The sequence below is a fragment of the Rhizobium herbae genome, from assembly GCF_017873135.1.
Classification (GTDB): Bacteria; Pseudomonadota; Alphaproteobacteria; order Rhizobiales; family Rhizobiaceae; genus Pararhizobium; species Pararhizobium herbae.
Genome location: NZ_JAGGJV010000011.1, coordinates 114,363 through 170,163 on the forward strand (window position 1 = coordinate 114,363; position 55,801 = coordinate 170,163).

The window sequence follows — 55,801 nt, forward strand, 5'->3', positions numbered from 1 at the left end:
TGCCGCGTCCGTTGCCCAGGTCCACACGAAATTCAGCCGGCAGTCCGCAACAGCGACGATTGGACACCGTCTCATCGTCTTGAAACCCGAGGAAAGGATTTGTCTGAAATGGTCGGCAGAGGGCAAGACCCTGGAAGACATCGCGGTCCTGGAGGGCATGAAATACAATAATGTGTGCTTTCACATCAAACAGGCTCGCAAGAAACTCGATGTCCTCAGCATTCAACAGGCGACAGCGGTTGCGACGAAACTGAACCTAATTTGAAGGCTGTCGAGCGGGAACCTCTGGGATGTAGCCGAGAACATCCAGCAAAGTTGAAAGTGCTGTCTGGTGGGCATGGACTGCAATCATCGCAGCAATATAGCCGCGTTCAGCGAAACACACTTCCTGCGGTCGCGCCTGCGCGCTGACGAGCTTCTGCAGCTCCACATACAACGCAGACGCCTCGTCACGAAGGACCCGGTGCTTCACGATCGCGTCGATCGTGACATCTTTGAGTTGAGACGGATCGAGGCCTTCCACCAGACCAACAACGGGCCGCAACATGATTTTATTGGAGCTCGTCGCGCCGGCTGCGTTCTTGTTGGTCATGGTACCCACGTGAGTGTCTATGGCCCGTTCCATTGCAATATTTCCCGCGGAGGGTCAAGAAAAGAGCGCCTGCAGGAGATTTTCCGGCATTGCCCGCAGCTGAAATAGCTTGCGGTTGGAATCGTCCATCTGGATGTCGTTTGCCGACGTGAACAATGAGCCGAGAACGGCTGCCCTATCGGATTGATAGCGGCCACAGGCTGGAACCATCGCAGCAGGAATTTCTGGAAGATGCCCGTCGACCCTTGGAAAAATCTCGATCGTTTCATCGATGCTGTCAGCCTCGTCGCGCAGGAGAGGCACTTCAAACGTTCGCTGCAAAATCTTACGAATAGGCTTGGGTACGATCTGTATGCCTATATCAACATCAGCTTCAAGAGCAGCTTCGCCCTGTCGAACTATCCTAAGGAATGGCAGGATCGGTACCTCCAAAAATCCTATCAAAGCGTCGACCCCGTCATCGAGATCGCCAGGCGAACGATGGCTCCCTACACGTGGTCTCTGGAAGACCGGCAATTTCGCCGACCGCAACGGCTCGGGTTTGCGCGCGAAGCCAATGCGTTTGGAATATGCTCGGGGACGACAATCGCAATTCCCGCAGGGTTCGGCCACATGGCCTTCCTCACCTTCGCGTCCACAGGCATGGGCCTCGGATCGCACGCGCCGTTGGATCACGTCCCTGCAATAACCGCGGCAACCTTCACCCACGCATTCGTAACGTTGCGACGTCCGCGCGCCAGTGCTTCGAGTGTCGTCAGGCTGGCACCGCAAGAAGCCATCTGCCTTCGATGGGCTGCAGAAGGAAAATCGATGCGCGAAGCCGCGACGCTCCTTGGCATCAAATACAGTTCCGCACGCTCATATCTCGACAATGCGCGAGACAAACTGGGCGCCGTCAGCCTCATCCAGGCAGTCGCAATCGCAACGCGGCTTCATCTGATCTAGCCCTCGGTGACAAGAAGCGAGCGGGGCTCCGATCGGACGAGAAATCGAACAGCCGTGACGTGAAACTTTCAACATCCACCGCACAATTGCGATCCGCTTCGCCCCGCATTCGCTTGATCCCATCAGGACGCGTCCTATACCGTCAGGACTTGCCTAGGTTGTCGCGGCGGTCTGAATAAAGATCATCGAGATTCAAGCCCGCGAAAACCCACCAGCATCTCGGTCGTAGCTGCGAGGACGACTATTGTGCGACCACTGATCCTTATCGGCTCGGCAGATTCGGACTACTTTCTGCTTCTGGAACATATCCTGGAGGCCGACGGGTTCGATACGGTTTTCGGCAAAAGCGTCGAGGAGCTCGTCCACCTCGGGGCTGAATGCGATCCCTTCGCCATCCTGCTTGACGCCGCGAGCGGTTCGATTTCGGCCGCATCGGCGTGTGTCCGGCTAAAGAAGGATCCACGTACGGCGAGAATCTCCACGATTGCCTTGATAAGGCCGGGGGCTCAAAGCCAGTATGTCGATTTGCTGAAAGCCGGTATTGACGAGAGTTTCATCCGGCCCATCGCTCCGTCCAGGCTGCTTGAATTTCTGCGCACCCGCGCGCGGCGCAGCGGCCATTTTTTCAAGACAATGAAAAGCGACACATCGCTTTTCTATGCCGGCATCGTGATGAATCTCGAGACGCACCGCGTCAAACGAAATGGCCTGGACATTCACCTGGGGCCAATCGAGTTCAAGCTTCTGCAGCACCTCATGCGCAATTGCGGGCAGGTATGCGGGCGAGGGGACCTGACCGCCAACGCCTGGCCGCGAAACATTCACGTGGAGCCGCGGACCGTCAATGTCCACATCGGGCGGCTGCGCAAGGCGTTGAGTTCGAACGGATCTCCGGATCTGATCCGGACGGTGCGGTCAATTGGCTACGCCTTGGAGGACAATGTGCTTGCGGAGAATCTCGGAGATTCAAATGGGACCTCGACGTAACCGGTCATCGAGACTTCAGCCAATCGGAGAGAACAATATGGACATCGTGCTTCAGGATGGTTGTGTCATTACGGGCGACGGAACGACGGTGTTTCCGCGAGCCGACGTGCTTGTGAGCGGCGGCGAGATACGGGACGTCGACATGTCCTCTCGTCTCCACCGGCGTTCGGACGGCGGCGCCGACTTCATCGACGCTTCGGGATGCACGATCATTCCGGGGATCATCAACGCCCACGCCCATGGCTGCATCCGTGGACCCTCCATGCCGAGCGGCTCTGCTGCATTGGACGACAGCGCGGTCGACTACAATCGCAACCGGCACCTCCTCCAGGGCACCACCACCCTTCTCAATGTCTGTGGCCTCGCATTCCCCGACGAGATCGACCATGAGGCTGCAATGGCGCATCCGATGGACATTTACGTGTCCACGGCACACACAGAAAACAACATACAGGCGGCCCTTGCCGTTGATGGCGCCGGACTGTCCTCACGGCACCTCCAGGCAACGACCGATCAATTGCTGTCGCAGGGGGCAAAGGCTCTCGGCGAAGTCGGCGGTGGCCAGACACTCGGCGGCGGCGCGCAGGAGTACAGGTTTATTCCCGACGCCATCAAGCGCCAGACGGGCATCACAGTCCTTCCGGCCGTGGCGCGGCGATTGAAGAATGCGATTCTTGGCCGTTATCTCGAACCTGCAGATGGGGTATCGGACGAAGAACTCGAAGCCGAATTGAACAACTGCGGCTTGGCAGGGATGGTGCAAGCGGAGGCGATCCGGGCCATCGTTTCCAACAGCGTCATGCCGTCTGTCTCGACAGCACTGGCTGGATTTGAGGAAATCGCCCGCGAGTCGGCTCGGGTCGGATATCCGGCGGTATTTCACAATGCCGCGCCGACGGCGCGCTCTCTTATAGACTTGGCCGAAAGATACCCTATTGCCCGGATCGTTGCCGGACACTCCAACCATCCAAGTTTCCTGGCGGGTGAGGCGGTCGAAGTCGCGGGAAAGCTCAGAGATCGGGGTGCCGTGATCGACGTTTCGACGCTTGATTGCATCACAACGCGGTGGCGAAACGATGTGACCAATTTCGACGCACTGATCGAATCGGGTCTCGTGGATACAATATCGACCGACTTCGCCGGCGGGCATTGGGATGGGATTTTAGAGGCCATTCACCGGATCGGTCGCAAGAAACAACTCGCCGCGCCGGCGGCGATCGCGCTTGCCACGGGAAATGTCGCACGGATTTTCCCGCAGCTAGCAGGGGATCGAGGGTTGATCGAAAAAGGCAAGAGGGCCGACATCGTCGTCGCCGATAGTGCAAACCTCAGCCGGGTGCGGGACGTGTTTATTGCTGGCCGACCGGTCGTGCTGAATGGTCGAATTCTGTGACGTCGTCTCTGGTGATGAGATGATCAGAACAATCACTATGCCAGCGGCTGAGCCAACCGTGCCAGCAGCGGGGCGGTATCGCCACGTCTGAACTGCTCGAATCCATCCAGCAGCATGACTTGCCTCTTTTCCGACGTCTTCCTCGCGGTGATTTCGAGGAACTTGTCGCGAATATCGGTCCAGTGCATCGGTCGTCCCACGTCCCCACGAGGCGTGGTGACCGGAGACACGAAAGATTCGCCTGTTTTGCTGACCATGGTCACTCTCGCGAGCGTCTCGGCAGGAAACCGACGGTCAATCTCGCTATCGACCAACAGACGGACCTTGTGGGCAAAATCGGCAAGATCCTGGCGACCCAGCAGATTCACATTGATCGGGGCCAGCGCCTGGCGGCCCTCGATCGCAGCGATCGCCAGGCAGTATGGCAGGCTGTATTGGATATCCGTCAGGTTTTCCGGATTGACGCGGTTGCCCAACTGGAGCGCCCAGGCAAATATCTCGACTTCAATCATCGCGATCTCGTGATGGGTCACGCGATGGCGTGTTTCCAGATCGGACAACGCATCGATGGCGGGATGGATGTAGCGGCAGCACGAATATGGTTTGAAATATGTTCCCTCGATTTTCCCCGGCTTGCCCAGGTAGCCGACGATGCTTGACGTGTCGAAATGCGAAGCATGATCCAGGATGTCTTCAGGCCCGGTAAATCCGCATTCGGCAAGGTGGAGCGCCGTCATGCCGGTTGCAACACTCCACGGAATGCCTTCCTTCACATCGTTGCCGGTGAGTTTCGAATAGCCGGAACTGCCATTTGCGTCCTGGTTCGGAGCCAGGACGCCGGCAATCGCCAATGCCTGTGAAAGGCGGGCAGGCGTTGCACCGGAAAGCCGGCCGGCGGCGGCCGCAGCGCCATATCCCACCCACCGCCCCGATTGCCGGCTCCTGATCGCGTTCGGATTTTGCGCGGCAGCGATACGCACCCCGACTTCATATCCAAGAGCGATCGCCGTGACGATTTCGTCCCGCGAGCAGGTGATATCGCCTGCGACCGCCAACGCGGCGGGAATGACTGCGGCGCCGGGATGTCCGCGTGCGGCCCGATGACCGTCGTCCAGATCCAGAGCAGAAGCGGCAGCCGCGTTGCAGAAGGCAGCACCTGTGCTGTTCAACGTCTGCCCGGAAAACCATACGGGCGACGGCCCGGGCCCGAACAGATGTCCTGCAACACTGCGAACCGCCGCAGCGCTCGGTGTTTCATATCCGGCGATCGCCGCCGTCACCAGATCGAGCATGCAACACAGCGTCTTCTCCTTTACGCCCGCCGTCAAATTTTCGGCAGCGCAGTCACCGATGTAAGCTGCAAGAGTTCGCGTCGCGTACATGTCTCGTCTCCACCGGCAACTGAGTGCCACGTTGAACTGACCCATGCGGCATTCCGCAACGGGCGGGTTGCGCCCACAGCGAAGCTACGCGTTCGGTTCTGTTTTCAGAAAGGTCTCATAGACATATTTGGCAACGTATAGGTCCAGCATCGGCAGTCCAACGCATGTGATGTGAAGCGGCTCATCTTCGCGCTTTTGAAGCTCGTCGCCCAAGTCCGAAAAGTTGGTAACACCGAGAAGTGGGCCGAGCGTTTCCAGGGTGGATTGCCCTTTCGAAAAATATAGAGCCAGGCTCTGCGAGTTGCGGCGCGACACCATTGTGATGTCGTCACACAACAGCCGCCCAGTTTTCAGAACGCGTTGGATATATTGAGGGGGTGTTTCATCGCCGCCGAGGTGCAGCGTTACGGCGTGCGGGTTGGCTTCCGCGTCGTCGAAGACAGGCCTTTTGGCATTGGATGCGGTAATCACCAGATCGCAGCCGCGAAGTTCGTCATTGTCATCCACAGCCACCAGGGGGTATGCGACGCGCGCCGCGAGCTTCGCCGCAAGATGGACCGCCGAATCCGCCGATCGGCTTCGAATGAACACTTTCGAAAAGGCCTCATGAGCAAAGATGCCAAGGCCCAGGATGACCCGTTCAGCGATCGGTCCGGCGCCAAAGATAAACACCGATAGACCGTTGCGACCAGACAGGAAGCGATCAACTATCGTCGTCGCGTAAGTCGCGGTTCTCGCGGCAGAAATCTCGGTGCCATCCAACAGGCAGATCGGCGCAAGCGTCACCTTGTCGAAGAGGGCGATCGTGGACATCGACCTGGGGCGTCCCAGATGCCGATTGAGTGCGTTGGCGCCGACGATCTTGACGGCTGCGTAGTCCGGCCCAACGCTCGAGAGGGTCGACAACTTCCAACCGAGCCGCTCTCCTTCGAACCTTTTCCGATAGTGGTCCAATTCCGGACGAGCCCAGAGTTCGCTTTCGAATGGCAGCAGAACGGATTTCAATCCGTATGCGCGGCCCTCGCGAATATCAGCCCACGCCTCGCGGGCAACCGCATGCAGAGCGCCGGCCTCGAGCATGACGCCGCGCCGTTCCATATCCTTCAAGGAGAAGAACCGCAGGCCGCCCTCCGGCCTTTCCTCCAACGCAACTGTCATGCTCCACCCTCCGAATGACTACCTATGATGGTATTTTCTCGTGGGAAAAGCGGAAATGAAAGCCAATTTCAGATGAATAATCGGCGATGAAGTGACCGCTCAGGCTGTCATTGGAGGGTGGATGGGGCAAACGACACCGTTCAGATCAAAGCGCCAGCGCCCTTCTTAGATCATCGTGTTCGAAGGCGCTGGCCATTCGTGTGATCTCGGCGGAGCGGGCGCCGGCTGCCTTGGCGGTTTCGCGCCATGTCGCGGTAACACTTGCCACCTCCTTGATGATCGCGCGGGCCTGCAGCAGCGTGAGGCCGAAGAACCCCGAAGCCGCCTCAAGCAGGTCGAGCGAGCAGGTACCCTCATCGAGGTCGATGTTGGTCGTCAGCACACGCGCCTTGAGGTCGGTGGGAACGGGATTGAGGTCATAGGCAGGAGAGAGCGACCATCCTGCCTTGCCGAGCCAAAGGAAGCCATGGTTGCGCAGGTGATCGTCGACATTGGAGATCAGCACGCTGAAGACGACGCGCCGATAAAGGCTATGAGCGTCGGTCTTCCCTTGCGCACCATGTTGCGCAAGGGCGTCGACGATCTCCGGATAGCTGCCGCGCTCACCGTCCCTGGCGCCCATCATCGCCATCGCAGACAGGAAGGGAATGCGGGATGCGCCGGAACGATCAAAACGCCGCGACAGCATCACCGCCTTGCCGGCGACCTCAATCAGTTCATGATACGGAGTGGTGATGCCGGCCTTCTCGGCCAGCCGCAGCGCGATCTCCTCCCAGGTCTCCATGCTGTAGTCGTCAGTTTCCTTCGGGAACTTGGCGATGGAGAGGTGCCCGTGCTGGTCGATGATCGATGCCTTCGGCCGCGCACCGCCGAGGGACGAGCCGGGGGCAAAGATGAGCTGTAGGTCCTCGTCCGTTTCCTCGTCCCGGAGAATCCGTTCAGTGATTTCAAGCAGCCGCCCGAGTTCGATCAGAGCGGGGACCCCGGCGCGGATCGGCGCCTGGAACGTCTCTTCTCCTGCCCAGCGGAATCTGAGTGCGCCCAGGCGGGTCTCGTCGGCGACGCCGAGCAGGTAATCGCTTTCCGCAAGGGTGCGAACGGCACGGCGTTCGCGTTCGGCAAGACGGCGCTCGGCCCGCTGCATCAGACGACGGCCCCATGTGTCGGGGGCGGAGTCTCCGATCGAACCGAACGTCGCCAGTCCGGCGGGCGGGGCAAAGGTACCGCGGGTCAAAGCAAGGGCAGGCTCCAGCGAGAACCGGTCCGGATCGACGAGCCACGCGCCATCGTACTCGAACAGTATGGTTTCCGTACCTCGAACGCGGTTGCTCCTCGCCATTCCAATGGCGCGCGTGCGGCCGTCCAGGTCGATATGCACCTCGAAGTCAGCCATCGCGAGACGATCCCGTTGTCCGCTTGAGGTGGACGTGCTTGGGCAGGTCGGCGCTGGCCATTGCCTGCCCGACAGGGTCGTTGCCGATGTCGGCGATCTGGCTCAGACCGTCGAGCAAGCCGAGCGCCTGGAGGACACCCGCATAGATGCCGATACTGACATTGGTATCCCCGGCCTCGACCTTTTGCAGCGTAGAGCGGGAGGTGAAGGCCCGCTCCGCCACGACCGCCATCGGCAGCCGTCGACGCCGGCGAGCATCGTGGATATCCGCGCCGAGTTTGCGAAGAGCGCGCCGCACAGCAGCAGGAGGATTATGTGGGGTTGGCATTTGATACCTTCGCACTACAGATTTACCGAATATGTAGCACGAAGCTTACAATTTTGATAGCCCTCTCGTAGGGTTCCGGCAGGAAGTAGAATTGGGTGATTGGAAATAAGAGCGGTTTCTGCTCTGGGCACGGGATCGCGACGGCTCGGCCGCGATCCCGCAAGGCTCATTCTGTCGGCTGGCGCTCGACCGTAGGGCTGGAGACGGCCACGATATCGTCACCACCATCGGCAAGAAGGCGTTTGCGCACGAGCACCCGCATGATACGGGCGGCCGTCGAGAAGCTCATCTGATCCAGCGGCCCTTCGCCTTTCCAGGGCTTGGACAGTCTTTCGGTGATGGCACTGACACTGTTCATCGGAACGATGTCATCGCAGTCGCGCATCGCTTCGAAGACAAGACTGATCGGGATGATCCGCCCTTCGAAAGTGACGATCGGTTCCGTACGTTCCGTTTCCCATTCTTCGAAGGCATAGAGCGCCTCGCGGAACAATTCCTGAAGGGTGATCGGCGCGTGTCCGTTATGAAGTGGCGGCAAGGCACTCGTCATGTCTGTCTCCTCTTGTGGATTAAGCCAGTCCTCCTCATCGGCCGGGGATCGAAGCAGAAAACGCGACTCAGGGTTTCCCTGCGGACCGAATACACGATATTTTTTATAGTGTAATACTCCCGTGATAAAGCGATATATGCCCGCCCAGTCGCTAACGCGTGCCTATGAAATCGATAGGTTATTGATATCCCTGATGAACTCAGCATTCGAAGCATGCGTCCCTTCTCGATCATCGTCCCACATGATTGCCAAGGGCGCAAAGTCGCCATCGCTCATACCGAAAACAGACTGGTTGCCTTTGTTATCGAACCAGCAGGACGTCCCGCGGCATTTCTCCAAAGCTGCCCGAACCCGGTATCTCCGGCACGCTCGCAGCGAACAAGGGTTGGAGAGAGGCCATGTTGCCTATGCCGGAAATAACCTTCAACAGGGCGAGTGAACGATCGCTTCCGAACCTTCTCTCAGCCAGCTTTAGAAACTTCTCTTCCAAAAAAGATCTGGGCAATGGATTTGCGGCTTCACCGAGGGCGATCTTGACTTCGGCATGGAAAATACGACCGTCCTTCAGGGACAGTTGGGCACGTGCGACATGATGAGAATTGGGGTCCGGCTTTCCCATGTCGGGCCGCAATTCGATCCGCGCCATAAGGCGCATGGCCGCATCACTACAGATTTGCTCTTCCGAAAACCAGTCGGGGCCGGGCTCAATACCAAGCAACGCCATTGCGACAGCGTAGGGAGCACTAAACTGGGCAGCCCAAATATCCGCTGGCGCGGGATTGTTGAACGGTGGCTCGCAGACAATCGGTGGGGCGGTGATCACCAGCCGTTCGTGGGCGTGATCCTTTGAATCGACGCCGGCAGTCGCGAACGCCCTCAGCGACGCCTGAATGCTGCTCTGCAGGATCCGGCAGCAGCTGTACGGCTTAAAGCCGACTTCGCGAATTTCGTAGACCCGGCCAAGACCTGCCGTCAGTCGTTCGAGATCGCAGGCATCGGCGCCGGCCATGCGCCAAAATCCGGTCTCCCCCTCAAAGATGTCCAGCGGACCTTCAAAGCCGTTTTTCGCGAGAAGGGCTGCGTTGACGCCGGTCTGCGCCGCTGCCCCGAAATTGTTCTTTGCCATGCTGGGTTCAGAGCCATAGACCGTCTTCATGACGGAGGCGACGGGCGCATTGGCAGCTGCAATCGCGATTGCATGCGCCGATTGCCGCGCTTCGAGCTTCAGGAGCTTTGCGGCTGTCGCGGCCGCACCAAAGACCTGCCACGTTCCATGCCCATGCACCGTTTTGCGCGGATGCATATGCGACAGGGAAATCGCGACCCGGCCGCCCACTTCATATCCCACGACCATCGCTTCCAGGATGTCCGCCCCACAACTGTTGACATGCGCCGCGACACTCAACGCGGCCGCGACCACCGTCGCGCCGGGATGGCCCTTGCGATAGATGTCGTCGAAGTCGAGAGCGTTGATCAGGCAGGCCTGGACGAAGGCGGCGGTTCCCGGATCGGTCGTGCGATTGGTGCCGAGGATCGGCACGTCTCCACGAGACCCAACATCGTCCAGAAAGCCATCCAGGACGCCGGCGATCGGCAGGGAATAGCCACCAAGCAGGCAGCAGAGCGAATCCAGAAGGCATTCGTTCGCCTTCCCGACAACGTCGGGCGGCAGATCGGCCAATGTTTCGCGGGCAATGTAGTTTCCCAGGACCATTGCTGCGGGTTGTTGCATGGCGTTTCTCGTTTTTCGTTGAGTGTGGAACACAGGGGGGCGGGTATTTTCCAGAGCCGAAGCACCGGCGGTCTTCGCCGATCCTCGGGCCCCTCCCCGCGACCAACAGATCCGACCTGCAGAATGCGCCCCCGACTAAGGGCCGACCGCCAGGACATTGATGTCGCCGAACTCCACCCGATGCGCATCCATCGGGATAAGATTGCGAACCGCCCGGACACGGTCAATGTCCAGATATGAGGTGAAAAATCCGACCGTATCGGAAGCCCGGCCGATGACCTGACCCCACGGATCGCAGACAAGCGAGTTGCCATAGGTCTGCCTGACTTCGCCTCCGGCCGCCGGATACGGACCCCATTGGCCGCAGGCGACGAAATACACCTGGAACTCGATGGCCCGCGCCCGGCAGAGAACCTCCCAGTGATCCTTGCCCGTCTGAAGCGTGAAGGCCGCCGGCAGAATGATGACATCCACGCCTGCAGTCGCCAGGCGGTCGAAAAGACGCGAGAAGCGGAGGTCGTAACAAATGGCACAGCCAATCCGCAGGCCATTGATTTCGTAGACCACCAGCTCGTTTCCGGGCTCAACGGTCTCTGACTCGCGGTAGGCTTTGCCGTCTGGGGCCACGATGTCGAAGAGGTGTATTTTGCGGTACCGCCCGACTTCGATACCATCGCGGTCGAACACGAGCGAGGTATTGTGGATGCGGGTGCTTCCAGCAATCCGTTCCAGAACGCTGCCGGCATGCAGCCAGATCCGATGCGAGGCTGCGAAGTCCTGCAGCACGTCATAGGTCCGCCCGCCCGGAACTGTATCGGCCGCCACCTGTTTCTGCTGCGCGGTCCCCCCTGACCAGTCGAAGTGCTCCGGCAGGACGATCAGATCCGGACTATCCCTGTCGACCGCATCCTGCATCAGGCGAAGCGCCTGACGAAGATTGTGGTCACGATCCGGTTGCGAGTTCATCTGAATGAGTGAGATCTTCATGATTCCTCCGATGATTGATAGTCAAAGATCGACTTGCCGGCCTCCAGATGGGGCCGCAGATGTCGCGAGCGTTTTTGCCGCTCGAGCGCTACGGCTCCGAGACGTCGCATATGATTGGGATCGGCCACGAACACACCGTCGTCGTCGGCAAGCACCGCATATCCTGGCAGGACCGCCGCACCGCCGCAGGCGATGGGCACGTTGATCGATCCGCCGATCTGGTAGGCGCGATTGGTGGTTTTCGACGAGACGCCGCGGCACCAGACGGGGAAACCGCTGTGCGCGATTTCCAGCGCGTCTGTGCACGGCCCATCGACGACGATACCGGCAGCACCGCGGGCCTTGGCGGCGGCGACCACGCCGCCGCCGACACAGGCGATATCGTCATGGTCGACACGAGAAATCACCAGGATGTCACCGGGGACAAGCAGATCGATCGCTTTGTAGATGACCACACCGTCGCGGCCCGGTGCCGCGACGGTGACTGCGTTGCCGATCGCCTTTGAGGGAAAGACCGGACGGATCTGGGATCCGAGAAAGCCCAGATGTTCAAAATGACCGATCGTGGCGGTTTCCACCTCAGCTAGAAGATCGCGCAGGTCTTCCGGCCAGGCGGAGTGCCGGGTGTCTATTCGGTATTCTATTGTCATGAATTTCACCTCAAGGCAGGGGCGCGGGCGATGTCAGACCGGCCGCTCACCGGCGGTTGTCGTGCGATGCATGATGCGGATCAGGGACGGGTCGAAGCCATCGCGCCGGTGCATGGTGCAGCGATTGTCCCACATCATGATGTCGCCCTGATCCCACTGCTGGACGAAGACTTCCTGTCCCTTGGTCGTATGGTCCCAAAGTTCGAGAAGCAAAGCTTCGCTCTCGTCGAGCGGCATGCCGACGATCCAGGCGCCTTCGGTCGTGCCGCCGAGATACAGCGCCTTGCGGCCGGTCTCGCCATGGATCCGAACCAGCGGGTGAACGATCCCGGTCCACTCGCGAAAATCGCGGCTACCGGGCGTGCTTTTTCCGAGACGCAACTTACCGGTCTTGTCATAGACGTTCTGGAAGAAGATCTGCCGGCCGTCTGTTGCCTTTCTCAAGGCGTCCGGCAGGGTCTCGTAGGCACTGTAGGTCGACAGGAAATAGGTGTCACCGCCGGAGGGCGGCACGGTTACGGCGCGCAGAATAGCGCCTGCCGGCGGCCGCTCGTAAAACCAGGTGTCGGTGTGCCATGTCGCCTCGCTGTTGCCCATCGCGCCGCTCGGCTTGCCGTCCTTCATGGCATTGCTGATGACGAGAATTTCCGTATGGGTCGGATGACCACCCTCCTGCTTCTGTTTGGGATGGATGACGAAGTCCCCGAAATGGCGGGAGAACTCCACCTGCTGCGCATCGGTAATGCCGGTCTTCTTGAAGCGCAGAACGCCATATTGCAGCCAGAAGCGGCGCAGTTCCTCGATGTCACGGGCGTCGTAGGCGTTGAAATCGAACCCCTCGATATCGGCGCAGACATTGCTGTCGTTTTGCACCGCACGCAGTCTTTGTTTCGTCAGCATTTTCATCTCCTTTTGCGGGCCTTCCTCTTAAGGCCACCACCATCCTAGAAGTGAGCGTGAGAAGGGTTCCAATACCGATCGTCACGCATTGATACGGGCAGGCTATGGATTGCGGGTCAGTCCGAAAGCACCTGAACGTCCTGTGGATCGATGCCGAGCGTGACTGTGCTTGCCAGCTCTGGCACCAGGGACGACCGGCTTGAGGGAACAAGAACCATCAGGCTCAGACCGGTGGCGACCTCGACCAGAAGTTCGACGTGGGCGCCGAGATTGACGATCCTGCGCACGACGCCGTCGAGACGGTTTTGCGGACCGGTTCCAGAATCGGATCCGTTCAGAAGCGCGATGCTTTCCGGGCGAATGCAGCAGGATTGGACGGCATTATTTCCAGCGCAGTCCGAGCGCAGCACGATCTGAGTTCCGTCGATGCACAATTCAAGAAACGTCGGCCCAGGAATACTCCTCCTGACGGACAGGATATTGGAACGGCCCACGAAATCCGCGACGAAGCGTGTCGCGGGATTTCTGTAGATGGAAGCGGGCTCGCCCTGCTGCGCGATGGCGCCTTGCCACATGACGACGATCCGGTCGGACATCGCCATCGCCTCTTCCTGATCGTGGGTGACATAGACGAACGTCATGTCCAACTGTTCCTGGATTTCCTTGAGCTCGATGCGCATGGCCTCGCGCAGCTTCAGATCGAGGTTGGACAGCGGCTCGTCTAGGAGCAGCACGGACGGCTTCGGGGCGATCGCTCGTGCCAAAGCCACCCGCTGTTGCTGGCCGCCTGAAAGGGCCTTTGGATAGCGCGAGCCAAAACCGTCGAGGCGGACGCTGCGCAACGCGGCATCCACCGCTTTGCCGATCTCCGCCTTAGGGGTCCCCCGCATACGAAGCCCGAAACCGACATTTTCAGCAACGGTCATGTGCGGGAACAGCGCATAGTTCTGGAACACCAGTCCGAGATTGCGCCGCTCCGGCGGGATGCGGTTCTGACTTTTGCCGCGGACCCGGACATCGCCGCTACTTGGCGTATTGAAGCCGGCGATCATGTTGAGGGTCGTCGTCTTGCCGCAGCCGGAGGGTCCGAGAATGCTGACGAATTCGCCGCGCGGGATCTGAAGGTTCAGGTCCTGCACCACCGGGATGCCGGCAAAGGATTTGCTGACCGAGACGAGTTCTATGTCGAAACTGTTCATTTGCTACCACCATGCAGTTGGGCCGAGAAACCACCGACTTTCTCGAACAGGAAAATCACCGTCAGAATGAAGATCATCGATGCAACGTTGACGGCCGCCATCACGGGATCGAGGCTGTATTCCAGATAGTTGATCACCGCGATCGGCAGCGTCGTGTCGCCGGGGCGAACGAGAAAGACGGACAAGGGGATGTTGTTGAAGGAGATAATGAAGGCGAAGGTGACGCCCGACAGGACACCCGGCTTGATCATCGGCAGCACAATGTGCTGCAACCTTTGGCGTTTGGTGGCGCCAAGGCTCTGGGCCGCACGGTCCAGATTGCCGTCGAAGTTGGCAAGCGATGTTGCAGCCATCCGGGTGACGAACGGCAAGGCAAGGACCACATGGGCGGCAATCAGTGCCGGCGTGCCGAGAACGCCCTGCAAGCCGATGATCGACAGGAACAGCACGATCGCCACACCCTTGACGATCTGCGGCACCGATAACGGCGACAGCAGGCCTGCCATGATGGCCGTGCTGCCGGGGAGGCGCTCATAAACGACAGCGTAGGCTGCCAGAACACCGAGCACGCCGCTGATACCAGCGACAACGGTGGCAATCTTCACGCTCAGCAAAAACGGCTGCAGCCACCGATCGGCCAACAGATTACCGTACCAGACAGTCGTCCACTCCCACGGCAGAAAGGTAACCGCCGATGACGGGCTGAGCGAGGCTGCAACCACCACCGCCAGCGGCAGGGTGATGAAGGTCAGCACCAACGCAATGGCCAACCAGAAAAGACATGTCAGAACCCGGTTCATGACGCTTCCCCTTCCCGGTTGCTTCTTCGATTGCCACGGCGGGTCTCGTAGCGGATGCCCAGGAAGGAGATGGCGAGCATCATGATCAGCAGCGCTATCGCCATGACGGCGGCAAATCCCCAGTCGATATAGAAGAGCACCTGTTCGTAGATCATGGTTGCCAGCACCTTGAAGCGTGCTCCGCCTAATAGCGCTGGCGTGGCGTAGGCACTGGCCGCCATCGTGAACGAGATCAACAGCGAACTGACGATGCCCGGAACAGACAGCGGCAGGATGATGTGGCGGATGACCGAGAGCCGCGAGGCGCCAAGCATCTGCGCAGCCCGCTCCAGATTGGGATCGATGCCCTGGATGCTGGTGGTCAGGGACAGGATGCCGAATGGCAGGACGACATGCGTCAGGCCGACGACGACGGCAAACAGGTTTTTCGACAGGGGGAGAGGGGAGGCGATCAGGCCGAGATTGATCAGCATGTCGTTGATGAAGCCGCGATCCTCAAGAATGATCAGCCAGCCATAGGTACGCAGCACGACGCCGGCCAGTTCGGGTGCCAGCGCCAAAGCAAAGACCAGAGCCCGCCAGCGCGAACGCGAGCGCGCCAGGTAGTAGGCGACGGGATAGCCGAGAACAGTCACGCAGACAGCGACGAGGATGGACATCACCGCTGTCCGATAAAGACCGGCAAGCGACAGGCCGTCGGAAAAGAAGCGTTGATAGTTGAGGAGAGTCGGCGACAGGGTCTGAGCGTCCATGAAGCTCATCCCGATCATCGTGCCCATGGGCAGGGCAAAAAAGATGGTCAGCACCAGACAGGAAGGTGCGAGAACCAGATAGCCGGACGAGCGGGCGGGCGCGCCCGGCATCGCTGCCGGCGCGGTAAGGGCAATGGTCGACATGAAATTGCCCTCTCAGTTCGCCTGGGAAACGACGTCGCGTTCCCAGCGTTCGCCCCATTCGCCAAGCTTGTCGGCGATACGCGAGAGGTCGGGCAGTTTCAGGCTCTCAAGATCGGCTTGCGTGGTGATCTGACGCTTTCGAATATCATCGGGAATGTCGATGTCGGTCCGGGCGCTACCGACCTTGTATCCGGTCACCCATGCTTCCTGGCTCGACTTCTCCAGAAAGAAGTCGATGAAGGCCGTGGCAGCCTGCTTGTTCGTGGCCCCGACCGGTACGTTGAGCGTCGCAATCAGCGGGACCGTGCCTTCCTTGGGACGGACATAATCGACGGGAACACCCTGATCGACGAGAAGCTGGGCGCGACCGTTCCAGAACGGCATTGCCCACACGGTCCCGTCCTTGATGTAGCTTTCGAGGATCGCCGAGGATTGTTCGAAGCCGATTGACTGGCGGGCAAGCTCGGCCATTGCCGAAAAGCCGGGATCGACATTGTCGATCATATCGCCGCCGCGGGTGACAGACATGATTTCCATCAGGAAGACGGCCATGATGTTCTGGAACGTTGGCAGGATGATCCTGCCTTTGAGTTCCGGATCAAGGAGTGATGACCAGGAAGTCGGCGGTGAAGCCAGCTTGTCGGTGCGATAGAGCAGCGACATGTACTGAACCTCATGGACGGCGCCGCAGGGGCCAGCGACCGCAGCAAGGCTGGGTACCAGTTTTCCGAGGTTTGGAACAGCCGTCACATCGAGCTTCTCCAGAAGCCCGTCCTTACAGCCTTGCAGTGACTGCGAGGCGGTCATGACCACGACATCGAAGCCGGGTTGGCCCCGGGTGGCCTTGATTTTCGCATAATCCTGAGAAGCTGAACCGACGGCATCATAGACGACATCGATACCGGACTTTTCCTCGAAGGGCTTGATGATACGCTCTTCGATGATTGCCTCGTAAGGCCCGCCATAGCTGTTGACGACGAGGGTTTCGGCAAAGGCCAGTCCAGGCGCGCCACTAAGCATGAGCGTCAGGCAGAGAGGAAGGTATCGGTTTACATTCACGTCATGGTCTCCCGGTTTTGTTGTTCCCGGGAGAATGGTGACGGTTGGGGAGTGGCGGGTCTAATATCAATCGCTGATCATTGATGCCCGCAAAATAACAATGCCGAGGCTGGAGGTTACCTCGCTTTGGGTTTTCGACCAGGCTTAATAGGTGCAGGCTCGTCATCCGTGCCGGCAGGCACAACAAACAATTCAGAAATATCGAATTGCAACGCTTGGGCAAGACGATCGAGCAAATCGACAGAGGCGTTGTGCCGTCCCCGTTCCAAATCGCTGATTACCGTTCTGTCCACATGGGCATCTACCGCGAGAATCTCCTGTGTCACGTTCGCGGATGTCCGCAAACGTCGAAGATTCCAGGCGATGCGCTTGCGGGTATCCATGTCGCATGGGCATCATCTTGCCCCGCGTTAATCCATCGGATATACCCTACATATTTCGTTTCACGTATACTCAGGGTATTGAGTGATGCGTTCGACCCAACAAAAATTCTCGGAAAATGGGAATGCTAACGAATGGAACTTCGCCAACTCCACTACTTCGTTGCCGTTGCCGAGGAGCTTCATTTTGCGCGGGCGGCTTCTCGCGTTCATGTCGCGCAGCCCTTGCTTAGCAAGCAGATCCAGTCTGCTTAGCAAGCAGATCCAGTCGTTAGAAACTCGATACTCGGCTGCTCGTTCTCTAGGCACAGCGGGTCGATCTGGCGTGGCAATTGTTTGCAAGCTGCCTCAATGCGCCTTTGGCTTACGTCCGGCACGAAGCGCAAGGGGCCGTGGTGCTCCTGGATCAAGCTCCGCAAAGAAGGCCGAGACGTCGACTTCAAGTGTTGACGCAAAAGCTTCAAGGGCGCCGACGGTTACATTCTCCGATCCGCGTTCCACTCGGCCCACGTACGAACGGTCGATCTCGGCTTCAAGAGCGAGCCGCTCTTGCGAGAGCCCCTTGGCCACTCGAAGCCTTCGCAGATTCCATCCAATTCTTTGCCGAACATCCATGCCCGTCAGAAGGGCATATTCGATGCTTGACAATCGACGGACTGTCAGTCCCTAATTAATTGAAAACCGCCACCGGTGGCCATCGAAGGTTGAATTTGAGCAGCTCATGGAATTACGCCAACTCCACTATTTCGTCGCCGTTGCTGAGGAGCTACACTTTGCTCGTGCAGCTTCTCGCGTTCATATCGCGCAACCCGCTTTAAGCACACAAATCCAGTCGCTGGAGCGCGAGCTTGGTGTCCAGCTGCTCGTTCGCACGACACGGCGGGTCGAATTGACGAGGGCAGGGGCAACGTTCTACGAGCGCTGTGTGCGCATTCTTAGCGACATCGATCTGAGCACTGACATAACTCGGTCAGTTGCGGGAAAGACGGTGACCAGAATCCGGATCGGAACCATATACCCCGCCACTGTTGGTATTCTCCCCGCCTTCTTGGCCCGCATTGCGCGAAAGTACCCCGAGATTCAGTTGCATATTTCAAGCGGCACGACCAATGACATCATCCGTGGCCTGGAGAGCGGACATATCAACCTCGGTTTCATCCGGCCGGTGGAAAACATCGGCGCTCTCCGATTCTTTTCCATCGCTCATGAGCGCTACCTGCTGGCGGTAGAAAAAAGTAGCGTGCTTGCCGCCCAAACGGACATAGGGATTGAAGATCTGCGCGACCAGAAGATTATCTCCTTCTCACGGCAGAACCTCTCCTACACGGAAAGATATTTCGCTGAAAAATTCGCTGAACACGACCTGACGCGAAATATCGCGTACACCTGCGATGACACGTTCTCGCTCGTTTCGTTGGTCTCCGCCGGTCTTGGTATCGGTTTCGCACCCGAGTGGACAGCGGACCTTCCGAACCGTAACGTGGCGCTCCGAAAGGTGAGGGGCGTTGACTTTCGGATCGGTCTCGGTATTGCTTGGAACTCCGAGGATCCGACGACGTCACGCAACGATATTGTCGATATTGCGCGGTCGCTTGCCCGGCAAGCGCGCTAGGGTAGACAGCGTCGAGTATATCTTATAAGCTATTGATAAGGCAACATTATCGATCGTTTTTTTGGCAACGATAGGTCGTGCGGTTATCTATGCCATTACTGGTATAAACTGCGCACATGAGCTATGCTCCGCCGCACGGATTTGCTTGCGGCTACCACGGAACCACCCTCGATCCGGTCGCCCCACCTGCCAGGCTGGCGCTGTCAGGTGGCCGCGACATCACTGAGTCCGACGCTGCCTTCGCTGCCGGCGTCGCCCTGAATCACTGGATGATCTTGTTCGTGCTCAACCGCCTTGGCTCGGCTGCTGGCGTGATCGCCTAGCGCTGAAATCGGCCGCTGTCGCCGACCGGATATTCGACGGTACCGAGGACGAAAACAACCTTCGCGACACCCGTGCTATTGACCGCCGCGGGTGACGATGCAGGCCCGACCGGAAAACTATTTTTGGCCACACGAATGCTGGCGCGGCGGTCCGGCACTCTCGGTTCGGCCTTAGTCAAGGAGATCGCCACTCTTTTGGGGTTTCGCTGGGACGACGACGGCCTTGCGATGCAGCCCGGGCTGGCGGCGCCTTTCGTCGCGCCGGACCTGATATCAGCGATATGCGCGACCCGCCCCGACTCCGAGGTGCTGGCCCTGGGCCTAGCTGCGCGCCAGCGTTGCCCGAACTGAAGTTTTCCACCGCTTTCTGAGAACTTCTTATTCGAAGAGAGCGATTTCCCTTGCGCGAATTGTAGCCGAGAGAAAAGATTTTTAGGTTGTATTCGTTTTGTCCGGGGAGCGGGGGCGATGAGCGGAAAACTTGTGTGTAGGGTGCTGCTGTTTGGTTCCCTCTTGTCTGGATGCGGTCTGGTAGTCCCACAAAAAGCCCCCCTTAGAGGAAACCCGGTCGACGCACAGGGCAGGACGCGTCAGGGAAAAATGGAAAGCAACATCATCGCGAATGTGCGATGCGAGGTCACGAAAGGTTTGTTCGAAGCCCTAATGACAAATCACGTCCCATGGCTGAAAGATTGGGGCACGAAAATCACGCTGGATCTATCTTGGGATGAGGTATCCAATTTCAACCCCGGCGTCAGCTACACGGACCCGATCGGCGCCGGCAAAACTTTCACGGTGGGCGCTGGGCTCCAACTCTCGGCCCGAGCAACGCGCCAGGAACAAATCACCTTTACCCTAGATAACTCTGTTCTCTTGATCGAAGCAGGACTGACGAAGGACGCGAGGGGAAATCTCGATTGTTCGTCTCTACAGGATGGGACCCAAGTTTACAGTGACCTCGATATTGACGGTTTCATTCTCGACAAAACAACGATTGCCGGTGGGCACGAAGCGACGACGAGGACAATCGAGTATCCCCAGTTCAGTACGTTCACTCAAAAGCTTACGTTCGTCGCAACATTTGGCGCAAGCGCGACACCGACTTGGAAACTGGTTCGTACCACTTACAATCCAAGCGGAAATTTTCTGCAGGCGACGCGCACGAAGACCAATCTCATAGTGGTCACACTCGGTCCGCTCGAGACACCGCTGAGCAAGAGGGCGGGGCCGGAACTGGTGGAACAGGCAAGAGTGATCCACAACGCGAACGTGGCGAGCGCCATGAATTCGGCGGTGTTCGTCACTATCCAGCCAAACCAGTAGGAGGGGTAGATGGCAGAAAACGAAAATCAGTTGAACGCGGATGTGAGCCGCGGCATCGAAATCAACGGCGTAACATATTATCCCCTGACTGCGGGACCCAGGCTTAACCCATGTGCGGGGAAGGTGGATGGCTCGTCATGCGGTGGCGGATGCGTCTGCAAAAGCGGCCAATGCTATTATACGACGTTCAGACTGCAACAAATGGGCATAAAAATCGAGATGTAAATTTGGCTACGGGATACATCGAAGCCAAAGGGGCGTATGTTCTCTGCGTCTCTCGACCACTATTCCGAGGAAAATGAAGCCACATTGTGGCAGCACCACCGAGCGACCATCACGGGATAAATCTTCGGATATTCATAGGAAACTGTGTTCGAATATGATTTGCCTTCGGCCTTTGGTTGATGACGCATTTGCCACCTGCTATCTATGGTTTGCGAAAGCTTTTTTGAAGGTGAAGGTCTCTATGCAGGCGACGGAGCTACCGAAAACAAGTCATGGTCCAAGCTTTCTCCGATGGGCAGGGAGTAAACGGAAAGCACTGAAGCAGTTATCTGCAGCGTATAGCGCCGATAACTTACTTTATGTCGAGCCATTCGCTGGATCAGCGGCCCTTTTCTTCGAAAGAAGTCCAAAAAGCGCTTTGCTCGGAGATCTCAACGGACACCTAATCAACACGATGCGGTACGTACGCGACAGACCTTCAGAGCTCTATGCTATGGTAATCGAGTTGAGCCGGTCTCCAGATGAATATTACAGCAAACGGGAGCAGTTTAACACACTGAAGCCACATGGATTGGAGGCCGCTGTCCTCTTCGTGTACTTAAACCGCAATTGCTTCAATGGACTTTGGCGCACCAACAGCAGCGGTAAATTTAATGTCCCATACGGCGGTCTTGAGATGGGAAATACGCCCCCGCTTGAATTGTTTCTGAAATGCTCCGCTGCCTTACAAAATGCCAAACTGCGCCATCAAGATTTTAGGAGGACCGTTGCACAAGCTGGTGATGGATGTTTTGTCTACGCGGATCCCCCTTATTTTACGGCTCACGAACGTACTTTCGTCGAGTATGGGCGGAGGTCTTTTGGGAAAAAAGATCTTCAGGACCTGATTGACGGACTCCAAGCTGCGGAGAAACGAGGAGCTGAAATAGCGTTGACGTACAGCGACGGAATGCCAATTGAGGTTCCGAGCCATTGGGTTCAGACCCGCTTTGAGGTGACACGGAACGTCGGTGGATTTCGGGGAAGTCGAAAGAAAAACAATGAGGTTCTCTACACCTCAGTTCCGTTAAGATACGAAGCATGAAGCGCTTTTTGCTTGTCAGCGACATCCATGCGACGAACGAAGATCCATCGTCTTCAAGCGCATCTTCCTATGTGAGTTCATATTCTGCGTCAGCGTCAGCTCGGCTTGACCCTATTTCTGAACTCGAAGTAGTTATTAGGGAGGATAAGCTAAATCCCGACTATATACTCTGCCCTGGCGACATAACGAACAGATCAAATCCTCAGGCGTTCACTTACGCTTGGGAGAGGTTAAACAAATTAGCGATTTCATGCGGTGCGAAGTTGATCGCAACCATTGGAAACCATGATTTAGACTCCCGATACAAGGAAAATAGGTTCGACCCGCGTGGATATGTAATGTCCACTAAGCCGCAAATACCAGTTGTTGAGCGTGAGCGGTTCTTGGAATTTTGGGCTGAAAATTTTACCGTTATAAGCGAACCTGACTGCAATATTGTTGTCGTGAATACTGCTGCATATCATGGCGGCGGCAAGGAAGTTGCAGCTGAGATAGAGCATGGCCGCATCAGTGAGTTGACCCTCCTCGCCATCGGGGAGGCGATAAAGCGAGCTCCGAAGGCCGACACTAACGTCCTGCTATGCCACCATCATCCAATCAAGGGTGATCAAGGAGACGTAGAATTTGTGGGCCAAACAAGGGGCGGGGAGAAGCTTATCGAAACACTAGAAAAGGCCCGTAGTTCTTGGATTTTGATCCACGGTCATAAGCATGTGCCCGACATTTTCTATGGGCATGGCGGCGCTAACGCTCCTATTATCGTTGGCTGCGCCAGCTTCAGCGCGCAGATCAATGCAGATTCGCAAAACAAGAATCCCAACCAGTTCCATTTCCTAGTCACCGATCCAGTAGGGGCAAGAAGCCAAGGGCTTACGACTGCAGGATCGCTGCTTTCTTGGACCTGGCAACCCGGCGTCGGCTGGAGCAAGGCTTCTCGTGGAGCTGTAGGGTTGCCCCATTTTGCCGGATTTGGATTTCGAGGGAGTGTTAGAACGTTGGTAGACCGCGTCGACGAAATGTTGAAAGCGGGAGGAACTACCTACGCTACCTGGCCCGACGCGGTTGGGGCGGTAGGGGCACTAGAGCGTTTAACCCCCGTTGATTTTGAAGCCTTTGAATCTGCTCTCGCGGATTCAGGCCTCCGAATTCTTTCAAACCGGGACGGCAGCCCAGCCCAAATAGGACGCAGCATATGAGCGTTCAGCTAGAGTATAATGCACGTTCGATGCCGCCAGCCGATGTGGCCAAATCGTTTATCCCACCCGAGATTCATTTTGTAAGCCTGATTTCTAGGAACCATACCCTGCTGCTCGGACCCCGGGGTAGCGGGAAAACGACCCTTCTTAAGATGTTAACGCTTCGCGCGCTGACAGGATGGACCCATCCACGCGCTGCGGAGTTTTCGAGTCAAGTAACCTTCAATTCGGCGTTCGTTCCGGCGGATATTGCCTGGGGCAAGCAGATTGACGCGCTCGAGGCGCTTGACTTCAAAGCTCACAGAAAAGAGGCTGCGTTTGTGATCCACACGTTACGCGCTCTGGTGCATGCGATGAGGGAGGCTGCAGAATTGGGTGCACGGGGCGCGCCCGATCACCTAAAACATCTTGCTGTTCAGATCACGCCACTCCAAGAGGAAAATTTCGCAAAGGTTTTGAGCCAAAATCTTTCAATTCGACCCATGCTGAACTCGCTGCTCGGTGTCGAATTAGCGCTTGAATCCAAACTCGACGCGATAAACGCTGGAGAGGTCGACAAAGCGTTCTCAGTTGACGCTTTTCCATCAAAGATAAGCTTGGTGATTTCGGCGTTCAACGGCCTCACTGGAAATGACGATAGGCGTTGGGCGCTTCTTTTCGACGAGCTGGAAATCGCGCCGACGTCGATAAAGTCGTTCCTTTTGTCTGGCATACGCGGCTTTGACGAGCGGGTGTTGGTGAAACTAGCAATGGCGCCATACATGGAGGATGTTGCGTTTGAGCGTACGCCAGCGTCACCCCAGCCATTTCACGACTACCAAACTATACAACTGTCATACGCCAACAAGGAAGACGCGATTCAATTCAGCATCGAGCTGTTTACAAATACCTTCTCCCGATTAGGCTTAACCGTCTCTTCGATTCCGACGGTATTTCAAAGTCCCGTAAATGAAGCTTCTTTCGGTCGTAGGGGTCGCAAGCGTCATACAATTCCCCCAGAATTCAAGAGCTTGGCGGAGAAGGATGACTCATTTCGCAAGTATGTTCTAGACAAGCGGTTATTCTCTGCCGAATACAAATTCAACGAAAATAGTTTTGCTCAAGATATTCGGAAGGTTTTACCGATTGTGGTAGCTAGAGACTACTACTTGAGAAAATTTGAGTCGGGTAGAGTGGTAGCAAATCGCTCGCGAAAATCTCATTTCTTGTACACTGGCTACCCGTCCATTGTCGAAATCACGGAAGGGAACCCGCGCGCTATCCTAACACTCGTTGGTCCGATGGCTCAGGGGTACCAGGAGCTTGTAGCGCGGACCAACTCAATCGCACCGATTTCAACGACATCACAAGCGCAAGCGATACGACGGGTGGAATTGTTGCTTACCTCGCTCTTGCAGGTCATTCCCTTAGACCTGGGTGGTTTTGAGGCGGGCAAAGGTCTACTTGATTTCGTTGATCAGATCGGGCGTGGGTTTGAAGACCGTCTTCTTAAAAGACCGTTCTCTCCAGACTATGTAGGTACTTTTATTTTAGACGAGAATGTCACGCCTGCTGTCGTGAGCGCTATTGGGAAGGCGCTAAACGCCGGTGCGATTATTCATGTTCCGCAAGCTGAGGGAGGGCCAGATAGCCTATTGCGCGGATTGAAAGGACAACGGTTCCGCATATCCTATGCCTTGGCTTCACGATATCGCTTGCTACTAACACTTGGCGACAAAGTGAACCTGTCTAAGCTGCTTCTGGAAATGCGCGGCGTCAAGGTTCCCGAGACGCAGAAGTCGCTGTTCGACGAGGGCCACGAAGCATGATCAGGGATGAACACGAAAGAGAACCAACAAAATTTGATTTTGATTTGGCGTTTGTTTCGGTCGGATTCGAACAACGGTGTCGATGGGTTACAGAGTCAAAGCACATCACCGCACAAAGGGGGATAGGCCTAGAGTTTGGATTTCTGGCAGAGGGATCCTACAGTTCGAACAAAGCTTTTTTCACAGCCCGTGGTTTTAAGGTTGTGGGGGGTCTGGGCCCTGATGCGGTGACAAATATTGGTAAAGAAGCTGAAGGCGTGGGCGGCGGCGGTGACCTATCCGTTTTTGTAGACATTTCGGCGATGTCGAGGGAGATGATTGCAAACATTGTTCTTGTGCTAAGACAAATGGCCAAAAACTTCGTGGTAGCAGTCACAGTGGCCTATGCGCCGTCGAAATATTCTGGACCATACGCCGCAGCACCAATCCGTTTGGCGAGTCCAATTAAGCCAGCGCTGGCGGGCTGGTCCGCATTTCCCGAGCTTCCAGTGGGTGCCCTCTTTGGGCTGGGATGTGATCCAGGCTTAGCACTCGGCGCACTGCAGTTTCTCGAACCAAATAAGGCATGGGTATTTTCGCCAAAGGGCATAGATCCGCAATTTGACAAAGCTCTGCTTTCTGCGAATGAGCATATTGAAGACATTTTTGATGTCACTAGATTTGACTACAAAATAGAGAACCCGTCACAAGCTCGGGGTCGGATCGAGGTCTTGCTAAATGCGATTGATCGCGATTTTCGGGTTGTAATTGTGCCTTTTGGCCCGAAGATATTCGCGTGGCTGGCCCTTGCAACGGTCGTTTTCACAGATAGGTCCAGCGTCGGTGTCTGGGCTTTCAGCTCCAAAGAACAAGCTCAACTTGTGGATCGAGCCGCCGATGGTCCCATCATTTGGCACACGCTCAAACTGGGGCCTCATTAACATATTTGGCGACTACCAAGCTAAGAATTCCATAATTGGGGAGAGACACGCTGACAGCATGGACATAGATGCGTTATTGTTCTCAACGCAGCTAACCAGTCGTCCATCGGCCGCAAGTTAAATGGTCGGTCCCGCGCGAATAGTAATGACACTTGCTATGGTTGCGGCATCCATTTTGGTGGTCCAACAAAAACTTTGGATTTGCAATGAGGTCGCGGCACAAACCCGGATGTAAATTCGTCGGTAAATCGCCCCAATTCTTAGTGGCGATATGGCCGGAAATTATGAACGAGCGGTGTGGATGGCGGACGCCGAGCGCCACGCTCTCGTGCAGTCGACTTTCAATGAAGGGCAATGTCGCCGGATAGATCAACCGCTTGTCGATATTATAAAAGCCTGACGAAAGATCGACAAAGTCAAATGGAAGTCTAGCGATCGAATTTTGGAATTCGCTCATGCCGTCGCTGTCAAATACTTCATCGCCAGTTCTCAAAGAGATTCTGATAGAGGATTCGGCCCCTTGAGATTTAATTTCCTCCGCAAGCAAGACGAGCCGGTCCAGCACACCTACCGCTCGCTGATTGATGCGTTGATCGACCAGTAAGCTGAGAAGATAGCCATGAGCTGCATGAATCTGGATATGTTCAAAACCATGTTCGATCGCTACGTGAGCTGCGAGTTCAAATGACCCGAGCGTATTCTTGATTGCTTCCGCGTCCATCTGATCCACGAGTTGACGAGCCTCGGAGATAAAAACTTGAGGCTCATTTGATCGAAACTTCTTGTTGCCTGTGTAACCTTGCCAAGCTGTTGCGAGCTGTATGCCTGGTTTCGATCCCGCCACCTTAATCGCCTCCGCGATTTGGCCCCAAACCGGTGCACTAGAAAGCATGGGAGTGGAAGAATTACTGCCATACCCGTCAGGAACCACAATATTTCCAACGATCGAGCAGTATAGTTCAGGTGAGCTTCTTTCAGTATAGAAGTCGATAAATCGGTGGTCTGGGAGGCCTTCGGCGACAAAGCCTGTGTTAACCGGAAGAAAGAACGCAAGCCTATTTTTCAAGATACTGATATCTGAGATCATTGGTCTTCATCTTCTTGAGAATATCATTTTCCAGGTCTCCTTTAAGAATCACAGAGAGCCTAAATAGGTAGATCGCTACGTCCGCTAGTTCCGAGCGTAATTGTGGCTCTGCATCGGCAAGAGATGGACCTTTGTAGTCAGGGTTTGAAAAAACGAGGCCTACTTTCTTTAATAAGTCGGCAAATTCCCCAACTTCTCCGACAAGACCTACCAAGTCTCGCATGAGCTGGTCGTGCCTATCACTGTCGGACTCGAACGAGGTGGGGAAGCCCCTACGTGAGTCAGCGGCGATTTGTCGTTCAATGATCTCCGAGAGTTGCATCAACCATTCCTTCTGAAAATGTTCACAGCGAGAGCAGCCAGCGCAATGATGCCACTAGCTGCCAAATTGCCCACGATACCCCAAACCTGATCGACCCATTGGCCACTAATTAGGAATAGTGAGGCGGTGTTGACAAACAGTGCTAAAAACACCGCGACGACTGTCCAGATCTGCGTAATTTCGACTCTTCGGATAACAACGCGTGTTGCCAGAGGAAGCAAAGCGAATGCTTCGTCTTTTTCTGAAAATACACGAGGGTCCTCTTGAACGTCCCGATAATTTTTTTGAAGCTGTGTTTTGATCGGCCAAATTCCGACTTGGAAGCCATGTTGGCCCTGATATGGCCGCACTGCTGGTGCTGACAGCTCATTGAAGTCAGCTTTTGCGATCGGTTCGCCTTGTGGCAACTCAATGAACTTATCGCTGATGTTTTGTGTAACGATTCCGAGATTTCCATTAAATCCTGGGTCAGCATAAGTTGAAACTGGGCTTAGCCCGATACTGAACAGAGCGCCTTTGCTCACGACACGTACGAGTATATTATCCGGAATGGCCAGTTCTTCAGCGGTGATAAGAACGACGCGATGGCCAGGCTTGATAAGAGCGGCTTCGCCTTGCTTCAAAGAAAATCTGGTTCCACCTTCGGTGAGGTCGTAATATACGGTGCCCATTCGCAGCTCGTAGCATGCGCCTGCCACACCGCTCGTCGTCGCGTTTTTTACGAGACGTCCCGCAGCGATTTCATTCTCGATATAGCTATCATTCAAAGTCATGCGATTAATTCCATATTTTGAGACGCCGGCGCCCGACTGTAGGTGACTACATTCCATGGTTTACTGTTCGCACGGCACTTTGAGAAGGCGCGTTGCAAACTTGTTTCGCTCTATGGTTGATTTTGGCCCGCAGCCGTGATCCTGTGGACGGTATATCCGCAAAAAGGCACATGCTTCCTAGGGGGCGGCCTAATTTGCCGGCATAACGACCCCTAGCCCGCAGGAATTCTACCGCGACAGGGATTCCTGATTATTCTGTGGCACCGCGTAACGTCGGATGTGGAATGTTTCGTCATCTTCGGCTGTCACCTCCAGAACCTCGTCAACCAGGTCTTGGTTCTCGTCGACTTCGAGCAGCACCTGCTCGAGCAACTCGCGAGGATGAGAGGATCTGGTAATATTGTTGTCTGGCCAAGCCTTTTCGAGAAGCGCAGGCGGGTGGTTCTCGGCTCGTCTATGATGGCGATCAACGGCCGGATTCAGCGGGAAGGGGAGGTGGTCCACCTGGTTGCCCAGCAGCTCTTCGATCTGTCGGGTGATCTGTCCGGTCTTGCGGATAAACAGACGGACTTCAAACCGCCAACGGGCAGGGGAGACGAGTTCGCTCACGGTGGCGGCCCGATCCAAGGGACAGGTCGAAGCCAAGGACGCAGCCCCCAGATATGTACGTGCCTGACCTTCATATCGATACTTGAACGTCAAAAGCCGGAACCTCCATTGACGATGGTAGCCAGTTGCCAACCTGTTCAATGGATGAAAGCTGCACCACTCTGCAACGTCACAAGGGCTGGAAAGCAACCTTGTCGAAAGGATCATGAAGTAAATGAGCTTGACTTGTTAATCTATGAAAGCTCGATATGACAGCCTCCACTGCGATTTCGAAGGCAATAGCCAGCGCCATTGAAATGTTTTCGAAATGGTGGGTACGCGATACCACTTTCGGCGTTCTTATCGCGCTCTCGGGTCTGCTGCTTGCGGACAGCTTCGTTGAAATCGTCCTTCCCAAGGTCTTGCCCGTCCTGTTTGATGGAGCCAAGTCGAGGCCAATCGATTATGGTTTTGGGATTGCTGATGGAGTGGGTCTTGCCGCCTTTGTCTGCGCAATTCTGTTCAAGATGTTTGTGATGGCTGTCGATTACTACAAGAAGCCTGATGCTGAAACAGCATACTTGGCAGCAACCTTCACTGATCCAGCGCTAGCACAAAAAGCACATGAACGTGCGTTCGGTACACGAGCGACAATTCCTGAGATGGAAGCGCTGAAGGCGCATCGCGACGACCCGCTTGGCGCTCAACGAAGCCGCGCCAGGGGCGGGCGGCATGTTAAATGGAACGGCACTTGGTATGAGCTGAGAAGCAAACGTCACCGCCTTAAGAAGGGGATAACCGTCGCTCTTTTCTTATTGACTGCTGTTGTCGCGGTAACTGCCTTCATCTGTGGTTGCGCGAGCGTCGCTGTGGAATCGCATCTGCAAGCCGGCGTTCTTCTGCTCGAATCGATGTTCATGGCGCTAATGGCGGGTACCTATGTCCGCGACATTGAGCGATACAGTGCTGCGGAGCATTTGGTGCGTATTCCGCCAGGACCTAATTGAAGACATCACTCACAGAATAGAGAAGTTCCATAAATATGCGTTATACAGTGAATCCCGTTTTATCAAGCACTTAACCCATTTGGGCAAGGCCTCGACGGTTCTGATCCCTTCAAGGCGTAACCAGCTTTTACCGACAGTGTTCGACGGAACCGTGGGTCGCAGCTATCGGCCAAAAACAACGCTCCTGTATTCGCAATGTGAACCTGGACTGCCATCGGCTCCTTCTGGCCATCGTAGCAGGGCCCCCGGCACATGCGCCTGCGGGTGCATCTGAAGGCATCCCGACTTGGCCATTCATGCGAAACTGTTGCACTTTCCTATTGGACCACCCTCTGGACAAACCGATCGACTGCCGCAGTGTAGCTCCCTGGTTTGCCGAGATCTTCGTTAATGGCGGAATGGCTCTTGGCCACCGGCAACACTGCGGCGTGAACTCCGACCGTTCTGGCCCCGGCTTCAAAGCCTTCTGCCTGAGCGCAGGACGTGCGTCGTGTTGATGAACAGACAAGCAACATCGGTCGCGCTGCGGGCAGGAGTTGGGCGCTCGGGGATGCGCGCCGCCAGAAAGCCGGATCGTTGCCGAAGGCCCTGTCGTACAGCCGTGGATGCGAACTCTTCATGATCTCCATCACGTCGTACGCCGCGCTGTCCAACGCTACCGTGCCACGCCATAGTTGCGCACCGACACGCGTTGCCATATTGGGATCGGCGGAAAGCAACGTGACCAGATGCGCGCCCGCCGAGTGTCCCATCAGGACGAAGCGGCGGGGATCGCCGCCCAGGCTCCGCACCCTTTCCTGGGCTGCAGCAAGAGCCTTGGCGACATCCTGTGCCTGCACGAGCGGATTAGCTTCCGGCAGCAGGCGGTTGTCGACCGAGACGAAGATAAAGCCTTTCGGCAGCCAGTAGGCAATTTTGTTCTCGACGACGCGGGAGGCCGATTTCGAACCAATAGCCCATGCGCCACCATGCACCATGAATATGACTGGAGCGTTTGTGGCACCATCCGGCACATAGATGTCCATCCGCTGCTTTGGATGACTGCCATAGGCGATATTCCGGTAGACCCTGGTTTGTGCGGCAGCGACTTGCGCACCCGCTGTCTGCCCTGAACCCGGCGCCACCCCGGCGATGGCCGACCGGCAGCCGTCAGATAACTGCGTCAGGTTCTGGCGAAGGCATTGGGCGACAGCACCTCTGCCGAGCTTGGCCCCAGGGCACACTCTCGCGACGTCCGCGCGGCAGGCCTGCACCAGTGCTCGGCGTTCGCTCCTGCTCAGCTCCTGGGATTGCGCTTCAGGACCTGCAAAGCAGAAAAGGGCTCCAGCAGAAAGAACAAGCATAGCCCATGTTAAATTTCGCATATCGTACTCCGCTGACAATGACCTTTCCGCTTTGTACGTGTGGCAAGGTGCCCTCCTACGCGGTGGCGGAGAAAAACCATGGTGCGAGCAATCAATCAGCGTCCAGCGTAGGAGCCTGCCGCTTCGTTCGTATGAGCAGCATAGCCGGCGTATAGTAGCGATATGCTTCGTTCGGCTATTCTGATGAAACCGAGGACGATTCAAGATGAAATATGCATCACGACTTGCAATCATGCTGCTAGCCACAGCCCCGCTGCTGGCGATGGCTGGTCCTGGCAATGCCGAGGAATGGACACGTTCGACTGTCCACGGTGGGCAAATCACCCGCAGTGTCAGCGGTGAGGACGGACGATATTCCGGCACCACAACCCGCACGGGCGCCAATGGCGCGACATACACATCGAGCGGCCGCTGCGCCTCAAGCATCGTCGACCGCTGCGCCCGGAGCTACTCGGCAACCGGACCGAACGGATCCACTGTGACAGGCAAGCATGCGACCGCAGTCGGCCCCTGGCGTGTCCGCACGGCACGCAGCGTTACTGGCCCGGAAGGTGGCCAGCTTCTTACGCTGCGCCGGTCAGTCCGCTAGTCAAACTTGGAGGGCGATAAGCGAACAGTGGACAAAACCGCCGCCGACATCGATCGCTCGCTGATGCTGGCGATCGCGACGGGGCGTCAACACGCGCTTGCATACCTCGTCGAGCGCCACGGCAAGGGCTTGACGGCCTTTGTCCGGCGTTACCTCGGCGGCTCGCGTGAGGATGCCGAGGATATCGTCCAGGAGGTCTTCTGGACGGTATGGCGCAAGGCCGCCCATTTCGATCCGGACAAGGCACAGGTCACCACCTGGCTGTACAGGATCGCCGCGAACCGCTGTATCGACGTCGGACGACGGAACGCGCTGCTGCGTTTCGTAGGGCTGGATGCGATGCCCGCCGACCCGACCTTGGACGAGCCCGACGCCGAGGCGAGAATCTCCGGACGGTCGGAGTTGGCCTTGGCCCGCAAAGGCATCCTCGGATTGCCGCAGCGCCAGCGCATGGCGCTGCTCCTGCGCGCGGTCGCCGATCTCGACATTGCGGAAATCGCCGAGGTGATGGGAGCGACCGGCGGCTCGGTCGAGCAGCTTCTGGTCCGCGCGCGGCGCACGTTGCGGGAGCATATGGAAAAGGCAAGCGGAGGCCCAAGGGTATGACTATGAGTGAAGAGGAATTCAAGAAACTGAAACGCCGTTTCGGCGACGACGTATCGACCTGGCCGGCGCCATACCGCCGGCTGGCGGAGAATCGTCTGGATGAGGATCCGGTCGACAGCCTGGTCCGCGAGGCTGCCATCGATAATGTCGATGACAGCCTTCTGGTCCGGAAGGTGCTCGACGAACTCGACGCGAACCGGAACTCGAAATGGCTGTGGTATGCTTTTACGTCTCCTCGCCTAGCTGCAGCTGCGGTGCTCATCCTGACCGGAGCGGTGATGATGGGTGGATACCAGTTTGCCAGAGTAGAGGGACGTTCGGTCGAAGCGTCCCTGTTCGCGGTTGCGGCCGGCGCGCCGACAACATTCCTGTTTGGCGATGAATTCGATCGTACGGTGAGCAACCTATGACACGCTTCAGCATGTTACGAACCGGTGTTTTCGCGCTCCTGGCCATATCACTTGCCGGCAACGTCTTCACGATAGGCTATCTCGCGCATCGATGGCAGTCCGGCCCCAGCGCTCTTACGATGGCTCTCACCGCACGCTACTCCCCCGATGTCCAGCGTGCATTCCGCGCGGTTTTGCGAGAGAATAGGTCAACCGTGCGCGCGGCATTGGCTGAACTGAGGGCGGCGCGTGACGCCCAAGAGGCTCTTTCCGGGCAGCATCCTTTCGATGAGGCGGCAATGCGCGAGGCGATGGCCCAAGTCAGAACAAAGACAGAGGCGCTTCAATTAATATTGCAGACCTACCTCCTGAATGTCCTCAGAAACGCAGAATCGCCCGCAAAAGACGGTTGACCTAATGATGCTAGATACCAGCGGAGCATTGGGCATGCGGGCCATGCAAATACTGCTAGTGATGTTCGGCGTCTTGCTGTCTTCGTGCGGCACTGGGCCCGGCCGAGCCGCCGAAGTGGTCGCTTTCCCAAGTGGGGACAAGGTTCTACACGGCTATCTCTACAAACCCGCCGGTCCCGGCCCCTTTCCAACCTTGCTCTACAATCACGGAAGCGCGCCCGGTGATCTCAATACCCAGGCGTTCGATGCGATAGCGCCGATCTTCGTGGCGCACGGCTGGGCATTCTTCGCGCCGTACCGCCGTGGCCAGGGTCTGAGTGCCGATGCTGGCCCCTATATCATGGACGAGATCGGGACGGCTCGAGCCCGCGGCGGCAGGGCGGCAGCGGCGGAAACCCTGGTCCGGTTGATGACGACAGATCACCTGAACGATCAGCGTGCGGCGTTGGCCTGGCTGAAGCAACAGCCTTTCGTTCGATCGAATGCCATCGCCGCCATGGGCAATTCCTTCGGCGGGATCGAAACCCTCCTTGCCGCCAGCCATGGCACCTATTGTGCCGCAGTCGATGCCGCCGGTGGCGCGGAAAGCTGGAACGAGGCGCCACCGTTGCGCGACGTCATGATGAGGGCCGCACGAGAGGCGCCACGACCAATCCTCTTCTTTCAGGCAGAGAACGACGTGACGATTGCGCCGAGCCGTGAACTGTTCGCGGCGCGCAAGGCGGTAGGACGTCCGGCTGAGATCCGCCTATATCCCGCGTTCGGTCACTCCGCACGTGATGGTCACGCCTTTCCTTATCGTGGCGTCGACATCTGGAAGGCCGATATACTGGCCTTCCTCGATCGGAATTGCAGGGCGTAAAGCCCGCTATCGCATCTGGCGCGACGGAACACCGATGACACTAACCCATCGCGTAGCGCATCCTTGCGTTGGCGCCTTTCGTTCATCGCATACGACGCGGTTCTTGACGTTTCGTCATATTACGAAATATATTTGCACAGCCACTCTAGACGGAGCCTGTAATATGCCATCCGATCAAAAGACACACTCCACCATCGGTCATTTCGACATCGCGGGGGAGGATGTACAAACCCTCGCGGGCTTCTATCAGGCAATGTTTGGCTGGGACGTGACGCCGCGTGGACCCGGCTATGCGCAGGTCGAGACGCCCGGTCTGCGCGGGGCGCTCGTGGAAGCACCCGATCCGGGCCTGACACTCGGAATCGTCGTGCCGGATCTGGACGCCGCTCTCGGCCGGGCCACTGTGGAAGGCGGCACGGTGACCATGGCGGCAATGGACAATGGCTGGATTCGTAAAGGGCAGGTTCGCGATCCGGCCGGCAATTTGCTTACTCTCATCCAGGGTTGAAGACATTGGATGGCCCGGCGCTCGACGAGGCGCTACGCGCGCTTTCCCATCCGGATCGCCGCCTCTTCGTAAAGGCCTGTCAAAGCGAGCTGCGCGCAGCCGGCGATCTGGCCGCGCTGTCGGAACTGTCGCTGGCAACCGTATCCGAACATCTGAAGGTGTTGCGAAAATCGGGGCTGCTGATCCTGAGCAAGCAAGGCCGTTTCTGGCTTTATCGTACCGACATCGGCGCGCTACAGGCCGTCGCCAACGCCGTCGCACAACTGGAGGGGACGTAATGGGACGAGAAGCGATCACGCGGGTGGAGATCGGCGGCGACGTTGCCGATGTCCGTGCTCTGCTGGAGAGCACGGAACTCATCCTGCGCGGCGATATCCGGCGACGGTTCCCGCGTGACCGATTGACCGATGTTCGCGTAGACGGGGAGGCACTGAGCTTCCGTTGCGAAAGCGAAACCATCGCTCTGCATCTGGGCGCCCTCGTCGCTGAGAAATGGGTAAAGGCGATCGCCACGCCGCCGCCAAGCCTGCGCGCCAAGCTGGGGCTTGAAAAAGACGCGAGGGTATTTCTGATCGGGACCTGCGACGATGCGGCGCTTGCCGATGCCCTGGAAGACAGGTTGACGGGCGATATCGCCGAGGCCGCGATGATTGTCGCCCGCATCGGCGGACCCGACGATATGGTGATGGTCCAGGCGGCGCATGCAAAAACCCCCGACCTTCCGGTTTGGACGATCTACCCCAAGGGAAAGAATGTCCACTATGGCGATCGCATCATCAGGAACACGCTACGAGACGCGGGATTTCATGACACCAAGTCCTGTGCTGTGTCCGACCGGCTGACGGCCACAAGATATAATGCGGCGACGGTTCGAATCCGTTCAAGACCAGCGGCTTACCTGAACGCCGTCGGCGGCTGACCATATTTTTGCTTGAAAGCGGTTGCGAGGTGGGCCGAATCCGAAAACCCGGTCTCGAATGCGATCTCGGTCATGGACATGGGGCTGTTTTCGACGAGGAAACGCGCATAGCGCAGGCGGGTCTCCAGAATGAACCTCTTTGGCGAAACGCCAATGTGCTGCCGGAAAAGCCGGGCGAACTGGCGCGGTGAAAGGCTGGCCGCGCGCGCGGCCTGCTCCGGTGAAACGTCCCGACCCTTTCTGCTTTCGATCAGGACAACAGCGCGCTGTATGCGCGTGTCATCGACATGGCGGAATACCGAAGCCCGGCCGTGATCGAAGGCACTCATTGACTTGTGCTCCGTCAGGGAAAGCTGGTGTACGGCTTTGGCCGCCCTGTCGGGTCCGCAATGCTGACGGATGAGTTCCGTCATCAGCGATAGGATCGAAACGCCGCCGGGCACGGTGATCCGACCGGTATCGATGAGGAAATCGTCGCGGGTCGAAAAGGCGATGCGCGGAAAGGCGATGCGGAAATCCTCGGCATGAAACGGGTGGACCGAAGCCTTCCTGCCCTCAAGCAATCCTTCCTGGGCCAGAACGAAGACACCAGTACAGGCACCGACAATGGGAACGCTTGCCGCGGCTGCCACGCGCAGGTAGTCGCGATGCTGGCTGGAGGCTGCCCGCAGGTGGGGAAGAAGCCCGCCGATCACGGCGATATAGTCGAAATCTGTCGGATTGATATAGGGCGCGTCCGCATGCACGCGAATGCCGCAGCTCGCCACGGTCGCGTGGCCGGGACCACCCATGATCGACCAGCGGCAGTGGAGCGGGCGAGAATTGTCGGCGAAGTCGGCAGCGTGACGCAGGGGCTCGATGATGCCGGTGAGCGACATCATGGGGAAGGTCGGCCAGAGCAGGATACCGATCGAGAGATCCGGTTTGCGGTCCCGGGCCGCCAGCAGGCGTTGCGACCAGAGCCCATCGAGCCATTCCACATAGCCGGCCTCGGCCGGCGCCGGTGAAGAATGTGTCTCCGTGAAGTTCATGCCGGTTCTCCGCGATCATAACTGATCGCACGTCGTATTTTCAAAGAGAATGTCTGATTTTTAAAATTCAAGCAAGGGAATGACTGTCAGATTTGCAGTCGTCAGATGAGACGTCCGGAGAAGGAAAATCGCCGGATTGGGGAACTCAATAGAAACAAGGATCAAATCGATGACACTTTCTCTTTCGAGAAGGCTGGTGGTGTGCGCGCTCATGGCAGCCGCAAGTTTTCCAGCATTCGCGCCCGCAGCAAAGGCATTCGAACTGGCAGAGGAGAGCAAGTTGACTGTCGCCTTCACCGGCGACATGCCCGGCTCCGGTTGGCAGGACGGCAAGTTGATCGGCTATGACGGCGAAATCATGCAGAAGATCGCCGACAAGCTGGGGCTCAAAATCCAGCCGGCGCTGATGGAATGGTCCGGCACCATCGCCTCCGTTGAGGCCGGCCGCGTCGACGTCATGCTCGGCACCATGGGCTGGACGGAAAAGCGCACCAAGATCATGACGCTGTCGGAGCCGATCCACTATTTCAAGAACGGCATCATGCAGTCGACCAAGACGAACTGGGACAAGCTGTCTGATCTCGAAGGCAAGAAAGTCGGCACCATCACGGGCTTTTCGTTCGTGCCCGAGCTGAAGAAAATCAATGGTCTCGAACTGTCGCTGTATGACACCTCGGACGCTGCGGTGCGCGATCTGATCGCCGGGCGCATCGAAGCCGTGATCGGCGATCCGCCGGTCGTCTCCTATGCCATCAAGCAGAATCCTGACTGGAACATGCAGTTCCTCGCCTTTGCCGACCAGAATGCGGAGTTTCCACTTCTGACCGGCCTTGGGCAGGTGGTCTATGGCATCAACAAGAAGAACGACGACCTGCGCCAGAAGATGGACGCGATCATCGCCGAGATGTGGAAAAGTTGCGAGATGAAGGCGATCGGCGCCCGCTACGGCCTGTCCGCCGATGTCTGGTACACGCCCTCCGGCGACAATTTCCGCGCCGGCGTGGATCGCCCGACAGACTACAAGCTGCCATCCTGCGCTGCAGGCGGCTGATCCGGCATCTCTTGGGCCGCAAGACCAGCGGCCTCCCTTTTGCCAGTTTAAAACAGGGGAACGGCGATGACGGCATTGTTGAGCGTGACGGGATTGCGCAAGAGCTACGGATCGGTGGAGGTGCTGAAGGGCATCGATTTCGAGGTGAAGGCGGGCGAAAAGATTGCGCTGATCGGCCCCTCTGGTTCGGGCAAATCGACTTGCCTGCGCTGCATGAACTTTCTCGAAAAGCCGTCAGCCGGCGACATCCGGCTCGATGGGGAACGGGTGGGTGTCAGGCCAGGCGGGCGAGGTGACAGCGAGCGGATCATGAGTGATCGGCAACTTGCACCGCAGCGGGCGCAGATGGGCATGGTGTTCCAGCTCTTTCATCTCTGGCCGCATCTCTCGGTCCTGGAAAACGTTGCGATTGCGGCCCGCAAGGTCCGGCGGCTTTCCGCTGTGGAGGCCCGCGACCTCGCCATGGAGATGCTCGCCAAGGTGCATATGTCGCATCGTGCAAGCGCCTCACCACTCGAACTGTCCGGCGGTCAGCAGCAGCGCGTCGCGATCGCTCGGGCGCTGTCGCAGAAACCCAAGCTGATGCTGTTCGACGAGCCGACCTCGGCGCTTGATCCGGAACTCGTGCACGAGGTGCTCAAGGTGATCGAGGAACTGGCGGCTGAAGGCCGCACCATGCTGCTCGTCACCCACGAGATCGCCTTTGCACGCGACGTCGCCGATCGGGTGATGTTCCTTGACGGCGGCGTGATCGTCGAAGAGGGGCTGGCACGCGACGTGATTACCACGCCACGAGAGCCGCGCACGCAGGCCTTCCTGAAGCAGATCCGGCATTGAGGGATCTGCAATGAACAGCCTCGACCCATTCCTCATCATCCTTCAGGGCCTCCTGCGAGGGGCGGGCATCACCGCTGTTGTCACCTTCTCCGCTTTGGCTCTCGGCCTTGCGCTGGGTTTCGCCCTTTCGCTTTTCCGGCAGTTCTCCCCTTCAAAGCTCCTTCATGGCCTCATTGATGTCTACGTCGAGTTTTTCCGCAACATTCCGGCGCTGTCGCACCTGTTCATCCTGTATTTCGGGTTGGCCAGCCTCGGCTTCCGCCTTTCCTCCATGGGAGCGGCGATCCTTGGGCTGGGGTTGATCGGCGCTGCGGTAACCTGTGACATTTTCCGCTCGGGGTTCAAGTCGCTTTCGCCTGGACAGACGGAGGCGGCGCTCGCTACGGGCTTTACCCCGCTGCAGACGATCTTCACGATCCTGACGCCACAGGCGATGCGCATCGCGCTGCCGTCGCTCGGCAATTTCGCGGTGCAGCTTCTGAAGGATACCTCGGTGGTCTCCGCCATCGCAGCACCCGAGATCATGTTCTATGCCCGCTCCATGGTCACCTCGTCTTTCCAGACGACGCTCATCTACGCCACGGCCGCCGGCCTCTACCTCGTCATGAGCCTGCCTCTGATGCAGGCGGTGCGAATGCTTGAAATCCGTTACGGGAGGGTGAAATGATCAACTTCTTCCAACCTTACGCCGAATATGGTGGCGAGTGGCTGCCGGTTCTCCTCGACGCTATGCTGAAGACCACGCTCCTGTCGATTTCAGCCTTCGCTCTGGCTGTGGTCTTCGGACTTCTTCTCTGGTTTTGCCAGGCATCGAGTGCCCCGTCGCTCAGGCATTTTGCCAGCCTCTACGTCACGGTGGTACGCGGCGTACCGCTTCTTGCGGTGCTCTTCCTTCTCTATTTCGGGCTTCCCGGCATCGGTGTGACGTTCGATGCCTTCACCGCCGCCATGCTGGGTCTTGCCCTTTGCTTCGCGGCTCAGGTGGCGGAAGTGTTTCGCGCCGGGATGATGGCGATCCCAAAGGGACAGCGTGAGGCGGCGCTTGCTGTTGGTTTCACACCCGGCCAATGCTTCGCCTTCATCATCCTGCCCCAAGTGGTGAGGGTGGTGCTGTCGCCGATGATCGTCACCTTCGTCTCGCTGCTAAAAGATAGCTCCCTCGCCTCGCTGATCACGGTCGATGAATTGGTGCTGACCGGGCGGGCCATGGCGACGGAATATTTCCTGCCGTTGCAGATCTATATCGCCGTTGGGCTCTGCTATTTCCTCGTTGCCTGGCCCTTTTCCCTGCTTTCACGGCGTCTCGCCGTCCGATAATCGATACGACAAGGCCACAATGATGAACACCCACAGCAGCGATGTTCCCGGCAAGCGATCGGCATATAACCGGCTCCCCACCCTTCCGCGCCGGCCCGTGATCCTCATGACGCCCGATCTTCATGAAACCGCAAATGCCGCATCCGAGCGGGAATACGTGGTGCGCGCGAACTATGCAGAAGCCATCACCGAGGCAGGTGGTATCCCACTGATCTTGCCCTATGAGTCGGGAGGCATATCCGCCGCGCTGACCATTGCGGACGGTATCTTGATAACCGGCGCGCGGCCCGGCGCGGAAGTCACGACACATCGTAGCGAATTCGAAAAGGCGCTCGTTCGGCAAGCCCTGGACGTTGGCAAGCCGCTGCTCGGCATCTGCCATGGCATGCAACTGATCGGCGAGTGCCTGGGCGGAACATTTGTAACGGATCTACCCGAGATGGCCGATAGTAGAACGGCGCATATGCCGCACGACATTCCAGACCGTCTCGCCCACGAGATCGCCGTCGAACCCGGCAGTTCCTTTGCCGGCTGGCTTGGTGATGCGAAACTCAGTGTCAACAGCCTACACCGCCATGCGCTCACGGGTTCGGGCCAATTTCGGGTGGTCGCGCGCGCGTCAGACGGCGTCATCGAGGCCTTCGAGGGAGAGACAATCGGCTTTAGCCTCGGCGTCCAGTGGCATCCGGAATATCGATTGACAGCCTTCGACAGATACGTCCTGAAGACCTTCGTCGACCGCGCCGCGTCCGCCTTGAAGTCCGCTGCCGAAGAGTTTTCTCGTGGATCATCCGTATATGACCGGTTGTCGGATCTTGGACTGACCTTGCCGGAAGCATCGGTGCCACCGGGTTCCTTCGTGGGAGCGGTGCGGAGCGGCCGTGTCGTGACCGTGTCTGGTCAGGTGCCGTTGAAGGACGGGAGCGTCGTGCAAACAGGGCATCTGGGAGACGACGTGTCGATCGAGGAGGGGCAGGACTGCGCCCGTTGGGCGCTGCTCAACGCGCTTGCCCAACTGGAGCGGATTGCGGGCGGGCTGGAGCGGGTCAGCGGATTTGTACGGCTCGCCGGTTATGTTGCCGCACGTCCGGATTTCACCCGGCATGGTGCGGTTGTCGACGGAGCCTCCGAATTGCTTCGCGGGCTTTTCCCGGATCGCTGGGCTCATGCTCGCATCGCCGTCGGTGTCTCGTCCCTGCCACGCGGTGTTCCGGTGGAAATCGAATTGACCGCAATTCTCACGGATGAGGACTGAAATGGCGGACATTGCCGTGGTAGGAGCCGGCGTCGTCGGCGTGAGCACTGCCTATGTGCTGGCGCGAGAAGGGCATCGCGTCACACTGATCGACGCCGCCGGAGAGCCGGGTACGTGTGCCAGCGCCGGCAATGCGGCGCAATTGTCATGGGCCTATGGCGACGCCATGGCATCGCCCACGCTGATCCGGCATCTGCCGGCCATCGTGCTCGGCCGCGACCCGGCCTTTCGCATAAGCTGGCAGGCCGATCCCGATTTCCTGATCTGGGGCCTGCGCTTTCTCGCCAATGCGCCGGCCGCACGCTGGTGGGCGAACACGCGCACTATTCTTGACCTTGCGGCCGCCTCCCGTCGGGAATTGGCTGCGCTGCTTGTCGAGACGGACATTTCCTTCGATTATCGGCTTGCCGGCAAGCTACATCTCTACGGCGATGCCGCCAGTTTCCGAGCAGCCCGCGTCACGGTTGACAGGAAGAATACGCTTGACCTGGACCAGCGTATGCTGAACCGGGAGACCGCCGAAGAGATCGAACCAGCGCTGCGCCGTTACCAGGGCGAGATCGCCGGCGTCGTGTATACGCCCGGCGATGCGCTTGGCGACGCGGCCGCCTACTGCCGGGCGCTCACGACCCATCTCGTCCGCGAGTACGGGATGATTACGCTCCTAGGCCGCCGTGTCTGCGGCTTCCGCACGGCAAAAAACGGCAGACTTTGCGCCATCCGCTTTCTCGATCGCGAGGACATTGCGTTCGACTGCGCGGTCCTTGCCGCCGGGCCGGGAGCGCCACTGCTCTCTCACGATGTACCGGAGGCTCGCGCCATTCGGCCGGTGCGCGGCTATTCCCTGACGATTCCTTTGGCGGTCGGCGCGCCGCGCGTCAGCCTCACCGATGTCAAGCGCAAGCTGGCCTTCGCGGCGATTGGCAACCGGTTCCGTGTCGCCGGGCTCGCCGATATCACGGCCGCCGGCGCGGGCTTCGATACCGGACGCTTCGATGCTCTGCGGACGGCCGCATCCTCCGTACTTCCAGAGTTCCAGGTCGCTGGCCCCGACGATACCATCTGGTCGGGAGAGCGCCCAACGACACCCTCGTCGAAGCCGATCATCCGCCCGTCGCGCCGAATTCGCGGACTGTATTTGAACATCGGCCACGGCATGCTCGGCTGGACGCTTGCTCTCGGCTCCGCTCGGCGCGTGGCCGACCTGATTGCCGGATAGTTGTCCATGTGTGGCTTTTACTTCCCGACTTTAATTGAAGCGGTAAGCTCGAAAATCGAGCACCCGGTTTTGACCCAACGGCTTCACGTCGGTAGGGGAGGGGGCGCCTCAAAGCCTGGAGGCCATTGCCAGATTGACCAGAAATCGGTGGCGTCGCCGCCGATATTTCCGGGTTATCTCCGCAGTGGTGAGACCGAACTGCTTGTGGGCATAACGCTCATCGACCTCGCCGGAGGAGGCAAGACGGGCGTGCAGCGGACGCCCAGATTTTTTCTCCCTATCAGCTTCACCCGGTTGGTCCTCGGTCCCGAAGAAGCACTGCTGACTACGGTGTGGACCACTGTCATAAAACAGTCATAAAACATCGCAGGCAATTGAGATAGAAAAGAAAATCTGACACGCTCAATTGTCATGAGGTCAGAGAAGCCAGGCAGGCAGCCCACGGCGGGCAAATCACCGACGCTGCTCCAACAGCTTGCTCGAACCCCGGACAAGCTGTTCGGGAAATCGTTTGGCCAGCAATACGGTGCTCTGTGCTTCCGCTACAAGGAGGATGGTTTTCAGGTCACCGAGATTGAGGTCCTGGTCATCACCTCGCGCGAAAGTCGGCGATGGATCATTCCCAAGGGATGGCCGATGAAGGGCAAGAAGCCCTACGAAGCGGCAGCTATCGAAGCATGGGAAGAAGCCGGCATGCGGGGTAGGGTGAAAAAGAAGCCAGTGGGTCGTTATACCTACCTGAAAGAACTTGCTGACGGCAATGTTGCTTTCTGCATCGTGGATATGTTTCAGATTGAAGTGACAGAGATGATGACCGATTTCAAAGAGCGAGGACAACGCGTTTTCGACTGGGTTAGCCCGAGCGAGGCGGCCCGGCGCGTTCGCGAAATCGAGCTAAAATCCCTGCTGGTCAACTTCAAGCCGAATGCGAGCAAAGCCCGCGGCTGACACCTTCACGGTCGGCAGCCACGTTCCGCGTCGGAAGGCGCGAATGCGCCGATCGGAAAGCAATCACCGGGACAGGGGAGGCGGCCTTCAAAGTCCGCTGGCCTTGGTGAGATTGATGCGGAAGCGCTCACGCCGGCGCTGATACTTGCGGGTCATTTCCGCACTGGCGTGGCCGAGCTGCTCTGGACGACATTCATCGACCTCGGCGGAAGAAGCCAGACTAGCCCTAAGCGAGTGGCCCGAGAATTTGAGCGCGCGCTCGCCCTCGCTGAGGTCATCGCGTACACCGGCGGCAAGGGCCGCCGACTTGACCAGCCCGGCCACCTCCTTGTCATTGAGACGATCGGGTCCAACGTCCTTACCTTCGCCGGTGACCCGGCGGAAGAGGAGGCCTTTGGCCAGCTTGGCGAACTGGATCCAGGTTTCCACGGCGATGACCGGGCAGGTGGCGTCGGAAGAGCCGCGGCCGACCTCCACCTCGCGCCGCCAGCCGGTCTTGCCGCGCACGTCGATTTACTCAATTCCAACGAGACGAATATTGCGCCAAGATCGACGGGAGTAGTGGTCTGCGCTTGAGTTTGATCTGCTGTTATCGGCATGATTGGCCTCCAGAGAGTTTTCTAGCGACCTCACTCTGCCACGGTGCAGGCCGCTACTCACCCCTGATGGGATCTCAAGGCGACGATATTTTTCCGGCTTGTAGGGTGTTTTCGCGGTTGGAGTAGTCTTCTAACCAATATGGTCAGCTAAGGCTTGATTGCCTTATTCCTGTTCTGCCGGCAGTTCCTGCTCCCCAATCCGTCGTCCTGCCGCTCGTGCCCATGTGGACACGCTGCGGATGTTCATCGCCGTGGCGTTTGTGGGTATTGCTGGGATGATCTACGCGCGGCTCGATAATTGGAAGCCGAGGCACATCTCTATCACCACTCTCGGCGCCTGCGGGTGCGTGCGTGGATATGTATCATCTGCCCCAGCGCCGAAGCAGCCATTTGCGGACCTCGCCAAACCAAAGGACGCTGCTGCCGATGGCCACGCAGACGAGCCACTGTTCAAGCGGCAGGGGGACTGTCCCGAACGCCACGTTGAGCGGTCCGAAATTGACGACCGCAATCTGGAGCAGAACTGACAGTCCAATGGCTGCCCACAGCCACCGATTCGTAAACAGATGGCGGAAAGCACTGGTCGTCTCAGAACGTGCGTTGAAGCAATTGAATAGCTGGGCAAGAACCAGGACAGTGAACCCGGCAGTTCGAGCCTGATCAAGGCTCTGCGAACCTTCAATCAGCCCACCCGGCAGGTAAAGATCGATGGTGAGAAGCGTGGCCAGCGCCATTACGAGGGCGATTGCGATCACTCCTCGCCACATGCGCGCGTCGATGGCGCGCTCGTTCACCTTGCGAGGCGGACGCCCCATCACATCGTCGGTTTCCGGGTCGATGCCCATCGCAAGCGCGGGACAGGAATCAGTGACCAGATTGATCCAAAGGATCTGGGTGGCCAGCAACGGCAGCACCAACTCGCCGCCGCCACCCAGCCCGATCACGCCGGCCCCGACGACGCCCAAGAACACGGTCAGAACTTCGCCCATGTTGGACGACAGCAGATAGCGGAGGAACTTGCGGATATTCTCGAAGATGGCGCGCCCTTCGCGCACCGCCTCGACAATGGTGGCGAAATTGTCATCGGCCAGGATCATCTTGGCCGCCTCCTTGGTGACCTCCGTGCCGGTGATCCCCATGGCGACGCCAATGTCTGCTGCCTTCAAAGCGGGAGCGTCGTTGACGCCGTCCCCCGTCATGGCCACTACGCTACCGTCGGCTTGCAGGGCATCAACAATGCGCAACTTATGTACGGGCGCCACGCGTGCATAGACCGAGGTCGTCCGTACCGCAGCCGCGAAACCAGCATCGTCCATGGCGTCCAGTTCGGCGCCTGTCAGTGCCTTCGTCCCGTTTTCGACGATGCCCAGCAGAGCAGCGATCCGCGCCGCAGTGCGTGGATGGTCGCCAGTGATCATCATGACCCGGATGCCGGCGCGGTGAGCAGCCAAAATCGCGACCGCCGCTTCTTCGCGCGGCGGGTCGATGATGCCCACGGTACCGACAAAAATCAGGTCGTGCTCCAGCGTTTCGCTGGATTGCGGGTCTTCATCTGCTTCCAACGGCCGGTAGGCGACCGCCAAAGTGCGTAGCGCCTCGTCCGTCAGTCGCTCCACATCGGCGTGCGCGCGCGTGCGCTGCGCCTCGTCGAACGGGGCCACGTCCATACCAATTCGGATGCAATTGCAGTGCTGCATCAACACGTCGGGCGCGCCCTTGGTGATGAGGATACGTTCGCCCCCGTGCTCGTGATCGAGCTCGATGGTCGACATCATCTTGCGGTCGGAGCTGAACGGGATCTCGCCGATGCGCTCGAAACGTCGCTGGCGGCGGGCCTCCACTCCGAGCTTGCACTCCGCCACAAGAAACGCGGCTTCGGTTGGATCGCCGTGGATCTCCCAGGCTCCGTCTTCTGTCTGCCGCAAGGCGGCATTGCCGGCCAGGCTGCCTCCGCTGAGGACGACGATCTGCTCGGCGCGAAGCGTTCCCTCGGGCGCTACGCCGCCCTCGACCTCCAGGCGGCCTAGCGGCGCATAGCCAACGCCCGTAACGCGGCTGCCGCCCGACGCAGTCATGATCCGCTCGATCGTCATCTCCGACCGGGTGAGCGTGCCGGTCTTGTCAGAGCAGATGACGGAGGCTGAGCCGAGGGTCTCCACCGACGAGAGCGTCTTGACGACGGCGTTGCGTTTGGCCATGCGCTGGACTCCAAGCGCCAGCACGAGCGACAGGATTGCCGGAAGACCTTCCGGCACGGCCGCGACTGCCAGCGATACTCCCAGCAACAGCACGGTGATGACGTCGGAAGGGCTTTGTATATCGGATACCAGCAGCACCGTGGCGACCACGATGACGGCGATGACGACAACGGCAATGCCGAGCGTGCGTCCGATCAGCGACACCTCCTTCTGCAGTGGTGTCGGCTGCTCCACCGTGGCGTCGAGCATGGTGGCGATAGCGCCCATCTCGGTCTGCATGCCGGTAGCGGTGATGACGGCGCGACCGGTCCCCTGAACGACCGCAGTGCCCTTGAAAACCATGCTGGAACGTTCGGCGAGCGGCGCGGGATCATCCAGGGCGGCTGCGTCTTTCAGAACGGCCTCGCTTTCGCCGGTGAGCGATGCTTCCTGCACGCGAAGGCTCGCAGAGAGCAGAAGCCGACCATCGGCGCCAACGGCGTCGCCTTCCTCAAGCAGCAGGATGTCGCCCGGGACCAACTCGGCGCTCGGAATGCGCCTTCGCTCCCCGTCGCGCAGCACTGAAGAGGTCACAGCCGTCATCCGCGCCAGCGCGGCGACGGCGTTCGCTGCCCGTGCTTCCTGCACGAGACCGAGAGTCGCGTTGGCCACGACCACCATGGCGATGACAATCGCATCTACCGGCAAACCCTCCCGGCCTTCGATGAGCCACGCTGCGAAGGCGACGACGATCGCGCCCAGTAGCAGATAAACAAGCGGGTCCCGAAATTGAGCAAGCATGCGTCGCCAGGCGGGCACCGGAGACACCGCCCGCAGTTCATTGGGGCCAAATTCAGCCAGGAGCCTTGCCGCCTTCAATCCGCTCAGGCCGTCCTCGGCATTGCTGCCCAACTCTCGCGCTACAGCTTCGCTTGTCTGCAGCGAATAATCATCGAGTGAAGAAGACCGACTTTGTTCGTTCAAAAGATTATCCTTGCCTCGTGGACTTAACCCACGCTTTGCGCGGTGATCACTGTAGCCAACAAAGTCGCCCAGGGCTCCTTATTCCTCGCGTAGATTGAACACGGCAGTTTCAATCAAGTGTGCTATGGGTTTGCTTCCAGCCGGACGGTCGCCCTCACACCCTGAACAGGAGAGGTGACGACGGCAATCAGCGGTCGTGACCATGTTAGGTTGGAGATCGGGAAACCCCACCGACACTGCGGAGCCGAACTGGTTCGAAAGGCGTTCTGTGAAAATTCTTGTGTTGAACTGCGGCAGTTCCAGCCTCAAAGTCGGCGTTTTCGAGATTGCAGAAAAGGCGGCCGAGATATTCAAAGCGACCTACGAGAAATTTGAGGCCGGGAGCTGTTCCTACAAGATCACCAAGGACGGTGTGGCAGAGACCGGAGAAGCGCCATTTGGCGACATTGCAGCTGTCTTAACGGCCCTTCCGCAAATTTTTGATAGCCATCAAGTGACCCAACTGGAAGCGGTCGGCCACCGGATTGTCCACGGGGGCGCAAAGTTCCAAACCGCAGTGGTACTTGATGAAGCAGCGATTACGGCGATTGAAGCACTGACGCCGTTGGCGCCGCTGCACAATCCCGCAAATCTGCTGGCTGTGCACATTGCGAAGGACGTCTGGCCGCATCTTCCTCAGGTCGCGGTCTTCGACACCGCATTTCATGCCACCAATCCACCGCGTGCAACGACTTACGCCGTGCCGAAGGCTTGGCGTGATGCCGGTCTGCGGCGGTTTGGGTTCCATGGCACCTCACACAAGTATGTGGCTATGCGCGCCGCGGAGGAGATTGGCGAACCGCTGCGTGATCTGCAGATCGTCAGCGTGCATCTTGGCAACGGTGCCAGTGTCTGCGCGGTGAACCGCGGGGAGAGCATAGACACATCGATGGGCATGACGCCGCTTGAGGGATTGGTGATGGGAACACGCTCCGGCGACGTTGATCCGGGCCTGTTTGGATTCTTGTTGCGGCACCTTGGGCTGTCGATCATTGATGTTGAGCAAGCGCTTTATTCCGAGAGCGGGCTCAAGGGACTTACGGGTTCGTCCGACATGCGCGACGTCGAAGATCGGGCCGGCAAAGGTGATGCCGATGCCCAGCTTGCGATCGAATTGTTCGCCTATCGCGCCCGAAAATACATTGGAGCCTATGCGGCGGCGATGGGTGGTCTCGATGCTGTCGTCTTTACCGGAGGCATCGGCGAGAACTCGCCATCAATGCGCCGGCGCATCTGCGATGGACTGGAGTTCATGGGTCTGCGACTCGACCACGACCGCAACCAGTGTGTCGAACTTGCCAACCACGCTGCCCCGCAGATCCAGGCCTATGGCGCCAGAGTGCGGGTAATCGTCACCGAGACTGCCGAGCAGTTGATGATCGCCCGGGAGACGGCCGCTGCATTGGCACCAAAAGCAACAGTGTCCGAACCGATCCCCGTCGCGGTATCGGCCCGTCACGTTCACCTGTCCCGACCAGCGGTCGAGGCCTTGTTCGGAGCTGGATACCACCTAACGCCTGCCATTCCGCTACGCCAGCCAGGCCAATGGGCCGCGAGCGAGCGCGTCGCGCTGGAGGGGCCGAAAGGTCGATTGGAGCGCGTCGCCATCCTCGGCCCTGAGCGTCCCCAGACGCAGATCGAAATTTCGAGAACGGACGGGTTTGCGCTCGGCATTGATGCACCCGTTCGCGACAGTGGTAAGCTGGACGGTACGCCAACGATCCGGCTTATGGGACCCGCCGGTAATCTTGATACCGATGGACTGATTGTGGCCGCGCGTCATATCCATACGAACCCGGATGAAGCCAGACGCCTGGGGCTGGCGGACGGTGTGGTCGTGGACGTTTACATCGGCGACGAAGAGCGCGGGCTGGTGTTCGGCAAGACCCTGGTCCGTGTCGGCGCCAACTCCGTCACCGAGATGCATATCGATACTGATGAGGCAAACGCCGCCGATATCCGCGTCACCGGTGAAGGATCGCTCGTTCCCGATCTTCGCGCCGTCGCGGTGACGAACAGAGATTAGCGGATCTATTGCAGGTCGCTGCTCCGTGCGGAAACGACGGGCACGCTGGAGACGCTCGCCGGCTATGCGACCTCTGGCCGCAAGTTTCATGTCTGTCGCTTCGGCATTCGTCGCGGCCGGATGGACCCAAGGACCGTTTGATGCGTTAGCGTCGATAAAGACGCCAAGAACGGTGCTTCGACTTCGCAGCCGAATCCGCCCCCACCACGCAAATTTTTAGGTCTGCGAAACCAGGAGCCAATATGAGCGATCCCCTGAGTGCATCTGTTGCACCTGAACGTCTTTCGCAGCGCGAATTGCATGACATCGACGCGTACTGGCGGGCAGCTAATTATCTGACGATCGGCCAGATATACTTGATGGACAACCCACTGTTGCGCGAACCGCTTCGGCTCGATCATGTCAAACCACGGCTCCTGGGCCACTGGGGCACATCGCCCGGCCTGAGCTTCATCTACGCACATCTGAACCGCGTTATCCGAGCCCGTGACGAGGGTGTCATCTACGTCTGTGGGCCGGGCCATGGCGGCCCGGCAATGGTCGCCAATACCTATCTCGAAGGCACGTATAGCGAACTCTATCCAGACATCACGCTTGACGAGGCGGGAATGCGGAAACTGTTCCGGCAGTTTTCATTTCCGGGCGGCATACCCAGCCATGCAGCGCCGGATGTCCCCGGCTCCATCCATGAGGGCGGCGAACTCGGCTATGCACTTTCACATGCCTTTGGCGCGGCTTTTGACAACCCGGATCTTATCGTTGCCTGCGTGGTCGGCGATGGAGAGGCTGAAACAGGGCCGCTGGCGGCCGCTTGGCATTCGAACAAGTTCTTGAACCCTGCGCGCGACGGCGCCGTTCTGCCAATCCTGCATTTGAACGGCTACAAGATCGCCAATCCCACCATTCTGGCGCGCATACCTGAGGACGAACTACATGCGCTGTTCATCGGATACGGTTACGAGCCGCTCTTTGTCGAAGGGCACGATCCCTCACTGATGCACGAGCGCATGGCCGTTGTTCTCGACCAGGCCATGGACAAGATTCATAACATTCAAAACGCCGCGCGGGGCGGTTCAGAACATTCCTCACGTCCCAAATGGCCGATGATCGTGTTGCGCAGCCCAAAGGGCTGGACCGGCCCGAAAGAGGTCGATGGGCTGAAAACCGAAGGGTTCTGGAGGTCGCATCAGGTGCCGCTGTCGGGGATTGCGGAAAATCCGAAGCATTTGAAGCTGTTGGAGGAATGGCTGAGAAGCTATCGGCCAGAAGAGTTGTTTGACCCGACAGGCGCTCCCTTCGCATCAATCCGGGAAACGGCGCCGCGGGGCATGCGTCGGATGAGTGCCAATCCACATGCTAACGGTGGTCTTTTGCGCAAGTCCCTCGATCTCCCCTCATTGCAAGATCATGCAGTGGTAGCTGGGCAGCCGGGGTCCATGAAAGCCGAATCCACAAAAGCGATGGGCGATTTCCTGCGCGCCGTGGTGAAGCTTAACGACGTAGCCAAGAACTTCCGGATCGTCGGTCCCGACGAGACCGCGTCTAACCGGCTTCAGGATGTCTTTCAAGTGACAGAACGCGCGTGGATGGAAACGATCCTTCCGGAGGATGTACATCTCGGCCGGGACGGCAGAGTTATGGAAATCCTGTCAGAGCACACCTGCCAGGGCTGGCTGGAAGGCTACCTCCTCACCGGCCGGCACGGGCTGTTTTCCTGCTACGAGGCATTCATTCACATCGTCGACTCGATGTTCAATCAGCACGCGAAGTGGTTGGATGCGTGCCAGGATATTCCATGGCGCAGACCCATCTCGTCGCTGAATTATCTGCTTTCGAGCCATGTCTGGCATCAGGAACACAACGGTTTCAGCCATCAGGATCCAGGCTTCATCGATGTCGCCCTCAACAAGAAGGCAGACATCGTGCGCGTCTACCTGCCGCCGGATGCGAACACACTGCTCTGCGTGACCGATCACGTCCTGCGCACCTGGAATCGCATCAACATCATTGTCGCGGGCAAGCCGCCGTCCTGGCAGTGGCTGTCGATGGACAAGGCGGTCGTTCATTGCCGGGCGGGAATAGGCATCTGGGATTGGGCTTCGACGGGGAATGTAGGCGAACCCGACGTCGTATTGGCGTGTGCTGGCGACGTTCCAACGTTGGAAACGCTTGCCGCAGTGCAGCTCCTCAAGGAGCTTGCTCCGAATCTGGCCATCCGGGTCGTCAACGTCGTGGATTTGATGACGCTCCAGCCGAAAGAGCATCATCCGCATGGCCTCTCAGACAAGCAGTTCGACGCGCTGTTTACCACCGACAAGCCAGTCATCTTCGCCTACCACGGCTATCCCTGGACGATCCATCGTCTCACCTATCGTAGAACCAATCACAACAACATCCATGTGCGCGGCTACAACGAGGAAGGCACGACGACGACGCCCTTCGACATGACTGTGCTGAACGGCCTCGACCGCTACCATATCGTGCATAGCGTGCTGGACTGGGTGCCGGAACTGAAAAGCATCCGCGTGGGATTGAAGCAAGTGATGGACAGCAAGTTGGTTGAGCACCGGGCGTATATTCGAGCGCACGGCCAAGACATGCCGGAGATCCGCGATTGGCAGTGGGTGGATGAGCGCGCGTCGAAAAGTGGTTGAGGCGTTAGGCTCGGAAGGGTACCCGCGCATTCTTTAGTGGACGCCTTTTGACCGCACCGAAGGCGCATAGAGCGGTGAGTGTGGAAAGAACCGTGTGGGCAAAACAGGTAGAGGCTGCCGGACATCCCGATCTCGGCAGCTCTCGTCCAATCCGTGCGGGAAGCGCTGGAGCTGTTCAATTCAGCCTGATAAGACACAGCAAATGATCTCCCTTACCAAGAAGCGCGAACTCAACATCTCAGCGACGATTCCCAGCGCGCAGCCTTCACATATAAGCGCTGCAAGCGGGCTCGTGTGCATCGGCCCTATTGCTTATGTTGTCGCTGACGACGAACTTCACCTCGGTGTATTTTCCACAAGCGTCCCTGAGCCCGGTCGACTGATCCGGCTGTTTGAGGGTGCGTTGCCCGATATCAAGGATGAGCGAAAGCGGCAGAAGCCAGACCTCGAGGCGCTCGTCCTCGTTCCAGCTTTCCAAGGTTTTCCGCATGGCGCCCTCCTGGCTTTCGGATCGGGATCAAGGCCGAACCGTTGCCGCGGCGCTCTGCTCAGCCTCGACCGGCTTGGTGCGGTCTGCGGTTCGTCTCATGAACTGGATATGTCCCCTATTCTCGGCCCGCTTTACGATGCGTTCGCTGAACTCAACATCGAGGGCGCGGTTGTCGTCGGCGGCGAGTTGCGCTTGTTCCAACGCGGCAACAAGCGGCACCCCGACAATGCGATCATCCGTTATCCGCTTTCGCCAGTCCTCGATGCGTTGCAGAGCGCGCACGCCGATCCCATCGACCCATCCGCCATCAATCGGCTCAGCCTTGGCTTGATCGAAGGCGTTCCCTTCTGCTTCACCGACGCAGCGTCTATGCCCAACGGTGACATGGTTTTCTGTGGCGTGGCGGAAGATACCGAAGATGCTTATCGCGATGGGCCTTGTATCGGGGCTGCCATCGGGATCATCGGCAACGATGGGCATCTGTTCTCCCTGCAGCAACTTGACCGGCCATACAAAGTGGAGGGCATCAGTGCTCGGCTGGATGGCGATCGACTGGATCTCCTGCTTGTCACCGATGCGGACGATCCCGCCATGCCGGCGATGCTGCTGTCCACATCGATCGCGATATAGCTCCAGCTTCTAAAAAAGCGCTGAGCGCTGCCCTGCGGTCACGGCAACAGCCGCTGGTTTCATCAGGAGCCTCTGGATTTGCACGGTCAATTCAGGCCTCGCTCGGTTCGATGGAAGAGGGGGTCAGCGGTTCTAGTTCTATCAAGGCGGTCAGTTCGACTAAATGACACCTTTGCTGAAAATAAAGCACCCGTATGGTCCCGGGTCCGAGGTTCTGACAATTGCGAACGAGTTTTTTGCAGCCTCGTAAAATGCGAAGCGTTCCAATGCGCCCATCTTGATCGGCCGCGCTTCCGCTCGATCGACAACCGTCTGCATCGCGGAAAAGATTGGGATTTGCTTTTCCGGGTCGCCCACAACCTGCATCCGTTTCACGGGGGCTTCGACGAATGTGTCGAGCGGAAAAAGCTTGAGGATTGCTTCCGCTGTCCGCTCAAGACCGCAGCCAGAGACGTCAATGAGGCGGCCGTAGGTGGTGTGCTGGGCGATGGTCTGGGCGGGATGGTTGACATCGCACAAGACCAGCTGGTCCCCGTGTCCCATCAGCATCAACGCATGGATTAGTTCAGCGTTGATGACCGGATCGATTCCTTTTAGCACCTATTACCTCCCTTAGATGCGGGCGTTATCTTCACGAAGTACATGTTTATCGTGATGTTTGCAAATCCTGCTTTGAGTGATGCGCAGTGCATCTCCATCGGACAGTAGGCCGGACGCGCTGACTTTACCGAGTATCACGTGGAAAAAGCAGGGAGAATGAGAGGCGGAATAAAATAACTCCGAACCTGTTGATAAATTACTTTACAACAACACGGTATTGTGTGAAGTTTCTAACAGAATGATGTCCCTCCCAAGGTGGACCGGACGGTGGCGGTTGTTGCCGGATGCGACAACCGCCACCTCCTTCCGGAGGGACGATCAAACGTCGTGGGGAGCGCGACGCACCGGGAGGAATTCGCATTGGCATCCATGGATATCGTGAACGTCGGCAAAGCCTACGGAAGCCTGACCGTTATCCACGGGGTTTCGGTGGAAATACCCGATGGCGAGTTCGTGGTCCTGGTCGGCCCTTCGGGCTGCGGCAAATCCACCCTTCTGCGCATGGTCGCGGGCCTGGAGCCGATCACGTTCGGCGATATTCGCATCGACGGCCAGGTGGTGAACGATCTGCCACCAAAAGATCGCGACATTGCGATGGTGTTCCAGAGCTACGCTCTCTATCCCCACAAGACCGTCGCAGAGAACATGGGCTTCGCATTGAAAATGCGCGGAGAGCCCAAGGCGGATATCGATGACCGTGTGAAGAAAGCGGCCGAGATTCTCGATCTGGTTCCCTATCTCGCACGCTATCCGCGTCAACTCTCCGGGGGGCAGAGACAACGTGTCGCCATGGGACGGGCGATCGTGCGCGATCCAAAGGTTTTTCTGTTCGACGAACCGCTTTCCAATCTGGATGCGAAGCTGCGGGTGCAGATGCGCGCGGAGATCAAGGAATTGCAGCGGCGGCTTGCGACCACGATGATCTATGTTACCCATGACCAGGTCGAGGCGATGACGATGGCGGATCGCATCGTCGTGCTGCGGGACGGACGCGTCGAGCAGATCGGTTCACCGCTCGAACTTTATGACAAGCCGGCCAACACTTTCGTTGCCGGTTTCATAGGCTCGCCGTCGATGAACCTGCTCAAAGGCCACATCCGGACGTCCGGGGCACGCTTTTTCGAGACCGACGACGGTATCCGGCTGCCGCTCGTTCGCGCACCGGAAGGCTCTGACGACCGACCCGCCTTCTACGGCATCCGGCCGGAGCATTTCGCACTTGGCGGCGAAGTGACGGCCAACGTCACTGTCGTGGAGACGACGGGATCAGAGACGCAGGTCTTTGCCCGGATCGGCAACCAGAAAGTCATCGGCGTCTTTCGCGACCGGGTGGAGGACCGATCCGGTCAGCCGATGGCGATGACGCCAAACCCGGCATCCGTGAATCTTTTCGATCTGAAAACCGGATTGCGGCTCGATTGAGAGCCGCTTCGCCGATGCTCTGCGACGCAGGGGCTCGGCCGATACCCATCACGTGTGGTGATTTGTTCAACGGGAGGAGTGAATTATGAAAGTCAGTGATTTCGAAAGAATGATGGCGATCGGCCTGAGTCGCCGCGCCATTTTGAAGACTGGCGCCAGTCTGGGGGCTCTTGCCGCCGCCGGCACCATTCTCGATGCTGTCGGCAGCGCCAGCGCGCAGGACGCGTCCTTGCGCAGCCAGATCCTGCGGATTCCCGGCGTCGGCAAGGGTTCGCCGACCGATGCGGATTGGCAGAAGGTCGGGGAACTGTGCCTCAATGCGACCAAGAGCAATGTTGCGCAGGGGGAATTTGCCGGCGTCGCACTGTCTTTCATGGGGCTCAACAACCAGAATCTTCACAATGTGATCTTCCGCGGCTTCCTGAAATCCTGGGAAGACTACACTGGCGCCAAGATTTCGTGGATCGATCTGGCGCAGGCGGATTACAATCCGCGTTTGCAGCAGGCCATCGCCACCGGCACGGTGGATTTCGACATTCTCGAAATGGGCGCGCCGTTCGAGGGTGACGTCTGCGGCAAGGGCCTTGCATCCGAGATGCCGGACTGGGTCAAGGCCCAGATCGACATGGACGACTATGTCGACTACCTCAAGGCGCCGGTCGGAACCTGGGACGGCAAGACGTATCGCATCTCGGTTGATGGAGATTGCCACAACTTCAACTACCGCGCCGACTACTTTACCGATGCCGGTCTGGCAAAGGCCTGGAAGGACGAGGGGCACGAGGGCGAGTGGGGGGTGCCCAAGACCTGGCAGAAGGTTCAGGAAGTCACCAAGTTTCTCAAGGGCAAGACGATCGGCGGCATGGAAGCGATCGGCTATCTCGATGCGCCGAAAGCCTGGGGTGGATTCGGCTTCTATTTCCTCGGCAGCCGCGCCACCGCCTATGCCAAGCATCCGGACGACAAGGCCTGGCTCTTCGACGTTGATACGATGAAGCCGCGGATCAACAACCCGGCCTGGGTCCGGGCCATTCAAGACGTGATCGACGCGTTGCCGTCGGAGTCTGGCGATCAGCTCAATGCCGACCCTGGCACCACCGCTTTCCAGCAGTTCCTGGCTGGTACCGGATCCATGGTTTCCTGGTGGGGCGATGTCGGTTCGGGCGCGCGCACCAGCGACACGTCGGTGATCGGCGACAGTGTTGCCTTCGATATCCTGCCTGGTTCGGATGACGTCTACAATTCGAAGACCGGTCAATGGGACAAGCTGTCG

General features: G+C 58.2%; 59 protein-coding genes and 3 pseudogenes (2 of these 62 only partly in view). 37 read left to right on the plus strand and 25 right to left on the minus strand.

The window, feature by feature from the left end; all coding sequences use genetic code 11:
• Positions 1-265, plus strand: the end of a protein-coding gene (locus J2Z75_RS25340; RefSeq protein ID WP_327791301.1) for an autoinducer binding domain-containing protein. 404 nt of this gene lie to the left of the window's left edge; only the last 265 of its 669 coding nucleotides appear in the window; its start codon lies off the left edge, out of view; its stop codon occupies positions 263-265.
• Here the strand turns inward: J2Z75_RS25340 and J2Z75_RS25345 are convergent.
• Positions 257-592 carry a transcriptional repressor TraM gene (locus tag J2Z75_RS25345; protein ID WP_209856129.1) on the minus strand — a complete coding sequence of 112 codons (336 nt, stop codon included), beginning with the start codon at positions 590-592 and terminating at the stop codon, positions 257-259. The genes J2Z75_RS25340 and J2Z75_RS25345 overlap by 9 nt on opposite strands.
• A gap of 231 nt (positions 593-823) precedes the next feature.
• On the opposite strand from J2Z75_RS25345, the gene J2Z75_RS29745 reads away from it, so the two are divergent.
• From J2Z75_RS29745 to J2Z75_RS25360, 3 genes are all read left to right on the plus strand, one after another.
• Complete coding sequence (locus J2Z75_RS29745) at positions 824-1,537, plus strand: autoinducer binding domain-containing protein (RefSeq protein ID WP_209856131.1); 714 nt, start codon at positions 824-826, stop codon at positions 1,535-1,537.
• Between the two features lie 525 nt (positions 1,538-2,062).
• Entirely contained in the window at positions 2,063-2,524 is a 462-nt protein-coding gene (locus J2Z75_RS29395) for a winged helix-turn-helix domain-containing protein (RefSeq protein WP_234937562.1), read from the plus strand.
• Positions 2,525-2,561: 37 nt separating this feature from the next.
• Positions 2,562-3,917 carry an amidohydrolase family protein gene (locus J2Z75_RS25360; RefSeq protein WP_209856135.1) on the plus strand — a complete coding sequence of 452 codons (1,356 nt, stop codon included), beginning with the start codon at positions 2,562-2,564 and terminating at the stop codon, positions 3,915-3,917.
• Between the two features lie 35 nt (positions 3,918-3,952).
• Here the strand turns inward: J2Z75_RS25360 and J2Z75_RS25365 are convergent, their stop codons facing one another.
• The 14 genes from J2Z75_RS25365 to J2Z75_RS25430 form a co-directional block, all read right to left on the minus strand.
• Positions 3,953-5,344 (minus strand): MmgE/PrpD family protein, encoded by a 1,392-nt coding sequence (locus J2Z75_RS25365; protein WP_327791293.1) that lies wholly within the window; start codon positions 5,342-5,344, stop codon positions 3,953-3,955.
• A gap of 39 nt (positions 5,345-5,383) precedes the next feature.
• Positions 5,384-6,457 (minus strand): ornithine cyclodeaminase, encoded by a 1,074-nt coding sequence (locus J2Z75_RS25370; RefSeq protein ID WP_209856140.1) that lies wholly within the window; start codon positions 6,455-6,457, stop codon positions 5,384-5,386.
• Between the two features lie 145 nt (positions 6,458-6,602).
• Complete coding sequence (locus J2Z75_RS25375; RefSeq protein ID WP_209856142.1) at positions 6,603-7,850, minus strand: type II toxin-antitoxin system HipA family toxin; 1,248 nt, start codon at positions 7,848-7,850, stop codon at positions 6,603-6,605.
• The gene (locus J2Z75_RS25380) at positions 7,843-8,178 is read right to left on the minus strand and encodes a helix-turn-helix domain-containing protein (RefSeq protein WP_209856145.1); all 336 of its coding nucleotides are present in this window, start codon (positions 8,176-8,178) and stop codon (positions 7,843-7,845) included. Before J2Z75_RS25380 ends, J2Z75_RS25375 begins: the two co-directional genes overlap by 8 nt.
• 166 nt (positions 8,179-8,344) lie before the next feature.
• Positions 8,345-8,728 (minus strand): BRA0787 family protein, encoded by a 384-nt coding sequence (locus J2Z75_RS25385; protein WP_209856148.1) that lies wholly within the window; start codon positions 8,726-8,728, stop codon positions 8,345-8,347.
• A gap of 301 nt (positions 8,729-9,029) precedes the next feature.
• Positions 9,030-10,460, minus strand: coding sequence for an MmgE/PrpD family protein (locus J2Z75_RS25390; RefSeq protein ID WP_327791294.1), 1,431 nt, complete (start codon positions 10,458-10,460; stop codon positions 9,030-9,032).
• A 135-nt stretch (positions 10,461-10,595) separates the two neighbouring features.
• Positions 10,596-11,447: a carbon-nitrogen hydrolase family protein gene (locus J2Z75_RS25395; protein ID WP_209856154.1), complete on the minus strand. Its 852-nt coding sequence runs from the start codon at positions 11,445-11,447 to the stop codon at positions 10,596-10,598.
• A complete protein-coding gene (locus J2Z75_RS25400) occupies positions 11,444-12,097 on the minus strand; it encodes an RraA family protein (RefSeq protein ID WP_209856156.1) in 654 nt (217 codons plus the stop codon). The genes J2Z75_RS25395 and J2Z75_RS25400 overlap by 4 nt, the downstream gene beginning before the upstream one ends.
• Before the next feature lie 33 nt (positions 12,098-12,130).
• Positions 12,131-12,997 (minus strand): TauD/TfdA dioxygenase family protein, encoded by an 867-nt coding sequence (locus J2Z75_RS25405; RefSeq protein ID WP_209856160.1) that lies wholly within the window; start codon positions 12,995-12,997, stop codon positions 12,131-12,133.
• 116 nt (positions 12,998-13,113) lie between these two features.
• The gene (locus J2Z75_RS25410) at positions 13,114-14,196 is read right to left on the minus strand and encodes an ABC transporter ATP-binding protein (RefSeq protein WP_209856163.1); all 1,083 of its coding nucleotides are present in this window, start codon (positions 14,194-14,196) and stop codon (positions 13,114-13,116) included.
• Positions 14,193-14,996, minus strand: coding sequence for an ABC transporter permease (locus J2Z75_RS25415; protein ID WP_209856166.1), 804 nt, complete (start codon positions 14,994-14,996; stop codon positions 14,193-14,195). The genes J2Z75_RS25410 and J2Z75_RS25415 overlap by 4 nt, the downstream gene beginning before the upstream one ends.
• The gene (locus J2Z75_RS25420) at positions 14,993-15,892 is read right to left on the minus strand and encodes an ABC transporter permease (protein WP_209856168.1); all 900 of its coding nucleotides are present in this window, start codon (positions 15,890-15,892) and stop codon (positions 14,993-14,995) included. Before J2Z75_RS25420 ends, J2Z75_RS25415 begins: the two co-directional genes overlap by 4 nt.
• 12 nt (positions 15,893-15,904) lie before the next feature.
• The gene (locus tag J2Z75_RS25425) at positions 15,905-16,912 is read right to left on the minus strand and encodes an ABC transporter substrate-binding protein (RefSeq protein ID WP_209856431.1); all 1,008 of its coding nucleotides are present in this window, start codon (positions 16,910-16,912) and stop codon (positions 15,905-15,907) included.
• A gap of 155 nt (positions 16,913-17,067) precedes the next feature.
• Positions 17,068-17,334, minus strand: coding sequence for a helix-turn-helix domain-containing protein (locus J2Z75_RS25430; RefSeq protein WP_209856170.1), 267 nt, complete (start codon positions 17,332-17,334; stop codon positions 17,068-17,070).
• 132 nt (positions 17,335-17,466) lie between these two features.
• Between J2Z75_RS25430 and J2Z75_RS25435 the strand changes: the two are divergent.
• A pseudogene (locus tag J2Z75_RS25435) lies at positions 17,467-17,580 on the plus strand (LysR family transcriptional regulator); the annotation flags it as partial.
• 99 nt (positions 17,581-17,679) lie between these two features.
• Here J2Z75_RS25435 and J2Z75_RS25440 read toward each other — a convergent pair.
• Positions 17,680-17,946: a helix-turn-helix domain-containing protein gene (locus J2Z75_RS25440; protein WP_209856433.1), complete on the minus strand. Its 267-nt coding sequence runs from the start codon at positions 17,944-17,946 to the stop codon at positions 17,680-17,682.
• Between the two features lie 106 nt (positions 17,947-18,052).
• On the opposite strand from J2Z75_RS25440, the gene J2Z75_RS25445 reads away from it, so the two are divergent.
• The 10 genes from J2Z75_RS25445 (at position 18,053) to J2Z75_RS25480 (ending at position 25,822) form a co-directional block, all read left to right on the plus strand.
• Positions 18,053-18,943 (plus strand): LysR family transcriptional regulator, encoded by an 891-nt coding sequence (locus tag J2Z75_RS25445; RefSeq protein WP_209856173.1) that lies wholly within the window; start codon positions 18,053-18,055, stop codon positions 18,941-18,943.
• A gap of 116 nt (positions 18,944-19,059) precedes the next feature.
• The gene (locus J2Z75_RS29400; protein WP_234937563.1) at positions 19,060-19,266 is read left to right on the plus strand and encodes a hypothetical protein; all 207 of its coding nucleotides are present in this window, start codon (positions 19,060-19,062) and stop codon (positions 19,264-19,266) included.
• Complete coding sequence (locus tag J2Z75_RS29570) at positions 19,209-19,361, plus strand: DUF1403 family protein (RefSeq protein WP_268842101.1); 153 nt, start codon at positions 19,209-19,211, stop codon at positions 19,359-19,361. The genes J2Z75_RS29400 and J2Z75_RS29570 overlap by 58 nt, the downstream gene beginning before the upstream one ends.
• Positions 19,339-19,617, plus strand: a complete 279-nt coding sequence (locus J2Z75_RS29575) for a DUF1403 family protein (RefSeq protein WP_327791295.1) — start codon at positions 19,339-19,341, stop codon at positions 19,615-19,617. The genes J2Z75_RS29570 and J2Z75_RS29575 overlap by 23 nt, the downstream gene beginning before the upstream one ends.
• Positions 19,618-19,734: 117 nt before the next feature.
• Positions 19,735-20,589, plus strand: coding sequence for a hypothetical protein (locus tag J2Z75_RS25455; protein ID WP_209856175.1), 855 nt, complete (start codon positions 19,735-19,737; stop codon positions 20,587-20,589).
• Between the two features lie 9 nt (positions 20,590-20,598).
• The gene (locus tag J2Z75_RS25460) at positions 20,599-20,814 is read left to right on the plus strand and encodes a hypothetical protein (protein ID WP_209856178.1); all 216 of its coding nucleotides are present in this window, start codon (positions 20,599-20,601) and stop codon (positions 20,812-20,814) included.
• 172 nt (positions 20,815-20,986) lie between these two features.
• Positions 20,987-21,898, plus strand: coding sequence for a DNA adenine methylase (locus J2Z75_RS25465; RefSeq protein WP_209856179.1), 912 nt, complete (start codon positions 20,987-20,989; stop codon positions 21,896-21,898).
• On the plus strand, positions 21,895-23,094 hold the full coding sequence (locus J2Z75_RS25470; RefSeq protein WP_209856181.1) for a metallophosphoesterase family protein: 1,200 nt from the start codon (positions 21,895-21,897) through the stop codon (positions 23,092-23,094). Before J2Z75_RS25465 ends, J2Z75_RS25470 begins: the two co-directional genes overlap by 4 nt.
• Positions 23,091-24,902 carry an ORC-CDC6 family AAA ATPase gene (locus J2Z75_RS25475; RefSeq protein ID WP_209856183.1) on the plus strand — a complete coding sequence of 604 codons (1,812 nt, stop codon included), beginning with the start codon at positions 23,091-23,093 and terminating at the stop codon, positions 24,900-24,902. The genes J2Z75_RS25470 and J2Z75_RS25475 overlap by 4 nt, the downstream gene beginning before the upstream one ends.
• Positions 24,899-25,822 (plus strand): hypothetical protein, encoded by a 924-nt coding sequence (locus J2Z75_RS25480; protein ID WP_209856184.1) that lies wholly within the window; start codon positions 24,899-24,901, stop codon positions 25,820-25,822. The genes J2Z75_RS25475 and J2Z75_RS25480 overlap by 4 nt, the downstream gene beginning before the upstream one ends.
• Positions 25,823-25,913: 91 nt before the next feature.
• Here J2Z75_RS25480 and J2Z75_RS25485 read toward each other — a convergent pair whose 3' ends face one another.
• Genes J2Z75_RS25485 through J2Z75_RS25495 form a run of 3 tightly spaced genes read right to left on the minus strand, consistent with a single transcriptional unit; the run spans position 25,914 to position 28,004 of the window.
• Positions 25,914-26,909 (minus strand): oxidoreductase, encoded by a 996-nt coding sequence (locus tag J2Z75_RS25485; protein ID WP_209856186.1) that lies wholly within the window; start codon positions 26,907-26,909, stop codon positions 25,914-25,916.
• Positions 26,878-27,231, minus strand: coding sequence for a nucleoside triphosphate pyrophosphohydrolase family protein (locus J2Z75_RS25490; RefSeq protein ID WP_209856187.1), 354 nt, complete (start codon positions 27,229-27,231; stop codon positions 26,878-26,880). The genes J2Z75_RS25485 and J2Z75_RS25490 overlap by 32 nt, the downstream gene beginning before the upstream one ends.
• Positions 27,231-28,004 carry a dCTP deaminase domain-containing protein gene (locus J2Z75_RS25495; protein ID WP_209856189.1) on the minus strand — a complete coding sequence of 258 codons (774 nt, stop codon included), beginning with the start codon at positions 28,002-28,004 and terminating at the stop codon, positions 27,231-27,233. Before J2Z75_RS25495 ends, J2Z75_RS25490 begins: the two co-directional genes overlap by 1 nt.
• 387 nt (positions 28,005-28,391) lie before the next feature.
• Here J2Z75_RS25495 and dnaE2 point away from each other — a divergent pair.
• Together dnaE2 and J2Z75_RS25505 are read left to right on the plus strand one after the other, a co-directional pair.
• Positions 28,392-28,725 (plus strand): annotated as a pseudogene (gene dnaE2 / locus J2Z75_RS29405) (error-prone DNA polymerase); the annotation flags it as partial.
• Positions 28,726-28,861: 136 nt separating this feature from the next.
• The gene (locus tag J2Z75_RS25505) at positions 28,862-29,599 is read left to right on the plus strand and encodes a hypothetical protein (protein ID WP_209856195.1); all 738 of its coding nucleotides are present in this window, start codon (positions 28,862-28,864) and stop codon (positions 29,597-29,599) included.
• 317 nt (positions 29,600-29,916) lie between these two features.
• Here the strand turns inward: J2Z75_RS25505 and J2Z75_RS25510 are convergent, their stop codons facing one another.
• On the minus strand, positions 29,917-30,942 hold the full coding sequence (locus J2Z75_RS25510; protein ID WP_209856198.1) for an alpha/beta hydrolase fold domain-containing protein: 1,026 nt from the start codon (positions 30,940-30,942) through the stop codon (positions 29,917-29,919).
• Positions 30,943-31,195: 253 nt separating this feature from the next.
• On the opposite strand from J2Z75_RS25510, the gene J2Z75_RS25515 reads away from it, so the two are divergent.
• The 8 genes from J2Z75_RS25515 (at position 31,196) to J2Z75_RS25550 (ending at position 35,249) form a co-directional block, all read left to right on the plus strand.
• Positions 31,196-31,552 (plus strand): hypothetical protein, encoded by a 357-nt coding sequence (locus J2Z75_RS25515; RefSeq protein ID WP_234937564.1) that lies wholly within the window; start codon positions 31,196-31,198, stop codon positions 31,550-31,552.
• Positions 31,553-31,579: 27 nt separating this feature from the next.
• A complete protein-coding gene (locus tag J2Z75_RS25520) occupies positions 31,580-32,158 on the plus strand; it encodes an RNA polymerase sigma factor (protein ID WP_327791296.1) in 579 nt (192 codons plus the stop codon).
• Positions 32,155-32,568, plus strand: a complete 414-nt coding sequence (locus J2Z75_RS25525; protein ID WP_209856202.1) for a hypothetical protein — start codon at positions 32,155-32,157, stop codon at positions 32,566-32,568. The genes J2Z75_RS25520 and J2Z75_RS25525 overlap by 4 nt, the downstream gene beginning before the upstream one ends.
• Positions 32,565-32,960 carry a periplasmic heavy metal sensor gene (locus tag J2Z75_RS25530; RefSeq protein WP_209856205.1) on the plus strand — a complete coding sequence of 132 codons (396 nt, stop codon included), beginning with the start codon at positions 32,565-32,567 and terminating at the stop codon, positions 32,958-32,960. Before J2Z75_RS25525 ends, J2Z75_RS25530 begins: the two co-directional genes overlap by 4 nt.
• Before the next feature lie 43 nt (positions 32,961-33,003).
• Positions 33,004-33,822, plus strand: coding sequence for an alpha/beta hydrolase family protein (locus J2Z75_RS25535; protein ID WP_209856208.1), 819 nt, complete (start codon positions 33,004-33,006; stop codon positions 33,820-33,822).
• A 163-nt stretch (positions 33,823-33,985) separates the two neighbouring features.
• Positions 33,986-34,330, plus strand: a complete 345-nt coding sequence (locus J2Z75_RS25540; RefSeq protein WP_209856210.1) for a VOC family protein — start codon at positions 33,986-33,988, stop codon at positions 34,328-34,330.
• Positions 34,327-34,608 carry an ArsR/SmtB family transcription factor gene (locus J2Z75_RS25545; RefSeq protein ID WP_209856213.1) on the plus strand — a complete coding sequence of 94 codons (282 nt, stop codon included), beginning with the start codon at positions 34,327-34,329 and terminating at the stop codon, positions 34,606-34,608. Before J2Z75_RS25540 ends, J2Z75_RS25545 begins: the two co-directional genes overlap by 4 nt.
• Positions 34,608-35,249 carry a hypothetical protein gene (locus J2Z75_RS25550; RefSeq protein ID WP_209856216.1) on the plus strand — a complete coding sequence of 214 codons (642 nt, stop codon included), beginning with the start codon at positions 34,608-34,610 and terminating at the stop codon, positions 35,247-35,249. The genes J2Z75_RS25545 and J2Z75_RS25550 overlap by 1 nt, the downstream gene beginning before the upstream one ends.
• Here J2Z75_RS25550 and J2Z75_RS25555 read toward each other — a convergent pair.
• Both J2Z75_RS25555 and J2Z75_RS29410 read right to left on the minus strand, forming a co-directional pair.
• Complete coding sequence (locus J2Z75_RS25555; RefSeq protein WP_209856219.1) at positions 35,225-36,280, minus strand: GlxA family transcriptional regulator; 1,056 nt, start codon at positions 36,278-36,280, stop codon at positions 35,225-35,227. The two genes, J2Z75_RS25550 and J2Z75_RS25555, sit on opposite strands and share 25 nt — an antisense overlap.
• 60 nt (positions 36,281-36,340) lie before the next feature.
• Positions 36,341-36,586 (minus strand): hypothetical protein, encoded by a 246-nt coding sequence (locus J2Z75_RS29410; protein ID WP_234937565.1) that lies wholly within the window; start codon positions 36,584-36,586, stop codon positions 36,341-36,343.
• On the opposite strand from J2Z75_RS29410, the gene J2Z75_RS25560 reads away from it, so the two are divergent.
• From J2Z75_RS25560 to J2Z75_RS25590, 7 genes are all read left to right on the plus strand, one after another.
• Positions 36,492-37,331 (plus strand): ABC transporter substrate-binding protein, encoded by an 840-nt coding sequence (locus J2Z75_RS25560; protein WP_327791302.1) that lies wholly within the window; start codon positions 36,492-36,494, stop codon positions 37,329-37,331. The two genes, J2Z75_RS29410 and J2Z75_RS25560, sit on opposite strands and share 95 nt — an antisense overlap.
• Positions 37,332-37,397: 66 nt before the next feature.
• Positions 37,398-38,168 (plus strand): amino acid ABC transporter ATP-binding protein, encoded by a 771-nt coding sequence (locus J2Z75_RS25565; protein ID WP_209856225.1) that lies wholly within the window; start codon positions 37,398-37,400, stop codon positions 38,166-38,168.
• A gap of 10 nt (positions 38,169-38,178) precedes the next feature.
• Positions 38,179-38,835, plus strand: coding sequence for an amino acid ABC transporter permease (locus J2Z75_RS25570; protein ID WP_209856230.1), 657 nt, complete (start codon positions 38,179-38,181; stop codon positions 38,833-38,835).
• Positions 38,832-39,485 carry an amino acid ABC transporter permease gene (locus J2Z75_RS25575; RefSeq protein WP_209856233.1) on the plus strand — a complete coding sequence of 218 codons (654 nt, stop codon included), beginning with the start codon at positions 38,832-38,834 and terminating at the stop codon, positions 39,483-39,485. Before J2Z75_RS25570 ends, J2Z75_RS25575 begins: the two co-directional genes overlap by 4 nt.
• Positions 39,486-39,591: 106 nt before the next feature.
• Positions 39,592-40,740, plus strand: a complete 1,149-nt coding sequence (locus tag J2Z75_RS25580) for an Atu1372/SO_1960 family protein (protein WP_234937567.1) — start codon at positions 39,592-39,594, stop codon at positions 40,738-40,740.
• 1 nt (position 40,741) lies between these two features.
• Positions 40,742-41,959 carry an FAD-dependent oxidoreductase gene (locus J2Z75_RS25585; RefSeq protein ID WP_209856237.1) on the plus strand — a complete coding sequence of 406 codons (1,218 nt, stop codon included), beginning with the start codon at positions 40,742-40,744 and terminating at the stop codon, positions 41,957-41,959.
• Positions 41,960-42,370: 411 nt separating this feature from the next.
• Positions 42,371-42,907 (plus strand): NUDIX hydrolase, encoded by a 537-nt coding sequence (locus tag J2Z75_RS25590; protein WP_209856239.1) that lies wholly within the window; start codon positions 42,371-42,373, stop codon positions 42,905-42,907.
• Positions 42,908-42,994: 87 nt separating this feature from the next.
• Here the strand turns inward: J2Z75_RS25590 and J2Z75_RS25595 are convergent.
• Both J2Z75_RS25595 and J2Z75_RS25600 read right to left on the minus strand, forming a co-directional pair.
• Positions 42,995-43,420, minus strand: a pseudogene (locus J2Z75_RS25595) (integrase); the annotation flags it as partial.
• Between the two features lie 448 nt (positions 43,421-43,868).
• The gene (locus J2Z75_RS25600; RefSeq protein WP_209856241.1) at positions 43,869-46,667 is read right to left on the minus strand and encodes a cation-translocating P-type ATPase; all 2,799 of its coding nucleotides are present in this window, start codon (positions 46,665-46,667) and stop codon (positions 43,869-43,871) included.
• 268 nt (positions 46,668-46,935) lie between these two features.
• Here J2Z75_RS25600 and J2Z75_RS25605 point away from each other — a divergent pair, with 268 nt between their 5' ends.
• The 3 genes from J2Z75_RS25605 to J2Z75_RS25615 all read left to right on the plus strand — a co-directional run bounded on the left by J2Z75_RS25605 (position 46,936) and on the right by J2Z75_RS25615 (position 52,506).
• Positions 46,936-48,732, plus strand: a complete 1,797-nt coding sequence (locus tag J2Z75_RS25605) for an acetate/propionate family kinase (protein ID WP_209856244.1) — start codon at positions 46,936-46,938, stop codon at positions 48,730-48,732.
• 242 nt (positions 48,733-48,974) lie between these two features.
• On the plus strand, positions 48,975-51,386 hold the full coding sequence (locus J2Z75_RS25610; protein ID WP_209856246.1) for a phosphoketolase family protein: 2,412 nt from the start codon (positions 48,975-48,977) through the stop codon (positions 51,384-51,386).
• A 202-nt stretch (positions 51,387-51,588) separates the two neighbouring features.
• Complete coding sequence (locus J2Z75_RS25615; protein WP_209856247.1) at positions 51,589-52,506, plus strand: DUF6929 family protein; 918 nt, start codon at positions 51,589-51,591, stop codon at positions 52,504-52,506.
• A 159-nt stretch (positions 52,507-52,665) separates the two neighbouring features.
• Here the strand turns inward: J2Z75_RS25615 and J2Z75_RS25620 are convergent, their stop codons facing one another.
• A complete protein-coding gene (locus J2Z75_RS25620) occupies positions 52,666-53,106 on the minus strand; it encodes an RbsD/FucU family protein (protein WP_209856249.1) in 441 nt (146 codons plus the stop codon).
• A 360-nt stretch (positions 53,107-53,466) separates the two neighbouring features.
• Here J2Z75_RS25620 and J2Z75_RS25625 point away from each other — a divergent pair, with 360 nt between their 5' ends.
• Both J2Z75_RS25625 and J2Z75_RS25630 read left to right on the plus strand, forming a co-directional pair.
• Positions 53,467-54,528 carry an ABC transporter ATP-binding protein gene (locus tag J2Z75_RS25625; RefSeq protein ID WP_209856251.1) on the plus strand — a complete coding sequence of 354 codons (1,062 nt, stop codon included), beginning with the start codon at positions 53,467-53,469 and terminating at the stop codon, positions 54,526-54,528.
• 85 nt (positions 54,529-54,613) lie between these two features.
• Positions 54,614-55,801, plus strand: partial view of an ABC transporter substrate-binding protein gene (locus J2Z75_RS25630; RefSeq protein WP_209856252.1) — the 5' portion only. It continues 474 nt past the right edge of the window; the window shows 1,188 of its 1,662 coding nt (coding positions 1-1,188); the start codon lies at positions 54,614-54,616; its stop codon lies beyond the right edge, outside the window.

Bases quoted from the DNA above. Each gene is read 5' to 3' on its own strand.
- J2Z75_RS25345 (WP_209856129.1), bottom strand. From the start codon at position 592: ATGACCAACAAGAACGCAGCCGGCGCGACGAGCTCCAATAAAATCATG.
- J2Z75_RS25445 (WP_209856173.1), top strand. From the start codon at position 18,053: ATGGAATTACGCCAACTCCACTATTTCGTCGCCGTTGCTGAGGAGCTA.
- J2Z75_RS25550 (WP_209856216.1), top strand. From the start codon at position 34,608: ATGGGACGAGAAGCGATCACGCGGGTGGAGATCGGCGGCGACGTTGCC.
- J2Z75_RS25570 (WP_209856230.1), top strand. From the start codon at position 38,179: ATGAACAGCCTCGACCCATTCCTCATCATCCTTCAGGGCCTCCTGCGA.
- J2Z75_RS25370 (WP_209856140.1), bottom strand. From the start codon at position 6,457: ATGACAGTTGCGTTGGAGGAAAGGCCGGAGGGCGGCCTGCGGTTCTTC.
- J2Z75_RS25495 (WP_209856189.1), bottom strand. From the start codon at position 28,004: ATGACTTTGAATGATAGCTATATCGAGAATGAAATCGCTGCGGGACGT.
- J2Z75_RS25385 (WP_209856148.1), bottom strand. From the start codon at position 8,728: ATGACGAGTGCCTTGCCGCCACTTCATAACGGACACGCGCCGATCACC.
- J2Z75_RS25430 (WP_209856170.1), bottom strand. From the start codon at position 17,334: ATGGATACCCGCAAGCGCATCGCCTGGAATCTTCGACGTTTGCGGACA.
- J2Z75_RS25590 (WP_209856239.1), top strand. From the start codon at position 42,371: ATGAGGTCAGAGAAGCCAGGCAGGCAGCCCACGGCGGGCAAATCACCG.
- J2Z75_RS25480 (WP_209856184.1), top strand. From the start codon at position 24,899: ATGATCAGGGATGAACACGAAAGAGAACCAACAAAATTTGATTTTGAT.
- J2Z75_RS25415 (WP_209856166.1), bottom strand. From the start codon at position 14,996: ATGAACCGGGTTCTGACATGTCTTTTCTGGTTGGCCATTGCGTTGGTG.
- J2Z75_RS25460 (WP_209856178.1), top strand. From the start codon at position 20,599: ATGGCAGAAAACGAAAATCAGTTGAACGCGGATGTGAGCCGCGGCATC.
- J2Z75_RS25565 (WP_209856225.1), top strand. From the start codon at position 37,398: ATGACGGCATTGTTGAGCGTGACGGGATTGCGCAAGAGCTACGGATCG.
- J2Z75_RS25510 (WP_209856198.1), bottom strand. From the start codon at position 30,942: ATGCTTGTTCTTTCTGCTGGAGCCCTTTTCTGCTTTGCAGGTCCTGAA.
- J2Z75_RS25540 (WP_209856210.1), top strand. From the start codon at position 33,986: ATGCCATCCGATCAAAAGACACACTCCACCATCGGTCATTTCGACATC.
- J2Z75_RS25470 (WP_209856181.1), top strand. From the start codon at position 21,895: ATGAAGCGCTTTTTGCTTGTCAGCGACATCCATGCGACGAACGAAGAT.
- J2Z75_RS25525 (WP_209856202.1), top strand. From the start codon at position 32,155: ATGACTATGAGTGAAGAGGAATTCAAGAAACTGAAACGCCGTTTCGGC.
- J2Z75_RS25485 (WP_209856186.1), bottom strand. From the start codon at position 26,909: ATGATCTCAGATATCAGTATCTTGAAAAATAGGCTTGCGTTCTTTCTT.
- J2Z75_RS25440 (WP_209856433.1), bottom strand. From the start codon at position 17,946: ATGGATGTTCGGCAAAGAATTGGATGGAATCTGCGAAGGCTTCGAGTG.
- J2Z75_RS25395 (WP_209856154.1), bottom strand. From the start codon at position 11,447: ATGAAGATCTCACTCATTCAGATGAACTCGCAACCGGATCGTGACCAC.
- J2Z75_RS25410 (WP_209856163.1), bottom strand. From the start codon at position 14,196: ATGAACAGTTTCGACATAGAACTCGTCTCGGTCAGCAAATCCTTTGCC.
- J2Z75_RS25610 (WP_209856246.1), top strand. From the start codon at position 48,975: ATGAGCGATCCCCTGAGTGCATCTGTTGCACCTGAACGTCTTTCGCAG.
- J2Z75_RS25505 (WP_209856195.1), top strand. From the start codon at position 28,862: ATGACAGCCTCCACTGCGATTTCGAAGGCAATAGCCAGCGCCATTGAA.
- J2Z75_RS29745 (WP_209856131.1), top strand. From the start codon at position 824: ATGCCCGTCGACCCTTGGAAAAATCTCGATCGTTTCATCGATGCTGTC.
- J2Z75_RS25360 (WP_209856135.1), top strand. From the start codon at position 2,562: ATGGACATCGTGCTTCAGGATGGTTGTGTCATTACGGGCGACGGAACG.
- J2Z75_RS25560 (WP_327791302.1), top strand. From the start codon at position 36,492: ATGGCAGCCGCAAGTTTTCCAGCATTCGCGCCCGCAGCAAAGGCATTC.
- J2Z75_RS25475 (WP_209856183.1), top strand. From the start codon at position 23,091: ATGAGCGTTCAGCTAGAGTATAATGCACGTTCGATGCCGCCAGCCGAT.
- J2Z75_RS25585 (WP_209856237.1), top strand. From the start codon at position 40,742: ATGGCGGACATTGCCGTGGTAGGAGCCGGCGTCGTCGGCGTGAGCACT.
- J2Z75_RS25365 (WP_327791293.1), bottom strand. From the start codon at position 5,344: ATGGGTCAGTTCAACGTGGCACTCAGTTGCCGGTGGAGACGAGACATG.
- J2Z75_RS25425 (WP_209856431.1), bottom strand. From the start codon at position 16,912: ATGCTTAGTGGCGCGCCTGGACTGGCCTTTGCCGAAACCCTCGTCGTC.
- J2Z75_RS25490 (WP_209856187.1), bottom strand. From the start codon at position 27,231: ATGCAACTCTCGGAGATCATTGAACGACAAATCGCCGCTGACTCACGT.
- J2Z75_RS25375 (WP_209856142.1), bottom strand. From the start codon at position 7,850: ATGGCTGACTTCGAGGTGCATATCGACCTGGACGGCCGCACGCGCGCC.
- J2Z75_RS25580 (WP_234937567.1), top strand. From the start codon at position 39,592: ATGACGCCCGATCTTCATGAAACCGCAAATGCCGCATCCGAGCGGGAA.
- J2Z75_RS25390 (WP_327791294.1), bottom strand. From the start codon at position 10,460: ATGCAACAACCCGCAGCAATGGTCCTGGGAAACTACATTGCCCGCGAA.
- J2Z75_RS25555 (WP_209856219.1), bottom strand. From the start codon at position 36,280: ATGAACTTCACGGAGACACATTCTTCACCGGCGCCGGCCGAGGCCGGC.
- J2Z75_RS25380 (WP_209856145.1), bottom strand. From the start codon at position 8,178: ATGCCAACCCCACATAATCCTCCTGCTGCTGTGCGGCGCGCTCTTCGC.
- J2Z75_RS25530 (WP_209856205.1), top strand. From the start codon at position 32,565: ATGACACGCTTCAGCATGTTACGAACCGGTGTTTTCGCGCTCCTGGCC.
- J2Z75_RS25455 (WP_209856175.1), top strand. From the start codon at position 19,735: ATGAGCGGAAAACTTGTGTGTAGGGTGCTGCTGTTTGGTTCCCTCTTG.
- J2Z75_RS25405 (WP_209856160.1), bottom strand. From the start codon at position 12,997: ATGCTGACGAAACAAAGACTGCGTGCGGTGCAAAACGACAGCAATGTC.
- J2Z75_RS25615 (WP_209856247.1), top strand. From the start codon at position 51,589: ATGATCTCCCTTACCAAGAAGCGCGAACTCAACATCTCAGCGACGATT.
- J2Z75_RS29400 (WP_234937563.1), top strand. From the start codon at position 19,060: ATGAGCTATGCTCCGCCGCACGGATTTGCTTGCGGCTACCACGGAACC.
- J2Z75_RS29410 (WP_234937565.1), bottom strand. From the start codon at position 36,586: ATGTCGCCGGTGAAGGCGACAGTCAACTTGCTCTCCTCTGCCAGTTCG.
- J2Z75_RS25515 (WP_234937564.1), top strand. From the start codon at position 31,196: ATGCTGCTAGCCACAGCCCCGCTGCTGGCGATGGCTGGTCCTGGCAAT.
- J2Z75_RS25575 (WP_209856233.1), top strand. From the start codon at position 38,832: ATGATCAACTTCTTCCAACCTTACGCCGAATATGGTGGCGAGTGGCTG.
- J2Z75_RS25400 (WP_209856156.1), bottom strand. From the start codon at position 12,097: ATGACAATAGAATACCGAATAGACACCCGGCACTCCGCCTGGCCGGAA.
- J2Z75_RS25420 (WP_209856168.1), bottom strand. From the start codon at position 15,892: ATGTCGACCATTGCCCTTACCGCGCCGGCAGCGATGCCGGGCGCGCCC.
- J2Z75_RS25535 (WP_209856208.1), top strand. From the start codon at position 33,004: ATGCAAATACTGCTAGTGATGTTCGGCGTCTTGCTGTCTTCGTGCGGC.